Here is a 53,953-nt window from a genome sequence, read left to right as displayed (position 1 = left end):
GGCACGCCGGTCGAGGAGTTGCCGGCCCGCATCCTCGCCCACGTCCACAACCTGCCCTATCAGGAGGTTCAGGACGTGACCAAGGTGTTGCCATATGGCCTGATGACCCAGGATCAGGCCCTTGCCGCCATCCTGCAACTGCTGCAGCAGTTCTGCGGTATCGACTTCGCGGAATACAAGCCGGCCACGGTGATGCGCCGCATCGAGCGGCGCATGCAGGTAAGGCACACATCTGAATGGGTCCAGTACCTGGACCTGCTGGAGCGGGACCGTGCGGAAATTCTCAACCTGAGGCGCGAGATGCTGATTTCGGTGACCGGCTTCTTCCGCGACCCCGAGGCCTTTCAGGCGTTGGCCGACAGGGTTATCGGGCCCATGGTCGCGGAGAAGCCGGTGGGTGAAACGATCCGGGTATGGGCCGCCGGGGTTGCCACCGGGGAAGAGGCCTATTCCCTGGCCATGCTGTTCATCGAGGCCTTCGAGCGCGAGCGGCACTGGCCCAATCTGAAGATTTTCGCGACCGATGTCGATCAGCAGTGCATCGAGACAGCCGGTGTCGGCCAGTACCCGGAATTCGCCGCGGCAGAGCTGTCCCCGGAGCGGCTGGAGCGCTTTTTCGTGCGCCGGGAGGATAGCTTCCTGGTCAAGAACGATCTGCGGCAGTGCATCGTGTTTGCCCGGCATAACCTTCTGGCCGATCCGCCCTTCACCAGAATGGATCTGGTGGTTTGCCGCAACACGCTGATCTATTTCAATGCTTCCGCCCAGGAACGGGCCTTGCGTTCGCTGCAATACGCGGTCAACCAGGGGGGCGCCCTGATGCTGGGCACCTGCGAAACGCTGTCGGCCATGACCCAAGGCCTTGAGACCATCAGCGCCAAGCAGAAGCTGTTTCGTCGCAAGGGCGCCATGGCGCTGCCTTACGTGGAGCGTGGCGGCAGCGCCACGTATCCCGTCGCCGGCAAGGGGCGAACGCATCGTTCCGGCAACTCGCCACGGCAGATGCCCAGCGCGGTGGGGCAGGGCGATGCCGGTATCGCCGTGCTGCTGAACGTTTTCACGCCGCCGGCCCTCCTGGTGAATGCCAGGCATGAGGCCGTGCATCTCTATGGCGAGGTCAGCCAGTATCTGCATAACCGCGAGGGTATCGCCAGCCTCGAGATCGACCGGATGCTGCCGGACCCGCTGATCCCGATAGCCTCCGCGTTGCTGTTCAAGGCATTCCGCGACCGCTGTTCGATGCTTTCGGACGTCGTCGCGCTCAAGCGTGTCGATGGCCAGCCCCGCCAGATCCGCCTGTCGGTCCATCCGGTGCCGGCCGAGGCCGAAGAGCGGCTGGCGCTGCTGTGTTTCGAGGACCGGACCGGCAGGCCGGCCAGCCAGGCCGAGCCGATCAATGTCGACGCCGAAACCGTGGCGCGGGTCAACATTCTGGAGCGAGAGCTTGCCGCGACCCGCGAAAGCCTGCAGGCCACCATCGAGGAGCTGGAAACCTCGAACGAGGAACTTCAGGCGACCAACGAGGAACTGCAGAGCTCGAACGAGGAGTTGCAGTCGGTCAACGAAGAGATGAGCACGGTCAACGCGGAGTTCCAGGAAAAGATGCTGCTCCTCAACCGGCTCAATGCCGACCTGGAAAGCATGGCCAAGGCGTCTGCCGTGGCGACGGTTTTCGTCGACAGCCAGCTTGCCATCACCCGTTTCAGCCCGGATGCGACGCAGCTCTTCAGGCTGCGCGAAAGCGATATCGGCCGGCCTCTGGACGATATCGCCCACCTTTTGCGCTATCCGGATCTCATGGATGACTTCCGTGCGACCCTGCGGATGGGGCGCATGGTGGAACGGGAAATCAAGTCCGCCGATGGCGGCAAAATCTACCTGATGCGCATGCTGCCCTACCAGGTGCCGTCGACCACCGATCGCGGCGTGGTGGTAACCTTCGTCGACGTCAGCGCGTTTCATGATGCCCAGCGCTTGCAGCTGGTCATCGATGCCTTGCCGGAGCATATCGCCGTCATCGACCCCGCCGGCCGCATCGTGCTGGTCAATGCCGCCTGGCGACGGTTTGCCCAGGCCAATGGCGACAGCGAGTTGTCGCGCTCGGGGCCCGGCAGCAACTATCTGGAGGTCTGCGAGACCGGTGGCCTGGACGGTGGCGGTTATGCCCAACGAGCGGTCAAGGGCATCCGGGATGTGCTGGGGGGTGTGCTGCCGCAATTCTCCATGGAATATCCCTGCCACTCGCCGACCGAGCAACGCTGGTTCGTCATGAATGTGGCGCCCGTGACGGGCCAGGAATTCGGTGCCGTCATCAGCCACATCAATGTCACCGCCTGGCACAGGAGTGCTGCCGCATGAGCAATCCGCCCATCAATCTGGACGAACTGCGCCAGCGCGCCCAGCGTGCCATCGGCCTGTACCGGGATCAGGCCAGCGCCCTGAACCTTGACGAGGAGACCCAGGATCTCGGCCGCCTGGTCGAGGAACTGCGTGTCTACCAGGCGGAACTGGAAATCCAGAATCAGGAACTGAATGCCGCGCAGCACGAGATTTCCCAGGCCCTGGCGAAGTATCGGGCGCTGTATGAAAACCTGCCCTTACCGGGATTCCTCGTGGACCCGCTCGGCTTTATCGTGGAAGCCAACCAGCAGGCGTCCGAGTGCTTGCATCTGGGCCGTTCCTCGAGCCTCAATCGCCTGTCGATCTACCAGCTGTTCGAGCCCGAAAGCCGGACCGCGCTGTACGAACGCCTGAAAGGCGCATGGCTCGGCTCGCCCCCCGTCCTGGTGAATCTGCGCCTGAAGCTCGCCAAGGGGACCAGCATGCCGGTGGATGGCCACATCCTGCATCTCGGGGCGTCCGAAGGCCAGGAGGCAGGCTGCCTGGTGATCCTGGTGGACAGGCGCAGCGAGGAGGCCCTGGCGCACAAGCATGCGCAGCTCAAGGAGAGCGATGCCCGGCTGAAAAAGATTGCCGCCCGGGTTCCTGGCTTTGTCTATCAGTACGAACGACGCTCGGATGGCAGCGCCTGTTTTCCCTATGCCAGCGAAGGTATCCGGACGATCTACCGTCTGCCCCCCGAGGACGTGCGGGAGACCGCGGAGCCGATCGACCGACTTATCCACCCCGACGATGCCGGACGCATGCGGGCGTCGATCGAGACCTCGGCACAAACGCTGGCGCCCTGGCAGTTTGAGTATCGCGTTCGTTTCGATGACGACAGCGTCCGTTGGCTGGAGGGCAATTCGGTCCCGGAGCCGCTGCCACAGGGTGGCGTCCTCTGGCATGGCTACATTGCCGATAGCACCGAGCGCAAGCTGGCCCAGGAAACGATCCGTAAGAATGAACAGCAACTCAGGACGTTGCTGGAGACGGCGCCTGACGGGATTCTTCTGATCGACCGGGAGGGGCACATCGAGCTGTGCAATCCGGCGGCCGCCAGCCTCTTCTGTTACGCGGCCGAGGAAATGCGCGGATTGCCATTGACCCGGCTGATGATTCTCAAGGCTCCGCCGGGCAGCGGCCAATGGCAGGCCGACGTGGGCGCGGCGAAGCCCTGGATGAGCCCGGAATGTCTTGGCGTTCGCAAGGATGGCGGCACGTTTCCATTGGAGATCACCATCAGAGGCAATACCTGCGTGCTGCGCGACATTACCCAGCGGAAGGCCCAGGAAGCCGCCATCCGCGACCTGAATGCCGGTCTGGAGAGAAAGGTCGCGCAGCGAACCACCCAGCTGGAATTGGCCAGCCGGGCGAAAAGCGAGTTCCTGGCGAACATGAGCCACGAGATTCGCACGCCGCTCAACGCCATTCTGGGGCTGGCCCAGCTGCTCACCCGCGATGCCCTGACAACGGACCAGCACGAGATCGTGAAAAGGCTCGGCGAGGCCGGCAAGAGCCTTCTGCACATCATCAACGATATCCTGGATTTCTCGAAGATCGAGGCCGGCCAGCTCACCATCGAAAAGTGCGTTTTCGAGCTCGCCGAACTGCTGGACCACCTCGATACGGTCCTCAGCCTGAGCGCCCGGGAAAAGGGCATCGCCCTGTCGATCCGCAGCCAGCCCGGCCTACCTCCCAGGCTGGTCGGCGACCCGCTGCGCATCAAGCAGGTGCTGGTCAATCTCGGCAGCAACGCCATCAAGTTCACGGAGCGGGGCGCGGTCGAGATCGTCGTGCGGCCTGTCATGAGGCAAGCGCCTGAGCGCTGGCTTCGCTTCGAGGTGCGCGATACCGGGATTGGCATACCCTCCGAGCAGCAGGCCAGGCTGTTCGAGCCCTTCATCCAGGGGGACACCAGCACCACGCGGCGATTTGGCGGCACCGGTCTCGGACTCTCGATCAGCAAGCGACTGGTCGAGCTGATGGGGGGCGAAATCGCCGTCGAGAGCGTGCCTGGCCAGGGCAGCCGGTTCTGGTTCGAACTGCCCCTGGAGGCGGCGCCCATGAGCGGCATCCCGGCCGATCCCGCGCCGGCCCGGTCGCCGCCGCCGCCGGGAAATCGCCAGCCTGGCCTGCGCGTGCTGGCGGTGGACGACAACCGGATCAACCTGTTCATGCTCGAGCGGGCACTGAAACTGGAAGGCGCCATCGTGATCCTGGCCGCCGACGGACAGCAGGCACTGCAGACGCTGCGCGCCAATCCGCACGGCTTCGACGTGGTGCTCATGGACATCCAGATGCCCGTCATGGACGGACTCACGGCAACCCGGGCGATCCGCGAGGATCCCGATATCGCCATGCTGCCGGTCATCGCGCTGACGGCCGGTGTGCTGGCCGAAGAGCGGGAAAAGGCACTGGCGGCCGGTTTCACCGACTTCATCGCCAAGCCCGTCAATCTTGAGGAAATGGTTGCCCTGCTCGGCGCCTTGCCGATCCGAACGGTGCGGGACGCGACGGCCGGATAAGGGCTCGCCGGGGGAGCCGGCGACGCGGGGTCACGCCGGCGGGGCGGCAAGGGCAGGGCGTTTGTGGCATGCTCCGGCATTGCTCGCTGCCCTGGTTCACTCATGCCCGCCTTGCTTTCCCGTCCCGATCGGCTGGTCCTTGCCGGCCAGCAATGGCTGCAACTGCTGAAAATCTGGCTGGTGGCCCTGTACCGCAGCATCCGCGAAGAGGGCCTGGATTATCGGGCCACCAGCCTGGCCTATACCACCTTGCTGACCATCGTGCCCGGCCTGGCCTTCATCTTTTCGCTGCTGAAGACCTTCGGCGTCAACCGGCACCTGGAGCCATTCCTGCTGGAGCTGCTGGCGCCGCTGGGCGACAAGGCGGCCCTGCTGACCGACAAAATCCTCGACTTCGTGACGCGGATCAACGTGGGTCTCCTGGGATTCATGGGGCTGGCGGTGCTGATCCATGTCTCGGTTGCCATGCTCGGCAAGATCGAGACGGCCTTCAACCATATCTGGCGGGTGACCCAGCCGCGCACACTGGCGCGGCGGACGGGCGACTACATCAGCGTGATCGTCCTCGGGCCGCTGCTGATGTTCTCCGCCATCGGCCTCACGGCATCGATGCCGGCCGCCGCCGCGGTGCGCCGGCTGATTGCCCACGAGCCTTTCGGCACGCTGTTTTTCCTGGGCGGCAAGCTGCTGTCCATCCTGCTGGTCATCGCGGCGTTCACGTTCGTCTACCTGTACATTCCCAACACCCGCGTGCCCTGGCGCGCGGCGCTCCTGGGCGGAACGGTGGGGGGGCTGGCCTGGAAGCTGGTCGGCTTCCTGTTCGCGCATTTCGTGACCACCTCGGCCAGCTACCACGCCATCTATTCCAGCCTGGTCATCGTCATCCTGTTTATGATCTGGCTGGATCTGTCCTGGCTGATCCTGCTGATCGGCGGCCAGGCTGCCCTGTATTTCCAGCATCCCTGTTTCCTGCAGGGCCATCGGCGTTTCGAGGATCTCGGCAGCCGCACCCGCGAGGGGCTGGGGCTGTCGCTGATGGTCCTGATCGCCCGCCGCTATGTCGCGCAGGAGCCGCCGGTTTCCTGCGATGTGCTGGCCGATCGGCTGGGGCTGCCCTGGGTGACGGTCAAGGAGGCCCTGGACCGGCTGCGCGCGTCCGCCCTGATCGAGGAGACCGCCGACGAGGCCTATCTGCCGGCGCGGGATATCGACGGGGTGACGGTGCGCGAAATCCTCGGGCATATGCGCACCGACCCGTGCCCGCAGGTGCCGTTCCTTCAAGATCTTCCCGGCGCCGGCCTGTTGCCCGAGGTGGACGCGCTGTTGAATCTTCTGGAGGGAGAGGTGGCCGTCTCGGCGCCGGCGTCGCAGAGCCTGCGCGCCCTGGCCCTGTCGGGCTGGGCGCCGATGAACTACCCGGGCCGGACCCTGTCCTAGCCGGCGGTTCTTCCTCTCCTTTATGACCCGCCGCAAGGCGGGTCTTTTTTTCGGAAATCTCGCGGGTGCCGGGGTTGCGCCTTCACTCGCACGCGGTTGCAAAGACAGGAGGGTTTCTCTATAAGAGGGACCCGACGCCCCGACCGGGCGGGAACAGAACAAGATCGAACGATCCGTATTGCTCACTCAAGGAGGTTAATCGCATGTTCATGATCAAGAGAACGCTGGGCGCCATGACCCTGGCCCTGGTTTCCCTCTCCGCCTCGGCCATCGAATGGCAGGCGCTGCCCGGCAAGGCGCCCGAGCCTGCCGGCAACCCGACGACGCCGGCCAAGGTCGAACTGGGCAAGATGCTTTATCACGATCCACGCCTGTCCGCGAATGGCGTCCTCTCCTGCAACTCCTGCCACAACGTCATGGGCGCCGGCGATGACAACCGCCATGGCTCCATCGGCGTCAAGGACCAGGTCGGCGGCCGCAGCGCGCCAACCGTCTACAACGCGGCGTTCAGCTCCGTGCAGTTCTGGGATGGCCGCGCCCCCAGCCTTGAGGAGCAGGCTCGCGGTCCGGTGACCAATCCCGCCGAGATGGGCATGAAGAGCTGGGATGATGTCGTCGCCCGTCTCAAGGCGATGCCGGACTACACTCGCGCCTTCGCCGCGGCATTCGGCGGCGAGAACAGCGTGACGGCGGACAACGCGGTCAAGGCCATCGCCGCCTACGAGCGGACCCTGATCACACCCAACAGCCCCTACGACAAGTACGCCCAAGGCGACAAGGGGGCACTGTCCGAGCAGCAGGTGCGTGGCATGAATGCCTTCGCCGAGGTCGGCTGTGTCGGTTGCCATTCCGGTCCGGCCTTCAACGGTCCGGCTCTGCCCGAGGGCACCGGCTTCTACCAGAAATTCCCCGCTTACGAGAATGGCGTACTGGAGGCCAAGTACGGCTTCAGCCAGGATCTCGGCCGCTTCGAGGCGACGCACGATGCCTCCGACAAGCATTTCTTCCGGGTGCCGACGCTGCGCAATGTCGCCCTGACCGCGCCCTACTTCCACAACGGCAAGGTGCGGACGCTGGAGGAAGCCGTCAAGGTCATGGCCAAGACGCAGCTCAACAAGGAACTCACCGACGCCCAGACGGCCGACATCGTCGCCTTCCTGAATGGCCTGACCGGCGAATTCCCGAAGATCGAGATGCCGCGCCTGCCGGCCTACGCCAACAAGGCGTTCCCGACCGAATAAGGCGAATCATCGCGCCGGCACAAAGCCAGCCTTCGGGCTGGCTTTGTGTTGTCCGGTCAGTATTCGCGGTAGAGGGGCAGGGCGCGAATGCGGGCCGCGATCTCGCTGCGCATGGCCTCGTACTCCGGGCTGCCGATACCCTTGAAGCGCCTGCCGAACTCCTCGCTGTGCATGCTTTCCGGCAGGTCCTTCAGTTCGGGAAGGAACTGCGACTCGGCGATCGGCTGGTTCAGCAGCGCCTGGAGGCGCCGGGCCTTCTCCGGCGAGCGTACGGCGGTCTTGCCGAGCAGTGCGCCGGCCTCGTCGGCGGCCAGGTCGATGAAGCTGAAACCGCTGCCGTCGTGGGTATCGTGCAGCTCCTTGGCCAGGCCGATCATTTCCACCAGTGTGCCCTGGCCGGACATCGCCATGCTGGCCGCACCGAGAAAGTGCTTGGCGGTATCGACGCGCTTGTTCAGCAGCACCCGGCGTGGCGGTGGCTGTCGACCCGTACCCAGCATCGACGACAGATCCTTGCCGTTGGCATAGGCGCTCAGGACCACCAGGGCCGCGCGGTTTTCCTCGACCGGGTCGGCCCCCTCCTGGCTTCGCTGCTGCGCCAGCTGGAATAGGGGCGGCAGCAAGGAGGTCAGCCGCACGTACAGGTGTTCCCCCCGACGTTCCAGGATATCGGTGAGCCTTTCCTGATAGACCAGCAGGCGGCGCTTGTCGGCCACATCCATCAGCAGGCCGCGGAGTTCCCCCAGCACTTCCCGGTTCCAGTGCACGACCAGCCTGAGTCGGTCATCCTCGATCCCGACCGAGGCGACCATGTCTTCGGCGAGCTGCGCATACCGCGTCAGTGGCGGCAGCCTGAGCAGCAGCCTGACCAGGCCATTCGGCAGCACCAGGTCGCCGATCCGCAGGCGTTGCAGTTCGAACTGGCCGCTGCCGGTGTCGACGAGCAGCCGGATGTTGAGAAACAGCGAGGAAAATCCCGGCGGCCAGGCCAGGCTGACCTGGCCATCGATCAGATGGTCGTGGAAGGACACCTGCGCCTGGGCCGGCAGCCGTTTGCGGGCGATGGCCAGGCTGGCGGCCATGGCCAGGTCTTGCGCCGTGAGAGTGAACTGCTTCACCTCATGATCGGTGATGCTGCCCGCCAGCTTGGCCCCCAGCGCCTGGCGTGCCTGGGCGGGATTGGCCAGCGGTTCGCTGCCGGCCAAGCCGGGGTGTGTCTGCAGCGCCAGCGCGAGCAGCGTTCCCGCACCGAGCAGCAGCGATGCGGCCACGAGCAGCGCGCCCCTGACCACGCCTCGTCCCCGACAGCCCAGGCAGGCGGACATGGCAGCCGGTTCGATCGGTCCGGGGGTTATTGGCTGTCCGCGTAGACGTTCCAGGTATGCAGCTGATGGCAGCCGTCGACACTCATCCCCATGACCCTGATCCAGGCGCGTCCGGCGACGACCGGTTCCGGCAAGCGTGCGTCGACCTGGAAGCGCCCGCTGCGCTTGGGGGTTATGGTGATCTCGACCGGTTTCAGGTTGACCTGAACCTTGATCGACGAGGGCTCGGTATTGTCCGAGGCGGTGAAGGAGAAGCGTTCCAGCCGATTCACGTGGGCATCGCTGGCCGGTGTTTCCTCGAAAAACCGGGGATCGGTGCAATCGGTCAGGACGGCGCCATGGTGCCCGGTGGGCAAGGCCCAGCAGGTGGCCGCGGGCAGGAACATGCAGAGGGCAAAGACGGACAGCCATTTTGGTCGGCGATGGTGCATGGCGAAAACCTCATCGGGTGGGGGGAGCTAAAAGATACCGTGCCGGCAGAATTATTGCGCATTTTGCAACGTTGTTGCGGTTTAGCATCATTCCGTCCGGCAGTTGCCCGCCTTCAGCCGCGTCCAGCTTGTGCTAGAATGCGCGCCTTTGCGAGTGGCTGTGTGCAGCGCCGCTGCCGGCACATCCCCGTTATCGAACACTCACCTTCAGGATCCATCCCTCATGAAACTCGACCAGACACTGGTGAAGGTATTCAAATTCATTACCTTCGTCTTCTTCAGCTTTACCGCGCTGCTGTATGTCGGCGTATTGCTGCTGTTGCCGCTGGATGTCCTGTTCCAGATCGTGCGCCTTTTCCACGCGATGGGTCTGCCCACCGTGATCGCGGCGGCCCTGGGTATCGGTGCGGTTGGCTATCTCGGTCTGCAAGTCTCGAAAATGCCGGCGCTGTGCGCCCTGGTCGTCGATATCGGCAAGCAGCTGGTGGCCTTCGGCCATGCGCAGATCAGGCGCTGCGATGCGCTGATCGCGGAAACCGGCCAGGGCGGCGCCTGAGTTCGACCGCGCCGTCGGACAGCCCGTCCACACAGAAAGCCCCGCTTGATGCGGGGTTTTTGCTGAGGGCCCGGGCGCAGGCTGCGATGCGACTCCTTCCGGCGATCAGGAGGCTTCCCCGATGAGCACATACGACAAGGATCAACGGCTTGCCGACTGGCGCCAGCGTGCCCTGGATTTCGAGCAGGAGATCGGCAAGGCCGTCATCGGCCTCGATCGCGCCATCCGCCAGATTCTGATCGGCATCTTCGCCCGCGGGCACATCCTGCTGGAGGGCGACGTCGGGGTCGGCAAGACCACCCTGCTGCGGGCCGTGGCGCGTGGCCTGGGTGGCGCCTACGAGCGGATCGAGGGCACCATCGACCTGATGCCGGCCGACCTGGTCTATCACACCTACATCAACGAGCAGGGACGGCCACAGGTCGATCCGGGGCCCATCCTCAAGCATGGCGAACTGCTGTCGGTGTTCTTCTTCAACGAGGTCAACCGGGCGCGGCCGCAGGTCCATTCGCTGCTGCTGCGGGTCATGGCCGAGCGCAGCGTCACCGCCTTCAACCGCGAGTACCATTTTCCCTATCTGCAGATCTTCGCCGACCGCAACCGGGTCGAGCGGGAGGAAACCTTCGAGATACCTTCGGCGGCCCGCGACCGTTTTCTGATGGAGCTGCATATCGCCGCGCCCGGGGATCCCGTCCTGCAGCGCGAGCTGATGTTCAACCCGCGCTTCCACGATGTCGACCGGCTGATCGAAACCGTGCGGCCGGGTGTGATGCCCTATCGGGAAATCGCCGACATCGCGCCAGTGATCCAGAACCACATCCGCGCCAGCGAAGCCTTGCAGCAGTACGCGCTGGACCTCTGGGCGGCCACTCGTAGGCCGGCGGATTTCGGTCTGCGGCTCGACGGCGTGGACATGAATCAGCTCATCCTCGCCGGCGCCAGTCCGCGCGGTGTCAGCATGATGATGCGGGCAGCGCGCGTGAATGCCTGGCTGGAGGGACGTGGCCACATGATCCCCGAGGATGTGCAGGGCGTGTTCCGGGAAACCATCGCTCACCGGGTGTTCCTGACGCCGGTCTACGAACTGCGACGGGAGGCCATCGTCGGCGCGCTGATGGAGGGTCTGCTCCGGCAGGTGGCGGCGCCTTGATCGAGGCGTTCCACTACCGCGTTTCCTGGCGGGCCGCGAGTCCGCATCCCGGTACCCACGCCAGCAGCCAGAACGGCGGTAGCGATGAGTTCGCCGGGCTGGTTCCCTTTGTCGCCAGCCCGAATCCCCGCAACCTGGACTTGCGCGCCAGCCTTGGCGATCCCTTTGGCCAGCTCGCCGTCCGCCGCTTTCGCCAGCGCAGCCAGATTCCGGTGGTCGTCATCGCCGACCTGTCGGCATCCATGGGCTACCGTGGCACGGGCGACAAGGCGGCGACGGTTGCGCAATTCGTCGCCTCGGCAGCCTGGTCCGCCTTCCGGCAAGGCGACCGGTTCGGTTTCATCGCCGGCGACGAGCATCTGCATGAAGCGCTCTTTCTGCCCACCCGCCTGTATAAGGGCGGCGTGCCGGAGCTGGTCGAGCGCCTCGCCCTGGTCGCGCGCCAGGGGCGTTCGGCGGCCTCCCTGCGGCAGGCGGCGCAGCACCTCGGCAGGCAGCGTGCGCTGGTATTCCTGGTGTCGGATTTCCATTTTCCGCTGCAGGAGGCGCAGGCGCTTCTGGCCAGCCTGGCCCGGCACGATGTCGTACCGGTCGTCGTCTGGGACAGCGCCGAGTATGACCAGCTGCCGGAATGGGGCCTGGTCCTGGTCGAGGATCCGGAAACCGGCGGCCGGCGCCGGTTGTTCATGCGGCCGGCACTCAAGGCGCGCTTTCGCCAGCGCTTCGGCGAGCGCCGGGAGCTGCTGTCGGACAGCTTCCGCCGTCAGGGGCGCCCGCCGTTCTTCCTGATCGATCGCTTCGAGGCCGATGCCATGACGCGGTACTTCCTGTCCGGATTCTGACGCTTTGCCCTGCCGCTTGCCGGCAGTCCGGGTCACAGTTCATCCAGCACGTGGCGGCCGCCGAGGATGCGCATCTGCCCCTGGATCCATGCCTTGCGTTTCTGCACGTAGCGGGAGGGATCGTCGACGTGCAGGCGCTTCGGGTTGGGCAGGACGGCCGCCAGCCGTGCGGCCTCCTCGCTATTGAGGCGGGCGGCAGCCTTGTGGAAGAACATCTGCGCGGCAGCCTCGACACCGTAGATCCCGTCGCCGAATTCGGCGATGTTGAGATAGACCTCCAGGATGCGCTGCTTCGGCCAGCTGAGTTCGACCAGCAGGGTAAAGTAGGCTTCCAGAATCTTTCGCAGGTAGCTTCGGCCCGGATAGAGGAACAGGTTCTTGGCCGTCTGCTGGGTGATGGTGCTGCCCCCGCGCAGTGGCTTGCCGGCCCGGTTTCTCTCCAGTGCCTGTTCCATGGCCTTGAAGTCGAAGCCGAGATGCCGGGCGAAGGTCTGGTCCTCCGAGGCAACCACCGCCAGCTTGGCCTGCGGCGAGATGGCATCCCAGCCGACCCATCGGTAGTGGATGCGGTACTGATGGTCGCCGTCGAGCAGGGCCGAGGCGCGTTCGATCAGCATGAACATGCTGGTGGGCGGTGGTAGCCAGCGCAGGACCAGGACCGGTATGGCGCTGAGCAGGAACAGGCTGGCGGCCAGCCAGCGCAGCCGTCTGCCCCATGACCCTCCACGGACGCCGGGGGGCGCCCTGCGAGAGACGGGCAGGGGCCTGGGACGATGTGTCGGTTTCTTGCGGGACTGGGTGCGCGACATGCGGGCAGCCGGGATTTTACGGGGGCGCTTGCCGCCGGGAAGCGGCGTTCCGGGCGCAAAAAAGCCGGGTCGCGGCAAGCAACCCGGCCCTGGGGAATCCGCGGATTACAGGACGTTCAGCGCATTCAGGTCGGCATAGGCCTGCTGCAGGCGATCGACCATGCTGGTCTGGGCGGCACGAATCCAGACGCGTGGGTCGTAGTACTTCTTGTTCGGCTTGTCGTCACCCTCGGGGTTGCCGATCTGGCCTTGCAGGTAGCCTTCGTTCTTTTTGTAGAACTGCCGGATGCCGTCCCAGTAAGCCCACTGCGTGTCGGTGTCGATGTTCATCTTGATGACGCCATAGCTGATCGACTCGCGGATTTCCTCCTGGGTCGAGCCGGAGCCGCCGTGGAAGACGAAGTTGAGGCTGTTGGCCGGCAGGTTGTACTTCTCGGAAACGTGCTTCTGCGAATCGCGCAGGATGGTCGGGGTCAGCTTGACATTGCCCGGCTTGTAGACGCCATGGACGTTGCCGAAGGAAGCGGCAATGGTGAAGTTGGGGCTGATCTTCGACAGGTGTTCGTAGGCATAGGCCACGTCCGCCGGCTGGGTGTAGAGCATGGAATGATCCATGCCGCTGTTGTCGACGCCGTCTTCCTCGCCGCCGGTGCAGCCGAGTTCGATTTCCAGGGTCATGCCCATCTTCGCCATGCGGGCCAGATACTTGGCACAGATTTCGATGTTCTCCTGCAGGCTCTCCTCGGACAGGTCGAGCATGTGCGAGCTGAACAGCGGCTTGCCGGTCTCGGCGAAGAACTTCTCGCCATGATCCAGCAGGCCATCGATCCACGGCAGCAGTTTCTTGGCCGCGTGGTCGGTGTGGACGATGACCGGAACGCCATAATGCTCGGCCATCAGGTGGACATGCTTGGCGCCGGAGACGGCACCCAGGATCTGGGCCTGCTGGCCTTCGAGCTTGACGCCCTTGCCGGCGACGAACTGGGCGCCACCATTGGAAAACTGGATGATCACGGCGGACTGGGCCTTGGCGGCGGCTTCCAGCACGGCGTTGATCGAGTCAGTGCTGATGACGTTGACCGCCGGCAGGGCGAACTGGTGTTCCTTGGCGAAAGCGAAGACTTTCTGGACGTCCGCACCGGTGACGACGCCCGGCTTGACAATGTCTAGGAGTTTTTTTGACATCTCGGTTTTCCGTAATGGCAGGTTTGGGAAGCCGGTAAATATACCAGAATCGATATTCCCGAAGCACCCATTCAACGGGCCGTCAAGTTGACGCGGCGGCCGGCGGCGGCCAGAATACGCGCCATTTGCGCTGACCTCGGGTCCCCTTTCGCGAATGATGCAGCAGCCGTTTGCCGATGACGAGATTCTGGTCTCGATTCGCGGATTGACCTTTGGGTGGGGCTCGCGGCTCATCTTCGACGACGTCAACCTGGATATTCCGCGCGGGGGCATCACGGCCATCATGGGACCCAGCGGGACCGGCAAGACCACCCTGCTCAAGCTGATCGGCGGACAGCTGCGGCCGCAGCGCGGCACCATCCGCGTCGATGGCCACGATGTCCATGCGCTCGGACTCAGGGCGCTCTACGCATTGCGCAAGCGCATGGGCATGCTGTTCCAGAGCGGGGCGTTGCTGACCGATCTCAGCGTCTTCGAGAATGTCGCCTTTCCCCTGCGCGAACATACGCGCCTGCCCGAATCCATGATCCGCAGCCTGGTGCTGATGAAACTGGAAGCTGTGGGGCTGCGTGGCGCCCGCGACCTGATGCCGGCCCAGCTTTCCGGCGGCATGGCCCGCCGCGTGGCGCTGGCGCGCGCCATCGCCCTGGACCCCATGATGCTGATGTACGACGAGCCCTTCACCGGCCAGGATCCCATCTCGATGGGCGTGCTGGTGAAACTGATCCACGACCTGAACACGGAACTGGGCTTGACCAGCATCGTGGTATCGCATGATGTCGAGGAAACCGCGGCCATCGCCGATTACATCTATCTGATTTCTGGCGGCAAGGTGGTGGGACAGGGAACGCCGGCCGCCGTGGCCGATTCCGCTTCACCCTGGATACGACAGTTCATGCATGGCGATCCGGACGGTCCGGTACCGTTCCACTATCCGGCCGCCGACTACCACAGCGACCTGCTCGGCCAGGCCGCCTGACGCTCGATTGCGGGCGCTCCGATACATCAATCATGATCAACCGGTTCACGGGCATCTTCCAGCGGCTGGGGTGCGAGACCCTGAAATCCCTGCGCAAGCTTGGGCGCGGGCATGTGTTCCTCATCCACATGCTGGCCGGTCTGGGCGAGCTGTTGCGGCGCCCGCGGCTCCTGGTCGCCCAGCTGTACTCGGTCGGCGTCCTCACCGTGCTGCTGATCACGGTCTCGGGCCTGTTCGTCGGCATGGTGCTCGCCTTGCAGGGTTACAATGTGCTGTCCGACTTCGGCGCCGAGGAATCCCTGGGGGTGATGGTGGCCGCCTCCCTGGTGCGTGAACTGGGGCCGGTGGTCACGGCCTTGCTTTTCTCCGGCCGGGCGGGTTCGGCCCTGACCGCCGAGATCGGCCTCATGAAAGCCACCGAGCAGCTGTCCGGCATGGAAATGATGGCCGTCGATCCGGTCAGGCGCCTGATCGCGCCGCGCTTCTTCGCCGGTGTCCTGTCGATGCCGCTGCTGGCCGGCCTGTTCACCGCGGTCGGCGTCCTGGGGGGCTATTTCGTCGGTGTGGGCCTCCTGGGTGTGGATCAGGGGCCTTTCTGGTCGCAGATGCAGGCCAAGATCGATTTTTATGATGACAGCGTCAATGGGTTCATCAAGAGCCTGGTGTTCGGGGTGATCGTGGCCTGGATTGCCGTTTTCGAGGGCTATGATGCCTTGCCGACTGCCGAGGGTGTCAGCCGCGCCACGACCCGCTCGGTGGTGCATTCGGCCTTTGCCGTGCTGGGGTCGGATTTCGTGCTCACCGCGCTAATGTTTGGGGATTGACATGCAAGCCTCCAGGGCTGTTGAAATTTGGGTGGGCGTGTTCGTCGCGCTGGGCCTCCTGAGTCTGTTCTTCGTGGCCATGCAGGTCAGCAATCTGGGTGAATTCCGCTCGGCCAAGGGCAGCTATGTCGTCAGGGCCCATTTCGGCAACATCGGTGGCCTGCGGGTGCGGGCGCCGGTCTCCATGGCCGGGGTGACGGTGGGCCGGGTGGAGCGCATCGGCTTCGACGCCAAGCGCTACGAGGCTATCGTCGACATGCGCATCGACCCCGCATTCAGCAACCTGCCCGAGGATACCAGCGCCAGCATCCTCACCGCCGGCCTGCTGGGCGAACAGTACGTGGGCCTGTCGCCGGGCGGTTCGGACGACTATCTCAAGGATGGCGACGAGATCGAGCTGACGCAGTCGGCCATGGTGCTGGAACAGCTCATCAGCCGGTTTCTGTTCAACAAGGCGGAAGAGGGTACGGGCAAGGCGGCCCAATCCGCAACCGATGCCAAGGCTGATAGCCTGGCGGCCAAGGCCGACACGGCTGCCGCCGCGAAGCTGGCCGGACCGGCCGCCAGGTCCCAGGCAGGGCCGCCTGCTGCCCGGGCGACAGCGAGGGCCGGCGACAGGGCACCGGCGGAGTCGAAGCCGGCGTCGAAAAAACCGCATTGACCATGTCTTCCGCTGCGGGCACGGCTGCCAGCCTGGCGTTCGAAGGCGTCGCCGGCGAGGGGCGCTACCGGCTGCTCGGCGACATGAGCTTCGACACGGCTGTCCCCGCATTGCGCCAGGCCGAGCCCCTGTTCCGCGGGGGGATGCCGCTGGTGTTCGATCTCGCCGGCGTGACCCGCGCCGACAGTGCGGGGGTCGGTCTGCTCATCGAATGGCTGCGGCTGGCCCGGCAGGCAGGCTGCCCGCTGCACTACGCGAACCTGCCGGAACCGCTGCGCGCCATAGTGCGGGTATGCGGGATCGCGGACATGCTGCCGCTCGAAACGCCGCCGCCCTTCCTCCCTGACTGAATTCAACTCGAGGCAAGAGACTCACTGATGGACAAGCTTCTGATCACCGGCGGCATTCCCCTGAACGGGGAGTTGCGCGTATCCGGCGCCAAAAATGCCGCGCTGCCGATCCTGGCCGGCACCCTGCTTTCGGAGACGCTAGTGAGCGTCGGCAACGTCCCCCACCTGCTCGACATCACCACCACCATGGAACTGCTCGGGCGCATGGGCATCGGCCTGACGGTCGACGAGAAGCTCAACATCGAGGTCGACACCCGCAGCATCGGCAGCTACCTGGCGCCCTACGATCTGGTCAAGACCATGCGCGCCTCCATCCTGGTGCTGGGGCCACTGGTCGCGCGTTTCGGCCAGGCGGAGGTGTCGCTGCCCGGCGGCTGCGCCATCGGCGGCCGGCCGGTCAACCTGCACTTGCAGGGATTGGCGCAGATGGGCGCCGAGATCGACGTGCGCAACGGCTACATCCACGCCCGCGCCAAGCGCCTGAAAGGCTGCCGGCTGGTGCTGGACCTGGTCACCGTGACCGGCACCGAAAACCTGATGATGGCGGCCACCCTGGCCGAGGGCACCACCGTCATCGAGAATGCGGCACGCGAGCCGGAGGTGGTGGACCTCGCCAACTTCCTCAACATGATGGGCGCCAGGATTCACGGTGCCGGGACCGACGTGCTCGAAATCGAGGGCGTCCCGTCGCTGTCGGCTGACGGTCGCCTTTACCGCGTGATGCCGGACCGCATCGAGGCCGGTACCTATCTGGTGGCCGCGGCGATCACCGGCGGCCGGCTGAAGCTGAAGGATGTGCGGCCCGAGATTCTCGACGCCGTGCTGCAGAAGCTGCGCGAGGCCGGCGCCCGCATCAGCGTCACCGACGACACCGTCGAGCTGGACATGGGCGGGCAGCGCCCGCATGCCGTCTCCATCCGCACGGCGCCCTATCCGGCCTTCCCGACCGACATGCAGGCCCAGTTCATGGCCCTGAACGCGGTCGCCGATGGTGTCGGCGTGATTACCGAAACCATCTTCGAGAACCGCTTCATGCATGTGCAGGAAATGCAGCGCATGGGGGCCGACATCACCGTCGAGTCGCACACCGCCATCATCCGCGGCAAACCGGCCCTGACCGGCGCGCCGGTGATGGCGACCGATCTCCGCGCCTCGGCCAGCCTGGTGCTGGCAGGGCTGGTCGCGGAAGGGCAGACCATGGTCGACCGCATCTACCATATCGATCGCGGCTACGAATGCATCGAAGAGAAACTGTCACAACTGGGCGCGGAAATCCGCCGCGTGCCGCAATAATCCGACCATGCTGACACTCGCCTTATCCAAGGGCCGCATCTACGACGAAGCCGTCGCCCTCCTGGCCCGCATCGGCATCGAACCCACCGTCGATCCCGGCAAGAGCCGCAAGCTGATCCTGCCGTCCAATCGCGCCGGGCTGCAATTTCTCATCATCCGCGCCAGCGACGTGCCCACCTATGTCGAATACGGCGCCGCCGATCTGGGCATCGCCGGCAAGGATGTGCTGGCCGAGTACGACGCAACCGGGCTCTACGAGCCGCTCGACCTGGGCATCGCCCGTTGCCGGCTGATGACCGCTGGCCGGCCCGGCCTGAGTTTCAAGCCCGGCAGCCGGCCGCGGGTTGCCACCAAGTACGTCAAGACCGCACACCGCTATTTCGCGTCGCTGGGCATCCAGGCTGAGATCATCAAGCTCTATGGCTCGATGGAACTGGCGCCGCTGGTGGGGCTTGCCGACTGCATCGTCGACGTCGTCGATACCGGCAAGACCCTCAAGGCCAATGGCCTGGAGCCGCTGGAGCTGATCATGGACGTGAGCAGCCGGTTGATCCTCAACAAGGCCGCCATGAAGATGAAACATGCCGAAGTCACCGGCTTCATTGCCGAACTGCGCCAGGCGCTGGCACAGGAGGGGACACCATGCTGAGCCTGCGCCGCCTCGATAGCCGGGATCCCGATTTCGACCAGCGCCTGCAGGCGCTGCTGGCCTACGACGAGACCTCGGACGCCGATGTCCATGCGCGGGTAAGGGCCATCATCGGCGATATCCGCCAGCGGGGCGACGAGGCCCTGCTGGAGCTGACCCGCCGCTTCGACCGTTTCGACCCGGGCAGCGCGGAAGGTCTGGAACTCGACCCGGCTGTCCTGCGCACCGCCTGGGAGGGGCTGTCCCCGGCGCTGGCGGATGCGCTCGAAACCGCCGCCGCCCGTATCCGCGCCTATGCCGAGCACCAGAAGCTCGCCTCCTGGCAATACACCGAGGCCGATGGCACGCGGCTGGGACAGCAGGTCACCCCGCTCGACCGGGTCGGACTCTATGTACCGGGTGGCAAGGCCGCCTACCCGTCGTCGGTGCTCATGAACGCCATTCCGGCTCATGTCGCCGGGGTGCCGGAGATCGTCATGGTGACGCCGACCCCCGGCGGCGAGCTCAACCCGCTGGTGCTGGCTGCCGCGCACCTGGCTGGCGTCAGCCGTGTCTTCCGCATCGGCGGCGCACAGGCGGTGGCGGCACTGGCCTACGGCACGGCGCGGGTGCCGCGGGTGGACAAGATCGTCGGTCCCGGCAACATCTATGTGGCCACCGCCAAGCAGCTGGTCTTCGGCCAGGTGGGCATCGACATGATCGCCGGTCCCTCGGAGATTCTGGTCATCTGTGACGGCAGGACCGATCCCGACTGGATAGCGATGGACCTGTTCTCGCAGGCCGAGCATGACGAGGACGCCCAGGCCATCCTCGTCGCCACCGATACCGCTTTCCTCGATGCCGTGGACGCCAGCATCGGGAAACTGCTGCCAACGATGGAGCGGGCCGAGGTGATCCAGACCTCGCTGGCCTCGCGCGGCGCCCTGATTGCCGTACCGGACCTGGATACGGCTGCCGCGGTGGCCAATCGCATCGCTCCCGAGCATCTGGAGCTTTCCGTCGCCGATCCCGAGGTGCTGGCGGCCCGTATCCGCAATGCCGGCGCCATCTTCATGGGCCGTCACACGGCCGAGGCGCTGGGGGATTACTGCGCCGGCCCGAACCATGTGCTGCCCACGGCCGGCACGGCCCGGTTTTCCTCCCCGCTGGGCGTGTACGATTTCCAGAAGCGGTCGAGCCTGATCTTCTGTTCGCCCGAGGGTTCGGATACCCTGGCGCGCACCGCGTCCGTGCTCGCGCGCGGCGAGGGCCTGAGCGCTCACGCCCGCTCCGCCGAGTATCGCTTGAGGCCGTCGCCATGAGCCGCGCCGATTCCCGCCTCGAGGTCCTGCTGCGACCGGAGGTCAGGGCGCTTGCCGCCTACCATGTGCCGGATGCGCGCGGCTACATCAAGCTGGATGCCATGGAAAACCCCTACGCCTGGCCAGAGGAAACCACCCGCCTGTGGCTGGAACGGTTGCGCGGCGCCGAACCCAATCGCTACCCCGATCCGGCCTGCGGCAACCTGAAAAGGGCGCTCAAGGCGGCCAATGGCGTTCCCGGGGATGCCGAGCTGTTGCTGGGCAACGGGTCCGACGAGATCATCCAGATTCTGCTGATGGCCCTGAAGCCGGGATCGGTGGTCATGGCCCCGGTGCCGACGTTCGTGATGTACCGGCAGCTCGCCGTCAGCCTGGCGCTGCCGTTCGTCGGCGTGCCGCTCCGGGCCGGGGATTTCGCGCTGGACATCGGCGCCTTCCTCGCCGCCATGGCGGAACACCGGCCGGCCATCGTCTTCCTGGCCTATCCCAACAATCCCACCGGCAACCTGTTCGATGCCGCCGACGTGGCACGGATACTCGATGCTGCGCCAGGTCTGGTCGTGCTGGACGAGGCCTATGCACCCTACGCCGATGCCGGATTCATGGATCGCGTGGGGCAGTACGACAACCTGCTGGTGATGCGCACCCTTTCCAAGCTGGGGCTGGCGGGCTTGCGGCTGGGCTTTCTGGCGGGGCCGCCGGACTGGATCCGGGAACTGGACAAGCTGCGCCTGCCTTACAACATCAATGTGCTGACCCAGCTCAGCGCCGAATTCGCGCTGGAGCAGCAGGCGGTGTTCGCTGCCCAGGTCGCCGCCATTCGCGAGGATCGCGCGCGGCTGGCAGCGGCCCTGGCGGAGATCGCGGCGGTCCGGGTTTATGACAGCCAGGCCAATTTTCTCCTGCTGCGTCTGCTGCGCCATGACGCCGACCGGGTATTCGAGGCGCTCAAGGCGGCCGGCGTGCTGATCAAGAACCTGCACCCGGCCGGGGGGGCGCTCAGTCAGTGCCTGCGGGTCACGGTCGGCAAGCCGGAGGAAAACCAGCGCTTCCTCACCGCCTTCCGGCAGGCACTGGCCGAGACGGCTTAGCGCTCCCCGGGTCTGGGGCGATATCCCGTAACGGGGATGATCGGGTTTTTCTTGACCCTCGTGGCGATCTCCCACAAAATCCTACCCAGAAGTCTCAGGGAAACAATGAATTTCAATCCGGGACCGGCAAGCTGGCATCGAGGCATGTCAGCCCTGTCCGTCGGTTCCTTCCCGTAATGGAGTATCTGCATGATCAATGGCGTGGATAACGAAAAGCGCCGGTTTCTGACGAAGGCGGCCACCGTGGTGGGCGCCGTGGGGGCGGGATTCGTGGCCGTGCCTTTCATATCCTCGATGCAACCCAGCGCCAAGGCGGAAGCCATGGGTGCCCCGGTGGAGGTGGATATCGCCGGCTTGGAGCCGGGCCAGCGCGTTGTGGTGCTGTGGCGCGGCAAGCCTGTCTGGGTGGTGCGGCGGACCCCCGAGGCGCTGGCAAATCTGCCGCAACTCGACCCGGTGCTGCTGGATCCCAAGTCGGAGCAGTCGGAGCAGCCGGCGGCGGCCCGCAACGAGTCACGGGCCATCAGACCCGAGGTCTTCGTGGCCATCGGTGTCTGCACGCATCTGGGCTGCTCGCCCACCTACCGTCCGGATATCGCCCCGGCGGACCTCGGTTCCGACTGGAAGGGCGGTTTCTTCTGCCCCTGCCATGGTTCGAAGTTTGATATGGCCGGCCGCGTCTACAAGGGTGTGCCGGCCCCCGTCAATCTGGAAATCCCACCTTATTACTTTGCCAGCGAGACCCGTATCGTGGTCGGCCTGGACGGAGAGAAAGCCTAAATGAGTCAGAGGGGCACTAGCTTTCGCGAGTGGCTGGACGAGCGTCTGCCGATCGGCAAGTTTCTGGAAGATCAACTGCTGAAATACTACGCGCCGAAGAATTTCAATTTCCTGTACTTCTTCGGCTCACTGGCTCTCCTGGTGCTGGTCAACCAGATTCTCACCGGCATCTGGCTTGCCATGCACTTCAAGCCTGCCGCCGATCTGGCGTTCGACTCGGTCGAGTACATCATGCGCGACGTCAGCTGGGGCTGGCTGTTGCGCTACCTGCATTCCACGGGGGCCTCGCTGTTCTTCGTGGTCATCTACATGCACATGTTCCGGGGGATTTTCTACGGGTCCTTCAAGAAGCCGCGCGAGCTGCTGTGGCTGTTCGGCATGGTCATCTTCGTGCTGCTGATGGCGGAAGCCTTCATGGGCTACCTTCTCCCGTGGGGGCAGATGTCCTATTGGGGCGCCCAGGTCATCATCTCGCTGTTCGGGGCCATCCCGGTCGTGGGCGAGGAGCTGGCCACCTGGGTTCGCGGTGACTATGTGATCGCGGATGCGACCCTGAACCGCTTCTTCGCCCTGCACGTCGTCGGCGTGCCGCTGGCCATCCTGGCGCTGGTCGTGCTGCACCTGGCGGCTCTGCGTACCACCGGCTCGAACAATCCGGACGGAATCGAGATCAAGAAGAACCGCGATCTCGTGGGCATTCCCCGGGACGGGATTCCCTTCCACCCGTACTACACGGTGAAGGATCTCTACGTCGCCGGGCTGTTCATCACCATCTTCGCCTGGATCGTCTTCTATACGCCCGAAATGGGCGGGCTTTTCCTCGAACACCCCAACTTCGAGCCGGCCGACCCGATGAAGACCCCGGAGCATATCCAGCCGGTGTGGTACTTCACGCCGTTCTACTCGATCCTGCGGGCGATACCGAGCAAGCTGGGCGGCGTTCTGGCGATGGGCGCGTCGATTGTGGTGCTGTTCCTGCTGCCATGGCTGGATCGTTGCCCGGTAAAGTCGATCCGCTATCGCAGCCCCCTGTTCAAGCTGGCCCTGACGGCCTTCGTCATCAGCTTCCTGGGTCTCGGCGTTCTGGGCACCAAGCCTGTCACCGAAACCTACACCCTGATGGCGCGGGTGTTCTCCGGCATCTACTTCGCTTTCTTCCTGCTGTTGCCGTTGTTCTCGTCGGTGGAAATCACCAAGCCTGTGCCCGAGCGCCTGACGGAGCCCGTCATCCCCCTGTCGAAGCGTGAAGGATTCCAATGGCGTCTGATCGAGGATGGCTTGCGTGCGGTCGAACACGCGCCGCTAGTCATCAGGTGCCGGGAAGCCCTGTCGAAAGTGCTCGGGAAAAATTCGTGAAGTTCAACCGCATGAAACAAGCATTCGCAATCCTTCTCCTGTCTGCCGCCTCGCTGGGAGCCAGGGCCGAGTCGGGCGTCGGGCTGGAACATGCCGATGTCGACGTCTTCGATCAACTCTCGGTGATCCGCGGCGCCGGCCATTTCGCCAATTATTGTCTGGGTTGTCATGGCCTCAAGCAGATCCGCTATTCCCGCATCGCCAAGGATCTGCATGTCAGCGAGGACAAGCTGCGCGAATTCTTCCTGCACGGCGATGCCAAGATCCACGAACCCGTGCACACGGCGATGAGGGCCGAGGATGCCAGGCTCGCGTTCGGGGTCGAGCCGCCGGATTTGTCCCTGATCGTTCGCGCCCGTGGCGCCGACTGGGTATACAGCTACCTGAAGGGTTTCTACGAGGATTCCGGGCGCCCCTTCGGTGTCAACAATCTGGTGGCGCCCAATGTGGCCATGCCTAACCCACTGTGGCAGCTGCAGGGCCCGCAGGCACCGGAGATGGGCCGGGTGGATGGCAAGCTGGAGGTCGTTGGCGTCAAGCGCACCGGGCCCGGAGCGATGAGTCCCCGCGAGTTCGACAGGGCGCTGAACGACCTGGTCAGCTTTCTCGCCTATGTCGGCGAGCCGTCCGCCTTGCAGCGGATACCGCTGGGCAAGTACGTGATCGCCTTCATGCTGTTGCTGACCTACATTTTCTACCGGCTCAAGAAGGAATACTGGAAAGATATCGACTGATCTTTCCGGGCCGGCCGGCCAGGCATACCCTCATTCCATTCGCCGAGCATGTTCTACGAGGCGGGACGACCTGATCTTGCAGGTCGGCCCGCTGATTGTCTTTTCCAGCCACGCATGAGTTCGTTGAAGCCCTATCTGATCCGGGCCATCTATGATTGGATCGTCGACAACCATTTCACGCCTTACCTGCTGGTCAACGCCGAGGCAGAGGGGACGGTGGTGCCCCGTGCCTATGTCCAGGATGGGCGTATCGTGCTCAATATCCGGCCCGAGGCCGTACAGGGGCTCTCGCTTGGCAACGACCATGTGCTCTTCAGCGCCCGTTTTGGCGGCAAGCCCATGCAGGTGGACGTGCCGATGCGGGCCGTTCTGGCGCTTTATGCGCAGGAAAACGGCCGTGGCATGATCTTCGACGAGGAGGAGGACGGCGATGAGACACAGCCGCCGACGCCACCCGAACCCACGGCGCCCACGCCTCCCCCGCGCAGGAAACCAACCCTCAAGGTCGTCAAGTAGACGCGCATCCCGGCCCCCCTGGGGCCGGGCTCGCGCCAGGGCTTCAGTAGGTCAGCGTCACGCCGGCATAGCCGGCCAGGCGGGTCGTGCCGTAGCCATAGACTTCCTGATATTCCTTGTTGAACAGGTTGTCAATGCGGGCGAACAGCTTCACATAGGGATTGAGGTTGTAGCTCCCGGCCAGATTGGCGATGGCGTAGGCCGGCACGCGGGTGTCCAGGACACCGTCCTTTTCGCCGACGGCAATCACCACCAGATTCATGTCGGCATCCTTGAGGAAGCGGTAGTTGGCCTCGAAATTGCCTTTATCCCGTGGTCGATTGACCAGCGCCTTGCCGGTGTTTTCATTCAGGGTTGCATTGAAGGTGTAATTACCCCGCAGGGTCAGATTCTCGATCGGATTGACCTGGAAAAAGGCTTCCACACCTTCGGCCCGCGCACTTTCGATGTTTTCCGCCTTGAACCAGTTCGCTGGATTGGCCTGGATCAGGTTGTCGAAGTGGTTGTTGAAATAGGTGGCGCCAAACTGGATGCGCCGCTCCAGAAACGCCTGCTCGAAACCCACGTCCCAGTTACGACTGGTCTCCGGTGAAAGCTCGGGGTTGCCATAGAAGGGGGCGTAGAGTTCATACAGGGTCGGTACCTTGAAGCCGGTACCATAGTTTCCTTTCAGCTTGGTGCCGGTCTCGTCGATCAGGACCGCCTCGGTAACGCTCCAGGTCACCTTGCTGCCGACCCGATTGTTCTCGGCATAGCGAACGGAGGCCGTGGTGTAGGAACGGTCAAGCAGGTCGAACTGGTCCGATAGGTAATAGCCCTGGGTGTTGTAGTTCTGGCTGCCGATGCCCTCGCTCTGGTTGACCAGCGTATCCTCCTCGTCCTCGAGCCCGAGCGTCAGCGTGTTGTCCTCCGGCAGGTGCAGGATGTGCTGCCAGTCACCCTTGAGCTTGGTGCCCTCGTAGGTGCCGGAAAGGTCGAAGGGCAGGGCGGGGTCCCAGTTGTTGTAGTCGCGGTTGGTCAGGCCGTAGGCCACGCCCAGCGTCTGTTCCCACAGGTTGTCGAGAAGCTTGAAGTGCGTGAAGCCGCGGGTGTACAGCTCGCCGGTCGTGCCGGTGTAGTTGAGGGCGTCGGTGGGCGCGTTGGGCCGGATGGGATCGCCGAACATGTAGTCCAGGGCGCTTTTCCCGTGGTTGTAACGAAGGTTGACGCCGAAATCGAGGTTTTGCAGGGCCTGATAGCCTGCCCGGCCATCGACCGTGGTGTTGCGGTACCAGTCGCGTTCCGGATTGTCCCAGAGATAGTCGGCAGCGGAAAATCCGTGCGTCTGGGTTTCGCTGGCTGTCAGTGCGTAATTGAAGTCGTCCAGTTCCCCGGAGGCCGACCCCAGCACCTTGAAGGTGTCGTAACTGCCACCCTGGGACGACAGGCTGAACTTGGGGGCTCCCTTGCCCTTCTTGGTCACGATGTTGATGACACCGCCGATGGCATCCGAGCCATACAGCGCACTCTCGCCGCCGCGCAGGATTTCGATGCGTTCGATATTGTCGACGGTAAGGTTGGCGAAATCGAAGGCACCGACCGGCGACGACGGATCGTTCATTTCCACCATGTCGATCAGCACCAGGGTCTGGCCTGAACCCGCGCCGCGGGTATAGACGCTGGTCATGCGGCCCATGCCGCCACTGTTGAGGATATCGAGGCCGGGGATCAGTCGCAGGGCATCGGCCACGCTCAGAACCTGCCGCTTCTGGATCTCATCGGCGGTGATCACGGTAATCGAGGTTCCCGACTGTTGCATCGGCGATTCGTAGCGGTTGGCTGTGACGACGGTGGTTTCCAGTTCGGGTACGGCATCTTCCGCCGTCGAGGCGACGAGCGCCGGCGAGGCGGCTGCAAGCAGCAGGGTGGAGGGTAGGTGAAAGCGGTTCATCTCAATGCTGTCTGTGTTCCGTTGTGCCGCGCACACCCGCACGGCAGGAGAATCGTCACGGAGACAGCACGGTATCGACGGCAACGGCAGCCTTTGCCGCGGAACGACATCGAACCAGCGTTGCCCTCCGCAACGGTCGGCAGGTCGTTTCGGGGCCGGTATCCGGGCTCATCGGTGGCCCTGGGGCCCGGGCTTGCCGCCTTCCCATGCGCAGGCACAGTGGCAGGAGTGACAAGCTTTAACCGATTTACCGTTGCGGGGGCAGCGCCGGCTTTGGGAGATTCCTCACCGGCTTCCCGTTTAACCCAGCGCGGGGATTGCGCCGGGCACCTCGAAAGCGGGCGGCAGTTTACCAGCTGATGGGAGGCAAAAACCAATCCGGCGGCATGGCGAGGGATAAAAATCCTGTTGCAATCGCGTCAGCATCCCGTCATGCGATTACCCGTCCGGGCTGTGACAGGCGGCCGGCATCCGCGGCTCGATCGTTGTCTGCCCTCTGTCTAGAGGTTGTCTTCCCGTAGCGTCTGGATCCGGCCCTCCCGTTCCGCCAGGGCCAGTTCCGCGTGGTCGTGCCGGTTCTGCTCGGCGTAGGCGAGGGCGAATTCGCCGATGGCCTCGTCGAAGACGGTCGATTTGCCCAGATATCCGCTGATGAGGGTGGCATTGCTGGACTTGGCATGCGCGCGGGCCAGCGCCCAGGCGCAAACCTCGCCATAGCGCCGCAGCTTGACCGGACAGGATTCCTCGAGCGGCAGCGAGAATTTCATGTCACGCATCTGTCGCGCATAGAAATCATGCCCGTGAGGCCCCTTGGCCCAGCCGAGGAAGATATCGCTGGACGATTGCATCAGCCGTTGGCCCACGACCACGCGCTGCCCCTGGTTCTCATAGGCGGAGCCACCGGCATAGGGGGCCAGGACCGAGGGACAGGCTTCCTTGACCTGCAGCAGCAGCGGCTGGTTCTGCTCCGAAAAGAACAGAGCGACATAGCAGCGGGTTCCCACGCTGCCGATACCGACAACCTTCAGCGCGACATCCTCGATGCGATAGCGGTCGAGCAGCACCCGGCGCTCGTCCGGGAGCGAGGCGCGATAGGCCGCGAGCGCCTGCATGGCCTTCTCGCGGAAGGCCGCCTCATCCGGTGGATGAAAGAGGAATGGCGGCTGGTCCAGCAGGCGCGGGCGTCCGCCGACGGACTTGGTGATGCGCGGGAACAGCCGGTCGCCCACCCGCTGGCGGGCCCGCGCGGCATAGCTCTCGCGCCGCTTGCGGGCCTTGGCGTCGGGCGCCAGGGCGATCAGCGTGTCCATGTCCAGCCGGCTGTACCAGACCTCCAGCGGGTTCATGCTCGAGTAGCGCCGCAGCTGCTCGCGATAGGCCCGGACGCATGCCACTGCGGCGGTGGTGACGGCCTCCGCGTTGAAGCCAAAGTCCTGTCCCGCCACGACCAAGCTGACGGTCAGGCGCTTCAGATCCCATTCCCAGGGAGCCGGGAGGGTTTCGTCGAAGTCGTTGATATCGAACAGCAGGATGCGTTCGGCGCTGGCGAACAGGCCGAAATTCAGCAGGTGGCAATCGCCGCAGGTCTGCACCCTGATGCCGGTGGTTGGGGTCAGGGCGAGATCATGGGCCATGAGACCGGCCGAGCCGCGCAGGAACGTGAAGGGGCTGCGCAGCATGCGGCCATAGCGGATCGGCACCAGTTCCGGCAGCCGGTCACGGTTGGACTGCTCCAGGAGCGCGATCGGGTCGCGTCGGGCCGAGGCGCTTGGCCAGTCGGCGTGGCTTCGGCGCGGCACGGCCTCGCGCAGGGCCTTGCCGGCCGCCAGATGTTCCTCGCGCGAGCAAAACACGGGCGCCTCCGGCACCTGGAGGGCTTTCTTTCTGGGCGGGCGGGACTGGGGCAAGCTTGGAGCCTCCTGGAAAGGGCTGGGCAGGGCGCGGAAAGGCGATGCGTCCTGCCTGGCAGTCGCTTCGGGTCAGTCGCCGGGCGGCGGCGGTGCCAGCACCTCGCGGCTGCCGTTGGTTTCCGCGGGGCCGACGATGCCCGCGTTCTCCATGTCCTCGATCATGCGCGCCGCGCGGTTGTAGCCCACCTTGAAACGTCGCTGGACGCTGGAGATGGACGCCTTGCGCGATTCGGTGACGAAGCGCACCGCCTCGTCGTACAGCGGGTCGGATTCCTCGCCGCCGCCGCTGTCGCCATTGCGGTAGCCGCCGGCATCGCCGCTGCCGGCGTCCTCGGAAAAGCGGGTGATTTCCGTGATGTATTTGGTCGGGCCGGTCCGCTTGAGGAATTCCACGACCTGGTGCACCTCGTCGTCGGAGACGAAGGCGCCATGGGCACGCATGGGCAGGCCGGTGCCCGGGGGCAGGTAGAGCATGTCACCGTTGCCGAGCAGGGATTCGGCCCCGCCCTGGTCGAGGATGGTCCGCGAGTCGATCTTCGACGAGACTTGGAAGGCGAGGCGTGTCGGGATGTTGGCCTTGATGAGGCCGGTGATGACATCGACCGAGGGCCGCTGTGTCGCCAGGATCAGGTGCAGTCCGGCGGCGCGCGCCTTCTGTGCCAGGCGGGCGATCAGCTCCTCCACCTTCTTGCCGACGATCATCATCATGTCGGCCAGTTCGTCGATGACGATGACGATGAAGGGCAGGGGTTCCAGGAAGGGCGCTTCGTCATTCTCGGTCAGCAGGTCCGGCGACCACAGCGGATCGCGGATCGGCTCGCCGGCGGCGCTGGCCTCGCTGACCTTCTGGTTGAAGCCGGCGAGATTGCGCACGCCCATCAGCGACATCAGCTTGTAACGGCGCTCCATCTCCGCCACACACCAGCGCAGGGCATTGGCGGCTTCCTTCATGTCGGTGACCACCGGCGTCAGCAGGTGCGGGATTCCCTCGTAGACCGACAGTTCCAGCATCTTGGGGTCGATCATGATCAGGCGCACGTCCTCGGGCCGAGCCTTGTAAAGCATACTGAGGATCATGACATTGACGGCGACCGACTTGCCGGAGCCGGTCGTGCCCGCCACCAGCAGGTGCGGCATGCGGGCGAGATTCGCGACCACGGGATGGCCGCTGATGTCCTTGCCCAGGGTCAGCGTCAGCGGCGAATGGCTATCCTGATAGGCGGGTGAGGCCAGCACCGAGTGCAGCAGCACGGTCTCCCGTTCCTCGTTGGGAATCTCGAGACCGATGACGGTCTTGCCGGGAATGATCTCGACGACCCGGACACTGTTGACGGAGAGGGTGCGGGCCAGGTCCTTGGCCAGGCCACTGATGCGGCTGACCTTGACCCCAGGCGCCGGCTGCACCTCGAAGCGGGTGATGACGGGCCCCGGGTGCACCTCCATCACCTGCACCTCGACGCCGAAGTCGTCCAGGATGGCTTCCAGCTGGCGCGACATCTCCTCCAGCTGGACAGTGCTATAGCCGCGGATACGCGGCGCCCGGTCGTTGAGCAGGTCGAGGGTCGGCAGCTGGCCAGCGTGCACGGGGGGCAACTCGGCCGGCTTCTGGGGTTTGCGTGGTTTCGGGCTGGCGACGTCGACGACGGGGGCGCTGGCCGGTGGCGGGACTGATGGCTTGGGCCGGCGGGCACGCTCCGTGGCTTCGCCGGATGGGCGGAAGGACGATGCCGGTTCGGTTTCGCCCTCCTGGGCCTTCGCCTGTCGGCGTGGCCAGGACCAGCGGTTCCGCTGCGGCAGCAGGATGCTCACCCGTCTGGCCAGGGACAGGCCTGCTTGGCCCGCGCCGTCCAGGACCCAGACCCACGACAGGCCGGTACACAGGGAGACCCCGGCCAGCAACTGTGTCACCAGCAGGATGGTCATCCCGGACGTGCCGAAGGCATGGTAGAAATGATCCGAGATTTCACGGCCGACGATGCCGCCGTAACCCTCCGGCAGTTCCAGCCGGGGACGCACCATGAAGCGCTCGGTGATGCCGGTGGCCGCTATCAGGGCGATTCCGAAGCCCAGCCACCGCAGGGCCGTATCGGCCGGCGCCGGGCGCTCGTCTCCGGCATGGCGGTAAACCCGGTAACCGTAGTAGGCCAGCAGGAAAGGCAGGAGGTGAGCACTGATACCGAACAGCGACAGGAAGAAATCGGCCAGCCAGGCACCGGCGCTGCCGGCCCCGTTGTGTATGTCAAGGCGGCTGCCGCCGTGACTCCAGCCGGGATCGTCGAGATCGAAGGTTGCCAGGGAGATCAGCAGCAACAGCGAGATGGCGAGGTAAAGGAGCAGGATGGATTCCCGCAGCCCCCTGAGCAGGGCCGTACCCAGATCGCGACCCAACGCCAGTTTTCTCAGAACCTCAAGCAAACTCTTTCCCCCTCTCCATCCCCTGATTGGCGGCACCGCTGCCCGCGGCGATACCGTTGATACGGCCATTGCCGGCTATTTTGCCCCACTTCGCCCCGGGGGTCATGTTCGCCGGCTCCGCAAGGCTCGACCCTGGCAGCAATCATGGCTATGCTTGCCGATTTTCACAGAGCCGTGCGACGCTGGCGGCGGAGTCCCCGGACAGGCCGGGTTTTCCGGCATCCTCGCCAGTCGCCGACGCTGCCTGATCGCCTACCCGAGGACACCATGGCCGATGCTAAACACTGTCGATTGCTGATTCTGGGCTCCGGCCCGGCCGGCTATTCCGCCGCGGTCTATGCCGCCCGCGCCAACCTGAAGCCTGTCCTGGTGACGGGACTCGAGATGGGCGGCCAGCTGACCACCACCACCGATGTCGACAACTGGCCCGGCGACGCCGACGGCGTCCAGGGTCCCGAGTTGATGGAGCGCATGAAGCGCCATGCGGAGCGCTTCGAAACCGAGATCCTCTTCGACCATATCCACACGGCCGAACTCGGCAGCCGGCCCTTCCGGCTTGTCGGTGATGCCGGCGCCTACACCTGCGATGCGCTGATCATCGCTACCGGGGCTTCGGCGCGGTATCTGGGATTGCCATCCGAGGAGGCCTACAAGGGCAAGGGGGTCTCCGCCTGCGCGACCTGCGACGGCTTCTTCTATCGCAACAAGCCGGTGGCGGTCGTCGGCGGCGGCAATACCGCGGTCGAGGAAGCCCTGTACCTGTCCAACATTGCCTCGCGCGTGACCGTGATCCATCGGCGCGACCGGTTCCGCTCCGAGAAGATTCTCTCCGACAAGCTGCTGGAACGTGCCCGCACGGGCAACGTCAGCATCCAGTGGAACCATACGCTGGCGGAGGTGCTGGGCGACGACCAGGGCGTCACCGGCATCCGCATCCAGGCCGTCGAGGGCGGCGCCACCCAGGATATCGCTGTCGAGGGCGTCTTCATCGCCATCGGTCACAGCCCGAATACCGGCATCTTCGATGGGCAGCTGGAGATGCGCAACGGCTATATCCAGATCAGGAGCGGTACCGAGGGCAACGCGACGGCGACCAGTGTGCCCGGCGTTTTCGCGGCCGGTGATGTGGCGGACTCGATCTACCGGCAGGCGATCACCTCGGCCGGGTCGGGCTGCATGGCGGCGCTGGATGCCGAAAAGTATCTGGACGCCCTGGACTGACCACCGGCATTTTCCGGCGCGGGTGCCGCGCGGCTTCCCCCGCACAAGATCCGGCGTCACCACCGCGCGGGGGTGGCGGGCCGCCGGATGAGCGCGTCATTCGCTTTGCCCTCGGCCTGGTGGCCGGCGCGCTGCTCATCCAGCAGCTGCCCGGCCTGCCCGCGCCCCTGCTCTGGTTGCCGCTGGCGCTGTGCGCGGTCGGGCTGTTCCGGCTCGGCCGGCCCGGTCTTGCAGGGGTTTCGCTCGGGCTCTGCTGGGCCGGCGGCTATGCTGCCCTGGGACTGGCCGATGCGCTGACGGCCCAGGGCCGGGTCCAGGTGCTGGTCGAAGGACGGATCGCGACGATACCGAGTCCCATGGACCGCGGCCAGCGCTTCGACCTTGTCGTGGAGCGGATCCTTGAAGCGCCGCTGGAACGGTTGCCGCGGAAGCTGCGGGTCAGCTGGTATCGTGCCGGGCAAGCCGTCAAGGCGGGCGAATCCTGGCGCTTGCGGTTGAGCCTGCGACCGCCGCGCGGGATGCTGAACCCCGGCGGATTCGACTACGAGCGCTGGCTGTTCGCCCAGGGCATAGGTGCCGTGGGCTATGTGCGCGAATCGCCGGAAAACCGGCGGCTGGCGCTCACGGCTCCCGGATCCTGGCTGCCGCGTTGGCGGCAGGACATCCATGATCGTCTTCAGGCGGTCTGGCAGCACAGTCCCGTGGCCGGGTTGCTGATGGCGCTGACCATGGGCGTCGAGGATGGCATCGGGCGTCCGGAGTGGGATGTGCTGCGCCGGACCGGTACCGCACACCTGATCGCGATCTCGGGGTCGCACATCGGTCTGGTGGCAGGGCTCGTCTTCTTCCTGGTCCGCTCGCTGGTCAGCCGGCTGGGTCCGCGACAGCGCCTTTCCCCGCCGCGGATCGCGGCATTGGCCGGGCTGGCGGGGGCCTGGGCCTACGCGGCGCTGGCCGATTTCGGCATTCCGACACAGCGCGCGCTGATCATGGTCGCCATGGCCATGGGCGCTGTGGTCCTGCAACGTCCCACGCGTGTCACCCACCTGCTGGCCCTGGCGCTGATCGCCGTCGTGCTTCGGGATCCGCTGGCGGTGCTGGCGCCGGGCTTCTGGCTGTCGTTCGCGGCCGTGGCGCTCATCGCCTATGGCGTTCGCGGGCGGCTGGCCCCGGCTCGCGGCGGCCGCCTGCTCTGGCGCATCAACGCTTTGACCGCGGTCGGATTGGCGCCCGTGCTGCTGCTCTTTTTCGGGCAGATGTCGCTGGTGTCGCCTTTCGCCAACCTGTTGGCCGTACCAGTGCTGGGAACGCTGCTGATCCCGCTGTGCCTAGCGGGGGCCTTGCTGCTGCCGGTATCGCCGGCGCTGGGCCAGCCGCTGCTGGCGCTGGCCGAATGGGTCATGCGCGAGTCCTGGCGGGTGTTGACCTGGATAGCCTCGCTGCCCGTGGCGCAATGGACGCATCCCGTGCCGCCGCTTGGGCACATGGCCCTGGCGCTCGCGGGCGTGATCCTGTTGCTGGCCCCGCGCGGCGTGCCGGCCCGCTGGCTGGGACTGGTGATGCTGCTGCCAGCGCTGCTTTACGCGCCCGAGCGGTTGCCGCCCGGCGGGTTTCGGTTGACCCTGCTGGATGTCGGTCAGGGACTGGCGGCGGTGGTCGAGACCCGTCATCGAACTCTGGCATTCGACGCAGGGGCGAAGCTGAGTCGCCATTTCGACATGGGCAATGCCGTCGTCGAACCCTATCTGCGTCATCGGGGCCTGGGGCGCATCGATGTGCTGGTGATCTCGCACGGAGACAATGACCACAGCGGCGGCGCCCGTTCGCTGCTGCAAGTCTTTCCCGTGAGACACCTGCTCACCAGCGTGCCGGATCTGTTCCGGGATGACGCCGCCATGTCATGCCAGGCCGGCCAGGGCTGGCGCTGGGATGGCGTCGATTTCCAGATGCTGGGCCCGGTCGCGGCCAGCACCCGCGACAATGACAATTCCTGCGTGCTGCGCGTCCGGGGGGAAGGTGGCAGCGTGCTGCTGACCGGGGACATCGAGGCGGATGCCGAGAACCGGCTGGTAACCCGCCATGGCTCCGCACTGCGCAGCGATGTGCTGGTCGTGCCGCATCACGGCAGCAAGACCTCGTCCACGCCCGTGCTCCTGGCGGCTGTCCGGCCGCGATGGGGGCTGGTCCCGGCGGGCTATCTGAACCGCTTCGGTTTTCCCCACCGGGAGGTTCTGGAGCGTTACCGCGCGTTCGGGATAGCGCTGATGAACGTCGCCGAAGCCGGCGCCCTCACCGTCGAGCCGGGCGCCCCCGGGAACCGGATATCGCCGCCGCAGGCCTTCCGGGAGGGCTACCGGCGCTACTGGTTGACGCGCTGAGGCGCGTCAGCGCCGGCTCAGGTCAGCAGGATGGCCTGCTCGCGCAGCCAACCGAGAATGGCGTCGGCGGTCGTCAGGTTTTCCGGCAGCGCCACGCCGGCGGCGGCCGCCGGCTTTGGCTGCGCGCAGAGGCAGATCAGCCCGGCGCGGCCGGCCTGTTCGGCGATCAGCGGCATCTGTTCCGCCAGTGCCGGATCGTCCAGCACCAGGGTGGCATGGCCGAGGTTGAACAGCCACCGCTCCAGGCGGTAGGCCAGTCCGGCGGCATCCGGGCAACCCAACCAGAGGGTCGTGGCCCGCTGGCCGAAGCGGGTGGCGCGCTCTTCCGGCGTGACCTGGCCCTGCTGCTCTGCTTCGTCCGACAGGCCCACGATCATCCCCGCCCCGACAGTGACATTGGTGAGGCGATCGATGACGATGAAGGCGCCGGTGCCCTTGCAGACGGTATAGGGATCGAAGGCGATGGGGGCGCTGAGGGCCAGCTCGCAGAGGCCGATCTCGTTCAGGTGCAGCTGGGTGGCCGGGTGATGGGCCTGGGTGTTGACATCGATGCGGTAGCGGATGCGCGGCACCGAGCCGGTGACGCTGCGGGTGTTCTGCTTGATCAGGTACTGCCGGCCCGGCACCAGCGCCGCCTCGGTCATCCACACCACCTGCGCCAGGAAGCGCGCGGCCAGCTGCGGCACATCGTCCGGCCGCACCAGGAGATCGCCGCGGCTGATGTCGATCTCGTCGGTCAGGGTGAAGGTCACCGCCTGCGGCGGGAAGGCCTCGGCCTGCTCGCCGTCGTAGGTGACGATGCTGGCGATGTGGCTGGTCTTGCGCGAGGGCAGCACCATCACCGGATCGCCCTTGCGGAAGATGCCTGCGGCCACGGTGCCGCTGTAGCCGCGGAAGTCGAGGTGCGGCCGGTTGACGTACTGCACCGGGAAGCGCGGATTGACCATGTTCTGATCGTCGGCGATGGCGATGCTGTCCAGCAGCGCCATCAGCGGCGGCCCGTCGTACCAGGGCATGTTCGGACCGGGATGGACCACATTGTCGCCCTTCAGCGCCGACAGCGGCAGGAAGCGGATGTCCCTGATCGCCAGTTTCTCGGCAAAGGCCAGGTAGTCGGCCCGGATACCGTTGAACACCTCCGCGCGGAAGTCGACCAGATCCATCTTGTTGATGGCCACCACCACATGGCGGATCCCCAGCAGCGAGACGATGTAGCTGTGCCGCCGGGTCTGGGTCTGCACCCCATGGCGGGCATCGATGAGGATGATGGCCAGGTCGCAGGTTGAGGCGCCGGTGGCCATGTTGCGGGTGTACTGCTCGTGCCCCGGCGTGTCGGCGATGATGAACTTGCGCCGGGTGGTTGAGAAATAGCGGTAGGCCACGTCGATGGTGATGCCCTGCTCGCGTTCCGCCTGCAGGCCATCCAGCAGCAAGGCCGGGTCGAAATCATCGCCGGTGGTGCCGAACTTGGCGCTGTCCTTGCGGATGGCGGCCAGCTGATCCTCGTAGATCAGCTTCGAATCGTGCAGCAGCCGCCCGATCAGGGTGCTCTTGCCGTCATCGACATTGCCGCAGGTGAGGAAACGCAGCAGCTCCTTGCGCTCGTGCTGGGCCAGATAGGCATGGATGTCGCGGGCGATCAGCTCGGATTGGTGCGCCATCAGAAATAACCCTCCTTCTTCTTCTTCTCCATGGAGCCCGACTGGTCGTGATCGATCAGGCGGCCCTGCCGCTCCGAGGTGGTGGTCAGCAACATTTCCTGGATGATCTCGGGCAGGGTGGTGGCGTTGGACTCCACCGCACCGGTCAGCGGATAGCAGCCCAGGGTGCGGAAACGCACCCGCTTCATCTGCGGCACCTCGCCCGGCGCCAGCGGCATGCGGTCGTCATCGACCATGATCCAGATGCCATCGCGCATCACCACCGGCCGCTCGGCGGCGTAGTAGAGCGGCACGATGGGGATGTTCTCGAGATGGATGTACTGCCAGATATCCAGCTCGGTCCAGTTGGAGAGCGGAAACACGCGGATGCTCTCGCCCGCGTTGACCTTGCCGTTGTAGAGATTCCACAGTTCCGGCCGCTGGTTCTTCGGGTCCCAGCGATGATGCTGGTCGCGGAAGGAATAGACGCGCTCCTTGGCGCGGGACTTTTCCTCGTCGCGGCGGGCGCCGCCGAAGGCGGCATCGAAGCGGTACTGGTTGAGCGCCTGCTTGAGCGCCTCCGTCTTCATGATGTCGGTGTGCTTCTCGCTGCCATGGTCGAAGGGATTGATGCCCTGCGCCACGCCCTCGGGGTTGATGTGGACGATCAGGTCCAGCCCCAGGTCATGGGCCATGCGGTCGCGGAAGGCGATCATGTCGCGGAACTTCCAGGTGGTGTCGACATGCAGCAGCGGGAAGGGCGGCCTGCCGGGATGGAAGGCCTTGAGCGCCAGGTGCAGCATGACCGCCGAGTCCTTGCCGATCGAGTAGAGCATCACCGGCCGGTCGAACTCGGCGGCAACCTCGCGGATGATGTGGATGCTCTCGGCTTCCAGTTGCTTGAGATGGGTGAGGGTGTGTGCGGACATGGGCAGGTCGATGTGATGGCAGGCCTGCGGACACCTGCCTTGAAGACGCTAGAAAGCCATCAACTGTACCACAGCGGCGCTCCGCAAGGCGCCAGTATGCGCAAGGACAGGCGAGCGCCGGATGTTGGGTGGTCTTGCCTTGCCGGGGGTTGCCGGCAACGCCACCGGATCGATTGCCTCCCGGCGTCAGGAGATCAGGCGCCAGGCCAGCATGTCGCCGGCCATGAACGGTATGAGCTCCTCATCGCCGAAATCCAGCCGGCTGGGAATCTGCCACGGCGCCTTCTCCAGGGTGATCGTTCGCTGGTGTCGGGGCAGGCCATAGAAATCCGCGCCATGATGGCTGGCGAAGCCTTCCAGGCGGTCCAGCTTGCCAACCGATTCGAATGCCGTCGCATAGAGTTCGAGCGCGGCGAGGGCGGTATAGCAGCCGGCGCAGCCACAGGCAGATTCCTTCTGGCCGCGGGGATGGGGGGCACTGTCGGTCCCCAGGAAGAACTTGGGATTGCCACTGGTCGCCGCCGCCAGCAAGGCCTGTCGATGCGGTTCACGCTTGAGGACCGGCAGGCAGTAGAAATGCGGTCGGATGCCCCCGGCCAAGAGGATATTGCGATTGTGCAGCAGGTGATGGGCGGTGATCGTGGCACCGACCCCTGCCCGGCTGTCGCGGACGAAATCGGCGCCTTCCCGGGTCGTGATGTGTTCCAGCACCACGGGCAGGGCGGGGAAGCGCTCGACCAGGGGCGCCAGGTGCCGGTCGATGAACACGGCCTCCCTGTCGAAGATGTCGACGGCGGCGTCGGTGACTTCTCCGTGCACCAGCAATGGAACCTGGTATTTTTCCAGCGATTCCAGCAGGGGATAGAGTGCTTCCACCTGGCTGATGCCGGCCTCCGAATGGGTGGTCGCACCGGCCGGGTACAGCTTGAAGGCCAGGACCTCCGGCGTATCGGCAAGCCGTCGCACCTCGTCGTGGCGGGTCCGGTCGGTCAAGTACAGCGTCATCAGGGGCTCGAACCCGCTGTTGGCCGGCAGGGCGGCGAGTATGCGTCGCCGGTAATCCAGCGCGGCGACAACGGTTGTGACGGGCGGCTTGAGATTGGGCATGACGATGGCCCGCCCGAACTGGCGAGCGCTGTCGGCAACCACATCGCGCATGGCGGTGCCATCGCGCAGGTGCAGGTGCCAGTCATCCGGCAGGGCAAGACGGATAGGGTCCATTGGTGAAGGTTCCGGTCTTCAGGCGGAGGCTGTCAGGCCATTCATGGAGGCGGCAACGAGGGGAGGGCTGGCACCCCGTTCATCCGCGCCTTGCGTGTCCGGGCGGCGGCCTATCGAGCCCGGTCATCCAGCGGCGACCCGGGTATTCGGCTCTTGCCCCGCCCAGCCCATGTTCCCGGGGGCTCCCCGGCTTTCGGCTATCTGTCCGACAGCGCTTTCGCCCGGCGCCCCGGGTTGGCCGTCGGCAAGGCCGCATCCCGGGTCTTGTCCAGCGTCAGGTAGGAGGATGCCCCAAGGCTGTTCCAGGCATGGATGCGGTAGCTGACGGTCTTGCCGCCCGGGAGACCCGTGTCGATGAAATTCTGCGTATTGGCCGGCAGGGCAGCGATTTCCATCCAGCTGTAACCATCCATCGAGCGTTCCAGCCTGTAGCCGGTCTCGTTGCCGGCGGCATCGGTCCAGCTCAGGCTGACGCCATCGCTGCTTTCTTCGTCGGCCAGGAAATCCGTCGGTGCCAGCGGTGCGGATATGACCGCCGGCGGGTTGCGGAAGCCGGCCACGATGGCTGCCGTGGATCGCATCGAGCGCGCGGCGTCGGCAGAGCCGGCCACGCCGATGGGTTGCCCGCCATAGGTAAGGTTGGTGTCCGCCGAGGAGAAGTACGGGATGCCGTGCTCGTCCTGGCAGGGATAGGCCATGATGTCGCGGAAGACGCCGCACACGCGATAGCCGAAGGCATCCGGGCTGGCGCCAGGCGATGGCGCATGATCGACATCGTGCACGTTGCCTTGGATATGTCCCAGCAGGTGGGCCAGGGCATTGTTGCTGCCTAGGCAATTATAGCTGGTGTCGTCATGCACCGCCATGAACGCGGCGGCGGCGAAATCCGGCGTGCCACGGGTCATGACCGGCGCTGTGCCACAGACATCCTGATTGGCGTTGACCAGGACAACCAGATCGGCGCCGAACTGATCCCGCAGGGCATGAAGGTCATCCAGGTAGCCATCGTCGCGCGCCTGCAAGCGCGAGCGGTCCAGGGCCATGTCGCCGGACTCCGCATAGGGGGTTTCCACCATCTTGACCAGATTCAGCTGGACCGGAATCCTGCTGTTCAGGTAGGCCTGATTGGCTTTGCTGACGGCGTTGATGACGCGGGTTTCGATGGCCGATATGCCACCGGCATTGGCGCGGGATCTGGCCGTATAGGCGACCAGCAGGTCGAAGGTCCGCGGACCGCTGGCGTTGGCGGCCGTGTTGTTGGGCGCCACTTCGCTGCCGCTGACCAGGCTTCCCTCCGCCGGATATTCCAGGTTTTCCGGCTCGAACCTTGGAGCTGTCTTGCTCCGGTCGAGTTCGCGGACAGCATGGATGCCGTCCTTGATCGGGACGATCTCGAAGGATTTCCCGCGGGATTCGATCGTGCCCATCAGGGCTCGGCCCCGGCTGACCAGAATGACTTCGCTTTCGGGGTCTTCCGCGAGATGGCCCACCCAGACATCGCCACCCTCCATGCTCTGGAGCATACCGCGCACGATACGGTCCCGCACAGCCAGGCTGCTGGCATCATCGAACAGGTTGAGCCGCAGGGTATCGGCTTCCAGCGCCTCGAAATTGATCGTGGTATGCCGTGCGCGTCCCGGCATGACCTTGGCCGGTGTCTGTGCCGGCATCGTCAGCGCCTCATCTCCGGGTTCGCCCAGCAAGGGGAGCACGTAAGCCATCCCTTCGCTGCCGGTACCGGCCGCTGTCGGCGGCAGGCTGGTCACCTGGCGGGCAACGTAATCCTGCCAGGGGCCCGCCATCGAGATTGCCAGCAAGGCGCCAGCAAGGGCACCAATGACGCCGACCAGGAGGCGCGAGGACTGTCTGCCGGTTCCGGGAACGCCACCGGGCAGCAGCGCTTGCACAACCAGCGCGAGTGCGCTGCTCAGGGCGATGACCATGCCCGCGAGGACCCCGTTGGGCACGTCGAACAGCCAGAGCAGGGCATCCGCGGGCTGGAACGGTGTCGCCGCCTCGACCACCGGCGTGGCCAAGGCCAGCCCGATAGCGGGCGCGATCGACCGGACAATGAAGCGTTCAGAGGAATTCATGATGGGTTTCTCCACGGGGCCTGGGCTCCACGGGCTTGACATGTGGAGCCTGGGGAATGCGAACTCATAAGCAGAAACTTACGACGGTAGCGCCGAATTATCCAGAAATTTCGTCCTCGAGGTGTCGCCCTCCGCGATGCACCGTTCTTGATTCCGGTAACCCGGGGCGAAGATTGCCGTTTGCGCCCTGCCGGTTCACCGACGATTCTCGCCCGTCAGGCGGCGATACAGCGCGTCGAGGTGGGGCACCACGGCATCGGCCGAGTACACCTGCAGGAACCGCTTGCGCGCCGCCATCCCGAGCCGCTCGCGGGTCCCGGCATCGGCAAGCAGTCGCTGCAGGGCCTGGCGGAGTCCGTCGACATCACCCGGTTCCACCAGGATGCCATAGGCGCCATCGGCCAGCATTTCCGGAATGCCGCCAACCCGTGTCGCAAGGATGGCCAGGCCAGCCCCCATCGCTTCCAGAATCGCGACCGGCAAGCCTTCGGCATAGGAGGGCAGCACGAATATCCGGCATTGGCGGAGCAGTGTCGCGCGCTTGTCGGCATCAACCCAGCCGAGAACATGGAAGCGCTCGCTCATGCCGTGGCTTGCCACCAGCGACCTGACCCGCTCGATTTCACCATCGCCGCCGCACCAGATCTGGAGGCCGGCATGGCTTTCGTACAGGGGCTTCACCGCCTCGATGAGATCGAAAATACCCTTGCGTTCGCCGAAACGGCCGAGATAAAGGATTTCCGGCAACGCCGATGCCGTGGTGGGACCTTGTGAAGACGCAGGTGGCAACGGTACGAAGTTGGCAATGGCCTCTACCGGCGTGGGACTGAGCTCGGCATAGAAACTTGCCCAATCGCGCGACAGGGCAACCACCTGATCGGCCATGCCGATGATCCAGCGGACATAACGCCGCACCCAGGGCGCCTGGCCGGCATAGAACGACCTGAACTCCGCGCCATGCATGTGCAGGATGATGGGGGTGTGAAAGAGCCGTCCCAGCAGCACGAACAGCGATTTGCGAAAAAAGCTGCCGCGTTCCGCCACATGGATGTGCAACAGCCGCACCCGGCCGCCGGCCAGCAGCCAGAGACATTGCCAGAGCGCTTTCCAGGCCAGCAGGAGACGCCGCGCGAGACTGCCGCCATCATGGGAGCAAAGGATGCGGAGCGGCCAGCGGGTAGCCAGTTCCGACTGGGTCAGCGACTGGATGACGGACAGCATGCCGCCCGGCGCGCAGGTCGAAACGAGCAGGATGCATGATTGTCGGCGCGCCATCGGCGTTCAGGTCGTGATGGGAGGTCCATCCATTATGGATGTCCCGGGGCCAGACTCCAAGCCGATGCGGCGGGGACAGGCCGCCACCGGTGGCGGCAAAGTCGCTAGCGAAGGCCGATCATCTCCAGGACGCGGCTCAGGTCGCGCTCGTCGAGGGCGATGTCGGCCTGTTCGCGGACGATGGGCTTGGCGTCGAAAGCGATGGACAGACCCGCGGCTGCCATCATCTTCAGGTCGTTGGCGCCATCGCCGATGGCGACCGTACGCTCCGGCGGTATCGCCATGGCGGCCGCCCAGGATCTCAGGCTGTCGGCCTTGGCGGCGGCATCGACGATATCGCCCAGTACACGGCCGGTCAGCCGGCCGTCGAGGATCTCCAGCCGGTTGGCGCGCCAGACATCCAGCCCCAGCCGCTGGGCCAGCGGGTCAAGCACCTCATGGAAGCCGCCCGAAACCGCGCCGACATGACCGCCCGCGCGCTGCACGCCCTGGATCAGCTCGGGAACGCCGGGGGTCACGGTGATGCGCGCGCGGATGGCCTCGAAAATGCTGTCGGGCAACCCGGCCAGGGTGGCGACACGTTCCCTGAGGCTCTGGGCGAAATCCAGCTCGCCACGCATGGCCCGTTCGGTGACCGCCGCGACCTCGGCCAGGGAGCCGGCCTCGGCCGCCAGCAATTCGATGACCTCGTTCTCGATCAGGGTGGAGTCCACATCAAGCACGACCAGATAAGGGTTGGGCATGGGTGCTGGCAAGGGTGGCATGGGAGGGGAGGCTGGTCCGGTCGCGGGCCTAGATGCCGGCACCGTGGATGAAGAGTTCCTGGCGTGCCTGTGCCTGGGTGATGTTGCTGCCCGGCGGGACGCTGCGGGTCAGCCAGACATTGCCGCCAATGGTGGAGCCGCGGCCGATGGTGATGCGGCCGAGGACGGTCGCGCCGGCGTAGACGACCACGTCGTCCTCGACGATCGGATGCCGGGCATGGCCCTTGAGCAGCATGCCGCTCTCGTCGGTGGGGAAGCGCTTGGCCCCCAGCGTGACCGCTTGGTAGAGCCGGACGCGCTCGCCGATGACGGTGGTTTCGCCGATCACGACGCCGGTACCGTGGTCGATGAAGAAGCTCGGCCCGATCTGCGCGCCCGGGTGAATGTCGATGCCGGTCACGGAATGGGCGATCTCCGCGATCATGCGGGCGATCAGGGGCAAGCCCAGCGCATAGAGCTCGTGCGCCAGCCGGTGGTTGATGATGGCGGCGATGCCCGGATAGCAGACCAGTACCTCGTCGATGCTGCGGGCCGCGGGGTCGCCCTCGTAGGCCGCCTGCAGGTCGGTATCCAGCAGCGCGCGCACCTTGGGCAAGGTCTTGACGAAGGACTGCACCAGGTTCATGGACTGTTCCCGCAGCGTGTCATGGTCCGGGTCCAGGGTGCCGGCCTGCTCGGCGCTGTAGCGCCGTTCACGCTGGATCTGTCCCATCAGCAGCCGCAGCTTGGCGTCGAGGGTATGCCCCACGTAGTAGTCGATGCCTTCGTCGGTCTGCTCCCCCGAGCCCAGCCGGTTCGGGTAGAGGACAGTCGCCAGCCCTTCAATGATGTCGGCAAGCACGGCCCGGGAGGGTAGCCTGGGCGGACGATCCAGCCGCTGGCGCTGGGCCAGCGAGCTGAGCCGCAGGCCGCGCAGTTCGGCAACGACCGGGGCAATGTTCAGATGGGTGAGATGACTGGGCAGCATCATGGCGTCTGGTGTCTCCGGATGATGCCTGCGGTCAGATCGCCATGCCCTGGGCATCGAACAGCCCGTCGAACAGCGCCGTGCTCAGGTAGCGCTCGCCCGAATCCGGCAGGACCACGACGATGGTCTTGCCGGCGTGCTCCGGGCGCTGGGCCAGCCGCACCGCCACCGCCGCCGCCGCCCCGCAGGAAATGCCGGCCAGGATGCCCTCCTCCCGCGCCAGCCGGCGGGCCATGTCGATGGCCTCCTCGTTGCTGACCGGTTCGATGGCGTCGACCAGCGACAGGTCGAGCACATCCGGCACGAAACCGGCGCCGATGCCCTGGATCTTGTGCGGACCGGGCTGCACCGGCTGCCCGGCGCGGGTCTGCGACAACACCGGGCTGGCGGCGGGCTCCACCGCGACCGACAGGACCGGCTGGTGGCGGGTGTGCTTGAGATAGCGGCTGACACCGGTGATGGTGCCGCCGGTGCCGACGCCGGCAACCAGGATGTCGACCTGGCCGTTGCTGTCGTCCCAGATTTCCGGACCCGTCGTGGCTTCGTGAATGGCGGGATTGGCGGGGTTCTTGAACTGCTGCAGCAGGACATAGCGGGCGGGGTCGGATGCGGCGATCGCCTCGGCCTTGGCGATGGCGCCCGGCATGCCCTTGGCGCCTTCGGTCAGCACCAGTTTCGCACCATAGGCCACCAGCAACTTGCGGCGCTCGATGCTCATGGTCTCGGGCATCGTCAGCGTGATCGGGATGCCACGCGCCGCGGCCACGAAAGCCAGGGCGATGCCGGTGTTGCCGCTGGTCGGTTCGACGATTTCCTTGCCGGGCCCGAGCAGGCCGCGCTGCTCGGCATCCCAGACCATGGCCGCGCCGATGCGGCATTTCACCGAGTAGGCCGGGTTGCGGCCCTCGATCTTGGCCAGCACGGTGGCCGGAGCACCCTCGACCACGCGGTTCAGTCGAACCAGGGGGGTTCTGCCGATCGAATGCGAGTTGTCTTCAAACCAGCGGTTCATGCGAATCTCCGAGGAACAAGGAAGCGTAGAGGGTTCTGCCATGGCCTGCATCCGGGGCCGCCTGGCCTATCAAGGCCGCGTACCTTGGGGAAACCCGAGGGGCCATGCTCGCACGGGCCAGCGGCAATGCGCGGGGTGGATGCTGACCTCCGACCTCCGGAACCTGGCAGGCGCTCCGGGTGACCACCAGCGAGGTCGTCCGCCACCAATGTGGCGTCGAATACCGATCGGCGTATCGCGCCTGACACCGGTTCAGGCCAGGCAGCCATACATGTTAATGAAAACGTGTCGCAAAGTCCTGCTGCCGCGATACGGATTGCCGGGAAAAGGCTGTCGGCGCCGTCGCGGCAGTCAGGCGCTTGGCCGCCATAACGGCAGGTTCTTGCCCTGTTGTGGCAATCCGCGCGGTCAGTGGCGGCCCCGAAGGCACGATGCGGTGCCGGGGAGACCTCCGCGAGGCGTGGGTTGGGCCATAATTCAGGCCGCACGGGTTCTCCGGACCGGCGCCGGGAACGCGTCCGCTTTCACCTTGGCCGCACCATGGGGGCAGCAATGAACATCGGCATACCGCGTGAAACCAAGGACCTGGAGGGGCGCATCGCCCTGACCCCGCCGGCGGTGCATCGGCTGGTAAGCGCCGGCCATGCCGTGTGCGTCGAGACGGGTGCGGGATCGGCTGCCGGCTTCGGCGATGCCGAATACCGCCAGGCCGGCGCCCGTATCGGCCGGACGGCAGAGGATGCCTGGGATAATCGACTCGTGATCAAGGTCAAGGAGCCCTTGCCGGCGGAATACCCCTTTCTTCGCGGACAGATGCTGTTCACTTTCCTCCATCTGTCGGGAAGTCCGCGCGCGTTGACCGAGGTTCTGCTGGCCAGCAAGACCACGGCCATCGCTTACGAGACCCTGGAGGATAGTCGCGGTGCCTTGCCCCTGCTGGCGCCCATGAGCGCCATCGCCGGCAACATGGCGGCGTTGATGGGCGCGTACTACCTGGGCCGCACCCATGGCGGCAAGGGCGTGCAGCTGGGCGGGGTGCTGGGTGTGCGGCATGGCCGGGTGCTGATCGTCGGTGACGGTACCGTGGCGCATCATGCGGCCCGCAGTGCCCATGGGCTGGGCGCCGAGGTGGTGATGCTGGGCCTGGCGCCGCACCTCGGCGAGCGCTATCGCCAGGCGCTGGGCGAGGGCTTCCGCTTCCTGCCCTCCACGCCCGATGAGATCAGCCGGCAAATGCCGCCGACCGATCTGGTGATCGGTGCCGTCCTGCGGCGCGGTGCGCGGGCGGATTTCGTCGTCAGCGAGGCCCAGGTCGGGTTGCTCTCGCCGGGCTCGGTCGTCGTCGATGTGAGCATCGATCAGGGCGGCTGCATCGCGACCTCACGACCGACGACCCACAGCCATCCCGTGCTCGTCGCCCGGGATGTCATTCATTACGGCGTCACCAACATGCCGGGCGCCTATCCCCGGACCGCGACCATGGCCTTGTCCCGGGCTGTGTTGCCCTATGCCCTCAGACTCGCCGACCGGGGGCTGGCCGCCCTCAAGGACGATCCGGGATTTGCCAGGGCGTTGAATGTCTGGCAGGGATGCCTGACACTGCGGCCGGTAGCCGAGGATCTTGGCCTGCTGGACCGCTATCTTCCCCATCCCATGCTCTGACCGCTGATCGGTCGCCGGCGCTCATTGCCCGAGGCGGCATGATTGTCATGACAACATCACCTGACCCACACCTCTGCCATGCCGCTTGATCTGCCATCGCTACTGTCATTCCTCGGGCTGGGCGCCCTGGTGGGATTCGTCGCCGGCCTGCTGGGTGTCGGTGGAGGGGGGATCATGGTGCCCATCCTGACCACCATGTTCCTCTCCCGAGGCATCCCCGTCGACAAGGTGGTGCATCTGGCCCTGGGAACCTCCATGGCCTCGATCATCGCCACCTCGATCGCCAGCCTGCGCGCCCATCATGCCAGGGGCAACATCAACTGGGGCATCGTCAAGGCAATGTCGCCGGGCATCGTGCTGGGCACGTTCCTGGCGACATTCCTGGCAGTCAACGCACGCTCATTCCAGCTGGCGGTGTTCTTTTCGCTGTTCATGGCCTATGTCTCGGCCCAGATGTTTTTCGACCGAAAACCCGAGCCCGGGCGCCGGCTGGCGGGCGAAAGCGGGCTGCTCCTGGCCGGTGCGTTCATCGGCGCCATTTCGGCGCTGGTCTCGATCGGGGGTGGCTCCCTGACCGTGCCCTATCTTGTCTGGCAGAACCTTGACATCAGAAAGGCCATAGGCACGTCGGCGGCCATAGGACTGCCCATCTCGCTTGCCGGTACCGCAGGGTATGTTGCCAATGGCTGGTCGATGACGCCGGCAAGCGCTCATGCGCTCGGCTTCGTCTATGTCCCCGCCGTGGTGCTGATCGCCATGGCCAGTTCCGTCACCGCGCCCCATGGCGCAAGGCTTGCCCACAGGCTGCCGGTTCGGATGCTGAAGCGGGTATTTGCATCCTTATTGATCGTCCTGAGCCTCAAGATGCTGCTTTCGGTGCTGTAGCGGGGTGGCTTCGCCTGACGCCCCGCGGTCAGGCAGGTCCCGTCGACCTGGCATGCCGAGAGACGGATGAGCCGATTGCGAAACCTGGTCTTTCCCTGCATGCCTCAAATCGGGACTGATAAAGTAAGGGCGGCAGTGAACCACGGCGCCATTCGGGAAACTAAACCCGGCGGCAGGGCGTTCCCGATGCCGGGCAAGCAGCCGTCCCATAAAACCATTACCGGAGAGAGACCATGAACGTCAGTGTTACCAGCCTGATTCTTGCTGCCCTGAGTTTCGGCCTGAATGCGGCCCAGGCCGATGAGGCCCTGGCCAAGAGCAAGGGATGCCTCGGCTGCCATGGCATCGACCACAAGATTGTCGGCCCGGCTTACAAGGATATCGCCAAGAAGTATGCCGGCCAGGATGTGACGGCGCCGCTGGCGGAGAAGGTCATCAAGGGTGGTGGCGGTGTCTGGGGCCAGATGCCCATGCCCGCCAATGCGGTCAGCCCCGACGAGGCCAGGCAACTGGTGACCTGGATACTGGGTCTGAAATAAAGGGCCGGGGGCGCAAGCCCCCTTTGTCAGGGCGCGAGTGCCGGGCACAAAACCCTTTCGTGTTGCCGGCACGCCGGTAAGGCCATTCCGTCCGCCAATACCCGGGTAACGGACCCGGGATTCGGGAGGGAGATGCCGTGACCGGCTCGCGGAAGTCGGACGAGACGTGCCATTCAACCGGCAAAAAGGGAATAAAACCGCGGCAGTCCTATCATCGGTCAGCCGGCAGGAAGGCCATCGCCGTTCCTGCCGGTGCCGTTTCCGCGGTTGCCGCGGGATCAGTGCTGCATGTTTTGCATGTTCTGATGGTCGCCGGCAGGGGTGCCGGGAGTCCCGGGGGCGCCCGGAGCACCGCCGCCGGACATGTCATGACCGCCATGGCCGCCCCGGCTGACGCCGCCGCCGCTCTGGCCGGGACCCATGCCGCCGCCGCCCGCACCGGCGCTGATGCCCTGGCGCTGGCGCAGGCCGATGGCGCCGCCGGACGCCTTGGCAATGTTTTCCTCGGTCAGTCCGCCGAGCGCGAAGGCAGCGTCCACGACCAGGCTGGTGATGTCGGTGATATCCATGCGGTCGGCCAGCGGGCTGGTGACCACGGCGCGCACCACCTGGGCAACCGGGCCGGGCGGCGGTGTCACCACCAGCAGGATCGGGTAGGCCGTGCCGGCGGGCACGGTGACGGCGTAATGGTTGGATTGGCCGTCCAGCGGCTGGGTGAGGACGACCCGATCATTCTTGTCCTTGACCTCGAGCTTGCCCTGGGTGACTTGGCCATGGACGTCGGATATGTTGCCTTCGATCCTGGCTTCCGCCGTCATGTTGGCAGCGCTGCCGTGACTGCCGGCCGGGCCGCTGTCGCAACCGCCGACCAGGGCAGCGGCGACGGCAATGGAAAGCGCACAGAGGCTGGATTTGAGCAGGCTGTCGGTTTTGTGGCTATGGGATGTCATGTTCTCAACCGAATGGAAGAAAGGTCTTTCGAATTATGGGACTGCGCATCGGCGTGACAGCGCCGGCTTCTGTGAACCCTGAGCCCCGGCGCACGTCCCGTTCACTGCTAGGTAAGCAGACCGTTTATAGCATATTGATAAACCCCGATACATGAGTCGTCGGTCGGGTTCCCGAGAATGCCCTGCCTGCCGGTCGGGACAGGCGCCGCGGACGTTTGCCCGGGACCCTGGCCCAACGGGGGCGCACGATCGGGGCCCGGGAGCGACAGGGTGCCCGCCAGGCCATGTCGCTGCGCATCCCTGGCCCCCATTCTCCCGTCTCCCGGGCCAGGGTAGCGGCCATTCGCCAGCATTTGACAGGGCATTCACCCGGTTCCCTATTGAACCGGCGACCGGGGGCGGGTGTAATGCCGGGAGTTTCAAAACCTTCTGAGGACACTCCCGATGATTCAAGTGACGACCCTCGCGAAATTGCCACCCGCCTACAAGGTGCTGTTCACCGGCTTTCTGCTGGTCATCGGCGTGGGCCTGCTGATGGCCGGCTTCCAGATCATGGAAACCCACGGCAAGGCGGACGGCAAGCCCGGCCTGTCCTACAACGACATCGTCTACAGCTATTACGGCAACCGCAGCGGCTCCAAGCTGGAGTCGATGCTGGCAGGGCAGATGAAGCCCATGGCGCCGGACGATGTCCGCTTCCAGCTGATCCAGTGGGTGCGCGACGGTGCCAGCATCAAGGAGTGGACGCCCACCATCAAGCCGATCATGGACCAGTATTGCGTATCCTGTCACGGTCCCGGCGCATCCCTGCCGGACTTCAGCCAGTTTGAAAACCTCAAGAAGGTGTCCGAGGTCGACGAGGGCGTCAGCATTGCCCAGCTGACCCGCGTCTCGCACATCCATCTGTTCGGCATCGCCTTCATTTTCCTCTATGTCGGCTGGATTTTCGGTCTGGCGCAATACCCGCAGCAGTGGAAACTCATCCTCATCTCCACCCCCTTCGCCTTCCTCATCCTCGACGTGCTGTCCTGGTGGCTGACCAAATACATCCCGGCATTCGCCTGGCTGACCATGCTCGGCGGCTTCGGCTACAGCCTGGCCTCAACCATCATGATCTTCACCTCGCTGGTGCAGATGTGGTTCCCGGTCGAAAAGTGGCCCGCCCACTGGACGCGGGAAGAAAAGGCGGAGTGACCCGGGGGAGATTTCGATCGGTCGGGCGCCTGGCGCCCGACCTCGCGCACCGACTCAAGACACCATCGCCCCATCGGGGCACCGCCTTGTCGCCAGGGTGATGCCCATTCTTGCGCCCCTCTCTGTCTCGGTTAGGGCGCACGAGCGATCCGTCCAAGGCCCGCTTCCTCGCCTGGCTCGTCAGGCAAGCCGTCGTCCCCAATGCATCGGCATGACGCGCCGGTTTTCGCGAAACAGGCGATAATCCGGCTTATGTCATATCTGAAACTGTCCTGCCGGAGTGAATGATCGATGAGCCAACCGACCCGCGTATTGGCCTGGATGGCCGGATTCCTGGCCGTGGTGCTGGGGCTGTGCGCCTTTGTCTGGACCCGTCTGGCGGACATGTATGCCGCCAATCCCTTCTTCAACAGCGTGATCCTGCTGGTGCTGCTGGCGGGCATCGTGGCCAATGTGCGGCAGGTGCTCGTGCTGGCGCGCGAGGTATCCTGGATCGAAGGCTTCCGGGGTTTCAGCAGTCCCACGGTGCTCAGCCTGCGGCCACGGCTTCTGGCGCCCATGGCGCAGATGCTGGCCGGGCGCGAGAAAGGCCATGACACCTTGTCGGCACCGTCGATGCGCACCATGCTCGACAGCGTCCAGCTGCGGCTGGAGGAATCGCGCGATCTGTCCCGCTATCTGATCGGGCTGGCGGTCTTCCTGGGTCTGCTGGGGACATTCTGGGGGCTGCTGGTCACCATCCGCGCGGTGGTGGATATCATCGGCTCGCTCAACATCGGCAACGATCCCGTCGCCATGTTCGCCACGCTGAAGGAGAATATCCGGGTGCCGCTGGGTGGCATGTCGACGAGCTTTTCCACCTCGCTGTTCGGTCTTTCCAGTTCGCTCATCATCGGCTTCCTCGATCTGCAGGCCGGTCATGCGCAGAACCGTTTCTACAACGAACTGGAGGAGTGGCTTTCGGCGATGACCTCCCTCTCGCCTGGCGGCCTGATGGAAACCGAGGCGGCGATACCGGCCTATGTCCAGGCCCTGCTGGAAAAAACCGCCGATGGTCTGGAGCGCATGCAGCGCGCCATCGGCGACAGCGAGCGTGAGCGACATACCGGCAACGAACAGATGAGCCGGCTGATTGACCAGATCGACCGGCTCAACGACCTCATGAGCCGCGATGTGCGCGATCGGCAGGCGGCGGTGCTGGCCCAGGACGAACTGCGCGCCGTGCTGCGTCAGCTGGCGGCCCGGCCGGACAGCGAATCGCGTCTGGCCGATGAACTGCGCGCGGAGATACGCCTGCTGACCCGCACGGTTGCGGCGGCCATGGACATGCAGACCAGCCGGAACGAGGCGCGCCCGTGAGTGCGCCCGGCCGTCACCGGCGGCGCCAGTTCGACATCTGGCCGGGATTCGTCGATGCGCTGACCTCGCTGATCATGGTCATGATCTTCCTGCTGCTGCTGTTCGCCATCGGCCAGTTCGTGCTCTCCGATGCCCTGGCCGGCAAGAGCCGGACGCTGGCCACGCTCAATCTCCGTCTGGATGAACTCGGCCGCCAGGCGGCCATGAGCGAGGCCGAGCGCAAGGCCGCGGCGGCGCGGGTGGCGGAACTGCTGGCCAGGATGGGGCTGGTGACGGAGGAGCGGGATCAGCTGAAATCCCGGATGGACGAGCAGAATGAACGGCTGACCGCGCTCAACAACGACATACTGGCGCTCGATGCGCTCAGACGCCAGCTGGAGGAGCAGGTGACGCAACTGGCCAGCCGTTTGAACGCGGCCGACCAGAACAATCAGGGCAAGGATCTGCGCATCGCCGACCTCGACCGGCAACTGAAGCTGGCGTTGGCCAGTCGCGCCAATGAGCTGGAAAAGTACCGTTCCGAGTTCTTCGGCAAGCTGCGCGAGGCTCTGGGCAACCGGGAGGATGTCCGCATCGTCGGTGACCGCTTCCTGTTGCCCAGCGACATCCTGTTCTCCTCCGGCTCAGCCGAACTCGGGAGCGATGCCCAGGCGCGCCTGGGCAAGCTGGTCAACACCATCCGCGACGTAAGCCAGAAGATTCCCGACAGCATCGACTGGGTTCTGCGCATCGATGGGCACACCGATCGCGTGCCCATCGCGACCGACAAGTTTCCCTCCAACTGGGAGCTGTCGACGGCGCGCGCCGTGGCCATCGTCAAGTGGATGACCGGGCAGGGGATACCCGCCAGGCACCTGTCCGCCAACGGATTTGCCCAGTATCAGCCGGTCGATCCGGGCGAAAGCCCCGAAGCCCTGGCCCGCAACCGGCGTATCGAGATCCAGCTGACGAATCGCTGAGCGACGCCTCAAGCCCGTTCGAGCGTGGATGGATGCGCGTTGCCTAATTGGGCTTGCGCAGCCGGCCAAATCCCTGGTTGGCCAGTCTCCACGCTTTCACCGGTATCGCGCGGGTCCGCATGGCCAATCGGTACAGATCGCTGCGGATACCTTGCAGGTTGCCCATGAGTTCCTGGATGTCCTCGTCGCTCTGGTCCAATTGCCGCCAGCGATCGCGTACATAGGCTAGGGTACCGAAGAAGAGCAGGGCCAGCAGGCTGGGTAATGCCACCATCCTGGCCCGTTTCGGGCCGGTCTTTCTGGCCTCGGGATGTTCAATGATCTGAATCAGCGCCTGGTTTTCCTGGACCTTGATCTTTGCCATTTCCAGTTGTTTGCGGAGCGTGAGGAACACTTCCTCCTGAACCTTCACGGCCCGCTCCAGCCGCTCCTTTTGGGCTTCGATATCGGGCGTCGCAATCTTGCGATTACGCATGGAAAACTCGGCCAGCGCCGCTTCGGCTCGCTTGAGTTCCGCTTCCGTATCCTGCAGGCGGCTCTGGATGAAGTCCCGATTCCGTATGGCCTTCTCATTGCGATGCAATCCGCCGTATTTGCTCAGGCTGTCAAGCACTGCGTTAGCCAGCGCTTCGGCGGCCTTCCGCTCGGATAGCGTCGCGGAGAGTTCCATCGTGGTTGACAGCACGAATGGGGAGCGGGGCTGTGTGGCTTTGACGCTCGCGATCGCTAAAGCCCCCCTGAGAGCGATGACGGCATCGTCCGGCTGAATCCAGTCACGAATCGGGATGCCCCCTGGCACGCCTAGCCAGTTTGAGGTTACGCCGGCTTTCGACTTGGCGGCTTCATCGTTGACGACGAGTTTGAGGAAGTCATCACTCCTCACGAGTGCTTCGTAATACTCGGGCATGGTGTCGACGATCGAGCCGGCGTCCCCACCTGCAGTCGATCCCGCGCTGGGTAGCGCAATGGCCGAACCTGAGGCAGCAGCGGTAAGGAATTTGGTCGTCGCCGTATACACGGGAGGCTGAATCATCGCATACGCTAGAGCCAGCAATACAACCCAGGCGGTCGGCTTGAGGATGCGATACCGCTCGCGCAGAAGCAGGTTCAGGATCGGCAGAATCTCGATACCGGTTTCATCCTCCAACTCATCGGGGGAATCGTGAACGGCAGCCCGTATTTCAGCGGATCGCCGGGAAGCATTGTCCTTGGAGCTCAGGGCGTTCATCTGGCACCTGCCTTGGGCTTGGTGGAGACCATGACCAGACTGCCGCCGGGGATGACCGGATTGAAGGGTTGATCGCCGGATTTGACCAGCAAGCCACCGTCGGGCAGCAGTACACTGATGTCCTGGATATCCGCCTCGTCCTTGAAACCTCCGCTCAGATTCAGGTAATAGCCAAGCCGGGCGCCCTCGATGTGTTGCATGACCGCCGGCTTTTCGACGGCACCCTTCACTTCCACCGTCAGCATGCGTTCCGTTTCCCGAAGGAAAGGAACCTCGATGACACTGCCCGCGGGTATCTCCAGATTCGCCTTGCCTTTGCCCCTGGCTTTCGCCGTGATGGCGACCTTGTTGGCGGCAAACACCTTGACGGCGGCGGGGTCGGCCTTGTCAAGATAGCCGCCACACATGGCGATGTACTCGGCCAGGCTTTTGCCGGGTGTGTGCTGGACTGTCAGTTCACGGTTGACGGCGCCGCGAATCTCCACCACACCCGGATTGGTGGGCACGAAGATCCGGTCATCCGGCTTGAGGACGATATCCTCGATCCCGCCGGGGCTTTCCAGCGCCGCGGAAACATTGACAGTAATGTCGTAATAAGCGTCAGTACCACTTGCAGCCATATCGACAATCGTCCTTTTACGCTTGACGGTGATGCCTTCCGGCAGGGCCTCCTTCCTGAGACCGCCTGCGCGTTGAATCAGTGCGGTCAGTCGATCGCTTGCCGACAGCAGGGAGTAGTTTCCCGGTTCCATGACCTCTCCCTCGATGAGCACCGAGGCAGACCGCTCCCAGCCAGGCAAGGCCCGTATGGTAATGCGATCGTCGGGCTTGAGGTGGGTTCGCTGTTCCGTTGGCAGGCTTGTGAAATCCTTCGGGACCGGAACCTTGAAGGTCGTCAGGGTCACCGTGCCGGATTCACGCTGAGCATCGTCCTTTTCGGAACGGGCGATGGCGGCCTCAACCCTGAAGGCATCGGGCCGCAGGCCACCCGCCATCAGGATCAGG

The 53,953-nt window shown here is 65.1% G+C and carries 45 protein-coding genes and 1 riboswitch; of the genes, 27 read left to right on the top strand and 18 right to left on the bottom strand.

What is annotated here, in order from left to right; all coding sequences use genetic code 11:
* From ACYQ1H_RS08140 to ACYQ1H_RS08125, 4 genes are all read left to right on the top strand, one after another.
* On the top strand, window positions 1-2,358 hold a 2,358-nt coding region (locus ACYQ1H_RS08140), incomplete at its 5' end, for a CheR family methyltransferase (protein WP_460027550.1).
* Window positions 2,355-4,907, top strand: a complete 2,553-nt coding sequence (locus ACYQ1H_RS08135) for an ATP-binding protein (RefSeq protein WP_460027549.1) — start codon at window positions 2,355-2,357, stop codon at window positions 4,905-4,907. The genes ACYQ1H_RS08140 and ACYQ1H_RS08135, both read left to right, overlap by 4 nt.
* A 102-nt stretch (window positions 4,908-5,009) precedes the next feature.
* Window positions 5,010-6,344 (top strand): YihY/virulence factor BrkB family protein, encoded by a 1,335-nt coding sequence (locus ACYQ1H_RS08130; protein WP_460027548.1) that lies wholly within the window; start codon window positions 5,010-5,012, stop codon window positions 6,342-6,344.
* 203 nt (window positions 6,345-6,547) lie between these two features.
* Window positions 6,548-7,585, top strand: a complete 1,038-nt coding sequence (locus ACYQ1H_RS08125) for a cytochrome-c peroxidase (protein ID WP_460027547.1) — start codon at window positions 6,548-6,550, stop codon at window positions 7,583-7,585.
* A 56-nt stretch (window positions 7,586-7,641) separates the two neighbouring features.
* On the opposite strand, the gene ACYQ1H_RS08120 is transcribed toward ACYQ1H_RS08125, so the two are convergent.
* Together ACYQ1H_RS08120 and ACYQ1H_RS08115 are read right to left on the bottom strand one after the other, a co-directional pair.
* Window positions 7,642-8,910, bottom strand: coding sequence for a YfiM family lipoprotein (locus tag ACYQ1H_RS08120; RefSeq protein WP_460027546.1), 1,269 nt, complete (start codon window positions 8,908-8,910; stop codon window positions 7,642-7,644).
* A 26-nt stretch (window positions 8,911-8,936) separates the two neighbouring features.
* On the bottom strand, window positions 8,937-9,341 hold the full coding sequence (locus ACYQ1H_RS08115; RefSeq protein WP_460027545.1) for a hypothetical protein: 405 nt from the start codon (window positions 9,339-9,341) through the stop codon (window positions 8,937-8,939).
* Window positions 9,342-9,564: 223 nt separating this feature from the next.
* On the opposite strand from ACYQ1H_RS08115, the gene ACYQ1H_RS08110 reads away from it, so the two are divergent.
* From ACYQ1H_RS08110 to ACYQ1H_RS08100, 3 genes are all read left to right on the top strand, one after another.
* Complete coding sequence (locus ACYQ1H_RS08110) at window positions 9,565-9,897, top strand: hypothetical protein (RefSeq protein WP_460027544.1); 333 nt, start codon at window positions 9,565-9,567, stop codon at window positions 9,895-9,897.
* Window positions 9,898-10,018: 121 nt separating this feature from the next.
* Entirely contained in the window at window positions 10,019-11,047 is a 1,029-nt protein-coding gene (locus ACYQ1H_RS08105; RefSeq protein ID WP_460027543.1) for an AAA family ATPase, read from the top strand.
* A complete protein-coding gene (locus tag ACYQ1H_RS08100) occupies window positions 11,044-11,889 on the top strand; it encodes a DUF58 domain-containing protein (protein ID WP_460027542.1) in 846 nt (281 codons plus the stop codon). The genes ACYQ1H_RS08105 and ACYQ1H_RS08100 overlap by 4 nt, the downstream gene beginning before the upstream one ends.
* Window positions 11,890-11,921: 32 nt before the next feature.
* On the opposite strand, the gene mtgA is transcribed toward ACYQ1H_RS08100, so the two are convergent.
* Together mtgA and fbaA are read right to left on the bottom strand one after the other, a co-directional pair.
* Window positions 11,922-12,698, bottom strand: coding sequence for a monofunctional biosynthetic peptidoglycan transglycosylase (gene mtgA, locus ACYQ1H_RS08095; RefSeq protein ID WP_460027541.1), 777 nt, complete (start codon window positions 12,696-12,698; stop codon window positions 11,922-11,924).
* A 105-nt stretch (window positions 12,699-12,803) separates the two neighbouring features.
* Entirely contained in the window at window positions 12,804-13,883 is a 1,080-nt protein-coding gene (gene fbaA, locus ACYQ1H_RS08090; RefSeq protein ID WP_460027540.1) for a class II fructose-bisphosphate aldolase, read from the bottom strand.
* Between the two features lie 154 nt (window positions 13,884-14,037).
* On the opposite strand from fbaA, the gene ACYQ1H_RS08085 reads away from it, so the two are divergent.
* From ACYQ1H_RS08085 to ACYQ1H_RS08030, 12 genes are all read left to right on the top strand, one after another.
* Window positions 14,038-14,862: an ABC transporter ATP-binding protein gene (locus tag ACYQ1H_RS08085; protein ID WP_460027539.1), complete on the top strand. Its 825-nt coding sequence runs from the start codon at window positions 14,038-14,040 to the stop codon at window positions 14,860-14,862.
* Window positions 14,863-14,894: 32 nt separating this feature from the next.
* Window positions 14,895-15,686: a lipid asymmetry maintenance ABC transporter permease subunit MlaE gene (mlaE, locus tag ACYQ1H_RS08080; RefSeq protein ID WP_460027538.1), complete on the top strand. Its 792-nt coding sequence runs from the start codon at window positions 14,895-14,897 to the stop codon at window positions 15,684-15,686.
* Between the two features lies 1 nt (window position 15,687).
* Complete coding sequence (mlaD, locus tag ACYQ1H_RS08075) at window positions 15,688-16,347, top strand: outer membrane lipid asymmetry maintenance protein MlaD (RefSeq protein ID WP_460027537.1); 660 nt, start codon at window positions 15,688-15,690, stop codon at window positions 16,345-16,347.
* Window positions 16,348-16,349: 2 nt separating this feature from the next.
* Entirely contained in the window at window positions 16,350-16,697 is a 348-nt protein-coding gene (locus tag ACYQ1H_RS08070; RefSeq protein ID WP_460027536.1) for an STAS domain-containing protein, read from the top strand.
* A gap of 27 nt (window positions 16,698-16,724) precedes the next feature.
* A complete protein-coding gene (gene murA, locus ACYQ1H_RS08065) occupies window positions 16,725-17,990 on the top strand; it encodes a UDP-N-acetylglucosamine 1-carboxyvinyltransferase (protein WP_460027535.1) in 1,266 nt (421 codons plus the stop codon).
* Between the two features lie 7 nt (window positions 17,991-17,997).
* Window positions 17,998-18,639 carry an ATP phosphoribosyltransferase gene (hisG, locus tag ACYQ1H_RS08060; RefSeq protein WP_460027534.1) on the top strand — a complete coding sequence of 214 codons (642 nt, stop codon included), beginning with the start codon at window positions 17,998-18,000 and terminating at the stop codon, window positions 18,637-18,639.
* Window positions 18,633-19,940, top strand: coding sequence for a histidinol dehydrogenase (gene hisD, locus ACYQ1H_RS08055; RefSeq protein ID WP_460027533.1), 1,308 nt, complete (start codon window positions 18,633-18,635; stop codon window positions 19,938-19,940). The genes hisG and hisD overlap by 7 nt, the downstream gene beginning before the upstream one ends.
* Window positions 19,937-21,031: a histidinol-phosphate transaminase gene (hisC, locus tag ACYQ1H_RS08050; protein WP_460027532.1), complete on the top strand. Its 1,095-nt coding sequence runs from the start codon at window positions 19,937-19,939 to the stop codon at window positions 21,029-21,031. Before hisD ends, hisC begins: the two co-directional genes overlap by 4 nt.
* Before the next feature lie 189 nt (window positions 21,032-21,220).
* A complete protein-coding gene (gene petA, locus ACYQ1H_RS08045; protein WP_460027531.1) occupies window positions 21,221-21,811 on the top strand; it encodes a ubiquinol-cytochrome c reductase iron-sulfur subunit in 591 nt (196 codons plus the stop codon).
* Window positions 21,812-23,167 (top strand): cytochrome b, encoded by a 1,356-nt coding sequence (locus tag ACYQ1H_RS08040; RefSeq protein WP_460027530.1) that lies wholly within the window; start codon window positions 21,812-21,814, stop codon window positions 23,165-23,167.
* 11 nt (window positions 23,168-23,178) lie between these two features.
* Window positions 23,179-23,901, top strand: coding sequence for a cytochrome c1 (locus tag ACYQ1H_RS08035; RefSeq protein WP_460027529.1), 723 nt, complete (start codon window positions 23,179-23,181; stop codon window positions 23,899-23,901).
* A gap of 114 nt (window positions 23,902-24,015) precedes the next feature.
* Entirely contained in the window at window positions 24,016-24,417 is a 402-nt protein-coding gene (locus tag ACYQ1H_RS08030) for a ClpXP protease specificity-enhancing factor (RefSeq protein WP_460027528.1), read from the top strand.
* Between the two features lie 43 nt (window positions 24,418-24,460).
* Here the strand turns inward: ACYQ1H_RS08030 and ACYQ1H_RS08025 are convergent, their stop codons facing one another.
* The 3 genes from ACYQ1H_RS08025 to ACYQ1H_RS08015 all read right to left on the bottom strand — a co-directional run bounded on the left by ACYQ1H_RS08025 (window position 24,461) and on the right by ACYQ1H_RS08015 (window position 30,672).
* Window positions 24,461-26,347, bottom strand: coding sequence for a TonB-dependent receptor plug domain-containing protein (locus ACYQ1H_RS08025; RefSeq protein ID WP_460027527.1), 1,887 nt, complete (start codon window positions 26,345-26,347; stop codon window positions 24,461-24,463).
* A 136-nt stretch (window positions 26,348-26,483) separates the two neighbouring features.
* Window positions 26,484-26,696, bottom strand: a riboswitch (cobalamin riboswitch).
* Between the two features lie 151 nt (window positions 26,697-26,847).
* On the bottom strand, window positions 26,848-28,254 hold the full coding sequence (locus ACYQ1H_RS08020) for a DUF2252 domain-containing protein (protein WP_460027526.1): 1,407 nt from the start codon (window positions 28,252-28,254) through the stop codon (window positions 26,848-26,850).
* Between the two features lie 72 nt (window positions 28,255-28,326).
* A complete protein-coding gene (locus tag ACYQ1H_RS08015; protein ID WP_460027525.1) occupies window positions 28,327-30,672 on the bottom strand; it encodes a DNA translocase FtsK in 2,346 nt (781 codons plus the stop codon).
* Between the two features lie 267 nt (window positions 30,673-30,939).
* On the opposite strand from ACYQ1H_RS08015, the gene trxB reads away from it, so the two are divergent.
* Both trxB and ACYQ1H_RS08005 read left to right on the top strand, forming a co-directional pair.
* Window positions 30,940-31,893 carry a thioredoxin-disulfide reductase gene (gene trxB, locus ACYQ1H_RS08010; protein ID WP_460027524.1) on the top strand — a complete coding sequence of 318 codons (954 nt, stop codon included), beginning with the start codon at window positions 30,940-30,942 and terminating at the stop codon, window positions 31,891-31,893.
* A gap of 119 nt (window positions 31,894-32,012) precedes the next feature.
* A complete protein-coding gene (locus ACYQ1H_RS08005) occupies window positions 32,013-34,271 on the top strand; it encodes a DNA internalization-related competence protein ComEC/Rec2 (protein WP_460027523.1) in 2,259 nt (752 codons plus the stop codon).
* Window positions 34,272-34,288: 17 nt separating this feature from the next.
* On the opposite strand, the gene cysN is transcribed toward ACYQ1H_RS08005, so the two are convergent.
* The 8 genes from cysN to cysK form a co-directional block, all read right to left on the bottom strand.
* Entirely contained in the window at window positions 34,289-35,932 is a 1,644-nt protein-coding gene (gene cysN / locus ACYQ1H_RS08000) for a sulfate adenylyltransferase subunit CysN (protein WP_460027522.1), read from the bottom strand.
* Entirely contained in the window at window positions 35,932-36,840 is a 909-nt protein-coding gene (gene cysD / locus ACYQ1H_RS07995; protein ID WP_460027521.1) for a sulfate adenylyltransferase subunit CysD, read from the bottom strand. Before cysD ends, cysN begins: the two co-directional genes overlap by 1 nt.
* A gap of 186 nt (window positions 36,841-37,026) precedes the next feature.
* Entirely contained in the window at window positions 37,027-38,061 is a 1,035-nt protein-coding gene (gene pyrC / locus ACYQ1H_RS07990; RefSeq protein WP_460027520.1) for a dihydroorotase, read from the bottom strand.
* A gap of 197 nt (window positions 38,062-38,258) precedes the next feature.
* Window positions 38,259-40,154, bottom strand: a complete 1,896-nt coding sequence (locus ACYQ1H_RS07985; protein ID WP_460027519.1) for a reprolysin-like metallopeptidase — start codon at window positions 40,152-40,154, stop codon at window positions 38,259-38,261.
* A 195-nt stretch (window positions 40,155-40,349) separates the two neighbouring features.
* The gene (locus tag ACYQ1H_RS07980; RefSeq protein ID WP_460027518.1) at window positions 40,350-41,429 is read right to left on the bottom strand and encodes a glycosyltransferase family 4 protein; all 1,080 of its coding nucleotides are present in this window, start codon (window positions 41,427-41,429) and stop codon (window positions 40,350-40,352) included.
* Between the two features lie 104 nt (window positions 41,430-41,533).
* Window positions 41,534-42,172 (bottom strand): phosphoserine phosphatase SerB, encoded by a 639-nt coding sequence (serB, locus tag ACYQ1H_RS07975; protein WP_460027517.1) that lies wholly within the window; start codon window positions 42,170-42,172, stop codon window positions 41,534-41,536.
* Between the two features lie 49 nt (window positions 42,173-42,221).
* Window positions 42,222-43,163, bottom strand: a complete 942-nt coding sequence (gene epsC / locus ACYQ1H_RS07970) for a serine O-acetyltransferase EpsC (protein WP_460027516.1) — start codon at window positions 43,161-43,163, stop codon at window positions 42,222-42,224.
* Window positions 43,164-43,194: 31 nt separating this feature from the next.
* Entirely contained in the window at window positions 43,195-44,172 is a 978-nt protein-coding gene (gene cysK / locus ACYQ1H_RS07965) for a cysteine synthase A (RefSeq protein WP_460027515.1), read from the bottom strand.
* Window positions 44,173-44,724: 552 nt separating this feature from the next.
* Here cysK and ald point away from each other — a divergent pair.
* From ald to ACYQ1H_RS07950, 3 genes are all read left to right on the top strand, one after another.
* Window positions 44,725-45,834 carry an alanine dehydrogenase gene (gene ald, locus ACYQ1H_RS07960; RefSeq protein WP_460027514.1) on the top strand — a complete coding sequence of 370 codons (1,110 nt, stop codon included), beginning with the start codon at window positions 44,725-44,727 and terminating at the stop codon, window positions 45,832-45,834.
* A gap of 78 nt (window positions 45,835-45,912) precedes the next feature.
* Entirely contained in the window at window positions 45,913-46,719 is an 807-nt protein-coding gene (locus ACYQ1H_RS07955) for a sulfite exporter TauE/SafE family protein (RefSeq protein ID WP_460027513.1), read from the top strand.
* A 233-nt stretch (window positions 46,720-46,952) separates the two neighbouring features.
* Window positions 46,953-47,258, top strand: coding sequence for a c-type cytochrome (locus ACYQ1H_RS07950; protein ID WP_460027512.1), 306 nt, complete (start codon window positions 46,953-46,955; stop codon window positions 47,256-47,258).
* A 278-nt stretch (window positions 47,259-47,536) separates the two neighbouring features.
* Here ACYQ1H_RS07950 and ACYQ1H_RS07945 read toward each other — a convergent pair whose 3' ends face one another.
* Complete coding sequence (locus tag ACYQ1H_RS07945) at window positions 47,537-48,208, bottom strand: hypothetical protein (RefSeq protein WP_460027511.1); 672 nt, start codon at window positions 48,206-48,208, stop codon at window positions 47,537-47,539.
* Window positions 48,209-48,652: 444 nt separating this feature from the next.
* Here ACYQ1H_RS07945 and ACYQ1H_RS07940 point away from each other — a divergent pair, with 444 nt between their 5' ends.
* From ACYQ1H_RS07940 to ACYQ1H_RS07930, 3 genes are all read left to right on the top strand, one after another.
* Window positions 48,653-49,402: an elongation factor-1 alpha gene (locus ACYQ1H_RS07940; RefSeq protein WP_460027510.1), complete on the top strand. Its 750-nt coding sequence runs from the start codon at window positions 48,653-48,655 to the stop codon at window positions 49,400-49,402.
* Window positions 49,403-49,693: 291 nt separating this feature from the next.
* Window positions 49,694-50,761, top strand: a complete 1,068-nt coding sequence (locus ACYQ1H_RS07935) for a hypothetical protein (protein WP_460027509.1) — start codon at window positions 49,694-49,696, stop codon at window positions 50,759-50,761.
* Entirely contained in the window at window positions 50,758-51,720 is a 963-nt protein-coding gene (locus ACYQ1H_RS07930; RefSeq protein WP_460027508.1) for a peptidoglycan -binding protein, read from the top strand. Before ACYQ1H_RS07935 ends, ACYQ1H_RS07930 begins: the two co-directional genes overlap by 4 nt.
* Before the next feature lie 43 nt (window positions 51,721-51,763).
* Here ACYQ1H_RS07930 and ACYQ1H_RS07925 read toward each other — a convergent pair whose 3' ends face one another.
* Both ACYQ1H_RS07925 and ACYQ1H_RS07920 read right to left on the bottom strand, forming a co-directional pair.
* A complete protein-coding gene (locus ACYQ1H_RS07925) occupies window positions 51,764-52,948 on the bottom strand; it encodes a GumC domain-containing protein (RefSeq protein WP_460027507.1) in 1,185 nt (394 codons plus the stop codon).
* A partial coding sequence (locus ACYQ1H_RS07920; protein WP_460027506.1) for an SLBB domain-containing protein occupies window positions 52,945-53,953 on the bottom strand: 1,009 nt, incomplete at its 5' end. The genes ACYQ1H_RS07925 and ACYQ1H_RS07920, both read right to left, overlap by 4 nt.

It is taken from the genome of Methyloparacoccus murrellii (assembly GCF_054657115.1).
Note: the sequence above shows the minus strand (reverse complement) of the source record. Positions and strands in the feature narration are given on the sequence as shown.

Excerpts from the sequence above, each read along its gene's own strand:
- ACYQ1H_RS08135 (WP_460027549.1), top strand. The coding sequence starts at position 2,355 with ATGAGCAATCCGCCCATCAATCTGGACGAACTGCGCCAGCGCGCCCAG.
- ACYQ1H_RS08130 (WP_460027548.1), top strand. The coding sequence starts at position 5,010 with ATGCCCGCCTTGCTTTCCCGTCCCGATCGGCTGGTCCTTGCCGGCCAG.
- ACYQ1H_RS08125 (WP_460027547.1), top strand. The coding sequence starts at position 6,548 with ATGTTCATGATCAAGAGAACGCTGGGCGCCATGACCCTGGCCCTGGTT.
- ACYQ1H_RS08120 (WP_460027546.1), bottom strand. The coding sequence starts at position 8,910 with ATGTCCGCCTGCCTGGGCTGTCGGGGACGAGGCGTGGTCAGGGGCGCG.
- ACYQ1H_RS08115 (WP_460027545.1), bottom strand. The coding sequence starts at position 9,341 with ATGCACCATCGCCGACCAAAATGGCTGTCCGTCTTTGCCCTCTGCATG.
- ACYQ1H_RS08110 (WP_460027544.1), top strand. The coding sequence starts at position 9,565 with ATGAAACTCGACCAGACACTGGTGAAGGTATTCAAATTCATTACCTTC.
- ACYQ1H_RS08105 (WP_460027543.1), top strand. The coding sequence starts at position 10,019 with ATGAGCACATACGACAAGGATCAACGGCTTGCCGACTGGCGCCAGCGT.
- mtgA (WP_460027541.1), bottom strand. The coding sequence starts at position 12,698 with ATGTCGCGCACCCAGTCCCGCAAGAAACCGACACATCGTCCCAGGCCC.
- fbaA (WP_460027540.1), bottom strand. The coding sequence starts at position 13,883 with ATGTCAAAAAAACTCCTAGACATTGTCAAGCCGGGCGTCGTCACCGGT.
- ACYQ1H_RS08085 (WP_460027539.1), top strand. The coding sequence starts at position 14,038 with ATGATGCAGCAGCCGTTTGCCGATGACGAGATTCTGGTCTCGATTCGC.
- mlaE (WP_460027538.1), top strand. The coding sequence starts at position 14,895 with ATGATCAACCGGTTCACGGGCATCTTCCAGCGGCTGGGGTGCGAGACC.
- mlaD (WP_460027537.1), top strand. The coding sequence starts at position 15,688 with ATGCAAGCCTCCAGGGCTGTTGAAATTTGGGTGGGCGTGTTCGTCGCG.
- ACYQ1H_RS08070 (WP_460027536.1), top strand. The coding sequence starts at position 16,350 with ATGTCTTCCGCTGCGGGCACGGCTGCCAGCCTGGCGTTCGAAGGCGTC.
- murA (WP_460027535.1), top strand. The coding sequence starts at position 16,725 with ATGGACAAGCTTCTGATCACCGGCGGCATTCCCCTGAACGGGGAGTTG.
- hisG (WP_460027534.1), top strand. The coding sequence starts at position 17,998 with ATGCTGACACTCGCCTTATCCAAGGGCCGCATCTACGACGAAGCCGTC.
- hisD (WP_460027533.1), top strand. The coding sequence starts at position 18,633 with ATGCTGAGCCTGCGCCGCCTCGATAGCCGGGATCCCGATTTCGACCAG.
- hisC (WP_460027532.1), top strand. The coding sequence starts at position 19,937 with ATGAGCCGCGCCGATTCCCGCCTCGAGGTCCTGCTGCGACCGGAGGTC.
- petA (WP_460027531.1), top strand. The coding sequence starts at position 21,221 with ATGATCAATGGCGTGGATAACGAAAAGCGCCGGTTTCTGACGAAGGCG.
- ACYQ1H_RS08040 (WP_460027530.1), top strand. The coding sequence starts at position 21,812 with ATGAGTCAGAGGGGCACTAGCTTTCGCGAGTGGCTGGACGAGCGTCTG.
- ACYQ1H_RS08035 (WP_460027529.1), top strand. The coding sequence starts at position 23,179 with ATGAAACAAGCATTCGCAATCCTTCTCCTGTCTGCCGCCTCGCTGGGA.
- ACYQ1H_RS08030 (WP_460027528.1), top strand. The coding sequence starts at position 24,016 with ATGAGTTCGTTGAAGCCCTATCTGATCCGGGCCATCTATGATTGGATC.
- ACYQ1H_RS08025 (WP_460027527.1), bottom strand. The coding sequence starts at position 26,347 with ATGAACCGCTTTCACCTACCCTCCACCCTGCTGCTTGCAGCCGCCTCG.
- trxB (WP_460027524.1), top strand. The coding sequence starts at position 30,940 with ATGGCCGATGCTAAACACTGTCGATTGCTGATTCTGGGCTCCGGCCCG.
- cysN (WP_460027522.1), bottom strand. The coding sequence starts at position 35,932 with ATGGCGCACCAATCCGAGCTGATCGCCCGCGACATCCATGCCTATCTG.
- cysD (WP_460027521.1), bottom strand. The coding sequence starts at position 36,840 with ATGTCCGCACACACCCTCACCCATCTCAAGCAACTGGAAGCCGAGAGC.
- pyrC (WP_460027520.1), bottom strand. The coding sequence starts at position 38,061 with ATGGACCCTATCCGTCTTGCCCTGCCGGATGACTGGCACCTGCACCTG.
- ACYQ1H_RS07985 (WP_460027519.1), bottom strand. The coding sequence starts at position 40,154 with ATGAATTCCTCTGAACGCTTCATTGTCCGGTCGATCGCGCCCGCTATC.
- ACYQ1H_RS07980 (WP_460027518.1), bottom strand. The coding sequence starts at position 41,429 with ATGGCGCGCCGACAATCATGCATCCTGCTCGTTTCGACCTGCGCGCCG.
- serB (WP_460027517.1), bottom strand. The coding sequence starts at position 42,172 with ATGCCCAACCCTTATCTGGTCGTGCTTGATGTGGACTCCACCCTGATC.
- epsC (WP_460027516.1), bottom strand. The coding sequence starts at position 43,163 with ATGATGCTGCCCAGTCATCTCACCCATCTGAACATTGCCCCGGTCGTT.
- cysK (WP_460027515.1), bottom strand. The coding sequence starts at position 44,172 with ATGAACCGCTGGTTTGAAGACAACTCGCATTCGATCGGCAGAACCCCC.
- ald (WP_460027514.1), top strand. The coding sequence starts at position 44,725 with ATGAACATCGGCATACCGCGTGAAACCAAGGACCTGGAGGGGCGCATC.
- ACYQ1H_RS07955 (WP_460027513.1), top strand. The coding sequence starts at position 45,913 with ATGCCGCTTGATCTGCCATCGCTACTGTCATTCCTCGGGCTGGGCGCC.
- ACYQ1H_RS07950 (WP_460027512.1), top strand. The coding sequence starts at position 46,953 with ATGAACGTCAGTGTTACCAGCCTGATTCTTGCTGCCCTGAGTTTCGGC.
- ACYQ1H_RS07945 (WP_460027511.1), bottom strand. The coding sequence starts at position 48,208 with ATGACATCCCATAGCCACAAAACCGACAGCCTGCTCAAATCCAGCCTC.
- ACYQ1H_RS07940 (WP_460027510.1), top strand. The coding sequence starts at position 48,653 with ATGATTCAAGTGACGACCCTCGCGAAATTGCCACCCGCCTACAAGGTG.
- ACYQ1H_RS07935 (WP_460027509.1), top strand. The coding sequence starts at position 49,694 with ATGAGCCAACCGACCCGCGTATTGGCCTGGATGGCCGGATTCCTGGCC.
- ACYQ1H_RS07925 (WP_460027507.1), bottom strand. The coding sequence starts at position 52,948 with ATGAACGCCCTGAGCTCCAAGGACAATGCTTCCCGGCGATCCGCTGAA.